The sequence below is a fragment of the Pseudonocardia sp. TMWB2A genome, assembly GCF_017312135.1.
Window position 1 is genome coordinate 4672222 of sequence record NZ_QKQY01000002.1, and the last position, 56619, is coordinate 4728840.

A 56619-nucleotide genomic window follows, 5' to 3' on the forward strand; every position below is an offset into this window, starting at 1 on the left:
GGTGCGGACCAGGTCCAGGTGGTACGGGGCGGTGAACAGCCGGGCCGGGTCGGCGCCGCCGAGCCGCCACGCGCCGGGGTGGCGCCCCGCCGCTCCGAGTTCGACCGCCAGGTGCAGACGTCCGCTCACCGTGCCTCCGTCGCTCGAGATCAGCTCCTGGGAGGGCCAACCCGCCGCGGGCGCGGTCTGTTCCCGGCTACCCGGCGGCGCGCAGGTCCGCCTCGATCGCGGCGGCGCAGGCGCGCAGCTCGGGCAGGATGTCGGCGCGCAGGCCGTCGGCGTCGTTGCGGGAGGCGTGGGTGGAGACGTTCGCGGCCGCGACGACCCGCCCGGCTCGGTCGTGGACGGGCACCGCGACCGAGCGCAGCCCGGCCTCCAGCTCCTGGTCGACGACGCAGTGCCCGTCGGTGCGGACCCGGTCCAGCTCGGTGCGCAGCTGCTCCGGGGTCGAGACGGTGTGCGCGGTCAGCGCCGCCGGCTCCAGCGCGCCGAGGTAGGAGTCGAGGGTGGCGGGCGGGAGCGCGGCGAGCAGGACGCGGCCCATCGACGTCGCCCAGGCCGGGAAGCGGGTCCCGATGGTGATGGTGACGGTCATGATCCGCGAGGTGGGGACGCGGGCGACGTAGACGACGTCGTAGCCGGTGTGCGGGTCGCCGTCGAGGACCGACACCGACGCGGACTCGCGCACCGTGGCGACCAGGCGCTCCAGGTGCGGGGCCGCGATCTCGGGCAGGCCCATCGCGGACAGGTAGGACCAGCCGAGCTCCAGCACCCGCGGGGTGAGGGTGAACAGCCTGCCGTCGGTGCGGACGTAGCCCTCCTCGGCCAGGGTGAGCAGGAACCGGCGGGCCGCGGCGCGGGTGAGCCCGGTGGCACGGGCGACGTCGGCGAGGGTCTGCTGCGGGCGCTGCGCGTCGAAGGACCGGATGACGGCCAGCCCGCGGGCCAGCGAGCGGACCTGCTCGGTGCGCGGGGCGCCCACGTCCTCCGGGGTGCTCACGCCGGCCGTCCGGCGAGGACGGTGTCGACCAGGTCGGCGGCGTGCCCGGTGCCGTGGCCCTGGGCGCCCGCGGCGAGGTCGAGGTTGCGGGCCATCGCCTCGGGGTGCACCTGCAGCCCCTCCAGGCTCACCCGCAGCCGGGCCGCGGCGCCCGCGGTGACCCGCAGCAGCGCGACGAGCGTCTCCCACTCCGCGTGCCAGGCCCCGGCGGCACGCTGAAACTCCTGCTCGGCGCCGGCGAGCAGCGTCGCGACCAGGCCGGGGGCGCGCTTCGCGGCGCCACGGGCGGTGACGGCCGCGGCCGGGTTGCGCTTGTGCGGCATCGACGACGAGTCCCCCGGCGCGGACTCCGACACCTCGCCGAGCTCGGTGGCGGACAGCAGCACGACGTCGCCCGCGGGTTTGGCGCAGGCCCCGGCGGCGACGCCGAGCGCCCCGGCGAGCTCGCCGATGCGGCTGCGTTCGGTGTGCCACGGCACGCCCTGCGGGGCGAGCCCGAGCCGCGCGGCCAGCGCGTCGGCGACGGCCGGGCCGTGCGGGTGGACGGCCGCGAGGGTGCCCGCGGCGCCGCCGTAGGAGACCGGCAGCGCGGTGAGCACCCGGTCGAGGCCGGTGCGGGCCCGGTCCAGCCCGGTGCACCAGGTGCCGGCGACCAGGCCGAAGGTGGTGGGCAGCGCCTGCTGGCCGAGGGTGCGGGCGGCGCACGGGGTGTCGCGGTGGGTGGCGGCGAGCGCGGCCGCGGCGTCGGCGCAGGCGGTGAGGTCGGCGACGACGCGGTGCCCGGCCCGGCGGGTGAGCAGCATCAGCGCGGTGTCCATGACGTCCTGGCTGGTGGCGCCCGGATGCACCGCCCGCTCGGCACCGGGCTGGATCCGCGCCGCGGCCGCCTTGAGCCGCTTGACCAGCGGGATCACCGGGTTGCCGCCCTCGACCGACTCGGCGGCCAGCGCGTGCGGGTCGACGCCCGCGACGGCGGCGACGGCGCGTTCCACCGCGTCGGCGTCGTGCTCGGTGACCGCGCCCTGCTCGGCGGCGACCGCCGACAGCGCCAGCTCGACCTCCAGCAGGGCGGCGATCCACGCGCCGTCGTCGAGCAGGCCGTCGACCCGGTCGGTGCCGGACAGCGGCCCGAGCAGTGTGTTCGCCATGCGTACAAGCGTACGACCTGCGACCGTCGGGGAGAAGGGACGGCCGGGTCACCCGGGAGGCAGAATGACCCGACGTGCTGACCCACATCCTGCTCGACCTCGACGGCACCCTCGTCGACTCCGCCCCCGGCATCCTCGGCTCGATGCGCCGCGCGATCGACGAGGTGGGCCTGGACGTCCCCGAGTCCGCGCTCGGCACGCACCTGCTCGGCCCGCCGCTCTACCGCAGCCTGCCCCCGATCCTCGGCGACGAGGGCACCGCCGCCGTGCTGCCGGTGTACCGGCGCTTCTACGGCGACGAGGACGGCTGCCTGGACTGCACGCCCTACCCCGGCGTCCCGGACCTGCTGCGTGCCCTGTCCGCGGCCGGCGTGACGATGGCCCTGGCCACCAGCAAGGGCGAGACCTCGGCGCGCAAGATCCTCGCCCACCACGGCTGGACCGACCTGTTCACCGAGATCGTCGGCGACACCCGCGCCGCGGACCGGCCGACCAAGGGCGCCGTCGTCGCCGAGGCGCTGCGCCGGCTCGGGTCGCCCTCGGGTGCGGACGAGCCGCTGATGGTCGGCGACCGGCTGCACGACGTCGAGGGCGCCGCCGAGCACGGCCTCCGCTGCGTCGGGGCGGGCTGGGGCTACGCCGAGCCGGGCGAGCTGGAGGCCGCGGGCGCCACGACGGTGTACGCCTCCGCCGACGAGCTGCGGGCGGCACTGCTCGGCCACTGAGCTGCGACGTCCGGGTGAACCGGGCACCGACGGCCGCGCATCTGCGGCCGTCGGCAGGGGTCGTGTCCTCAGCTGAGGAGCGCTCTCGCGGGCCCGTCCGTTCGGGCCGTGCGCGTCGAACGGACGGGCCGATATACACCGGACATGACGGTCGCCGCGCTCTACCGCTATCCGGTCAAGTCGATGCTCGGGGAGTCCCTGACCCGGGCCACCATCACCGAACGAGGACTGCTGGGCGACCGCGCCTACGCGGTGCTCGACACGGAGACCGGGAGCATCGCCAGCGCCAAGGTGCCCAAGCGCTGGCTCGGTCTGCTCAGCTTCTCGGCCCGGTTCGTCGCCGAGCCGGTGACCGGGGAGCCGCTGCCGCCGGTCGAGATCACCTTCCCGGACGGCTCGGTCCTGCGCAGCGACGACGAGGGCCTGGACACCGCGCTGTCCGCCGCGCTCGGCCGGGACGTGTCGCTGATCTCGGTGCCGCCGGAGGGCAGCTACTTCGAGGAGCTGTGGCCCGACATCGAGGGCCTCACCCCGCAGCAGCTCGCGCCGCGCAAGCTCATCGAGGACACGACGACCCGGCACGAGGACTCCGGCGAGGTCATCAGCCGGTTCGACATCTCCGCGTTCGGGGCGCCGGGCACGTTCTTCGACCTGTCGTCGCTGCACGTCCTCACCGAGTCCACCCTCGACCGGCTCCGTGAGCTCGCGCCGGAGGCGACCTTCGACCCGCTGCGCTACCGGCCGAACATCGTGCTCCGCGCCGACTCCTCCCCCGACGGCGGCCCCGGCTTCGTCGAGAACGACTGGCCGGGCAGCACGTCGACGATCGGCGACGAGGCCCGCGTCACCTTCTCCTTCGCCACCATGCGGTGCGTCATGACGACGCTCGCCCAGGGCGACCTGCCTAACGACCCGGACACCCTGCGCACGATCGCGAAGAACAACCGCATCGAGATCCCGCAGGTCGGCGGGGTCTGGGCCTGTGCGGGCGTGTACGCCGAGGTCGCCGCGGGCGGGGAGATCGCCGTCGGGGACCCGCACACCGCCCCCGCCCCGGCCTGACCACCACCCGCCCGGCCCGGCCCTCCGCACGGACGCCGCACCCCCGGCGTCGCCGCGGGCCGGGCCGCGGGCCGCGCTGAGCCGCGGGGCGGTCGCCGAGATGCAGCTCAGCGGGGATGCGGGGCACCCCCGGCCCCGCTGAGCTGCATCTCGGCGCGGACGCCGCTCCGCATGTGTTCGCATAACGAACGCTTGTGCGTCTGTCGTACGCCGCGTACCGTCGTCGGCGACGGAGGTGCGTGATGGACAAGGTGGTGGCATCCGCCGCGGACGCGGTCGCCGACATCGGCGACGGGGCGTCGCTCGCGGTCGGCGGGTTCGGCATGTCCGGGGTTCCGACGGTGCTGATCGCGGCGCTGCTGGAGCAGGGCGCGACGGACCTGGAGACGATCTCGAACAACCTGGGCGTCGACGGCTTCGGCCTCGGCACCCTGCTCGCCGCCGGGCGGATCCGGCGCACGATCGGCTCCTACGTCGGCAACAACAAGGAGTTCGCCCGCCAGTACCTGGCCGGCGAGCTGGAGCTGGAGCTGACCCCGCAGGGCACTCTCGCCGAGCGGCTGCGGGCCGGCGGCGCGGGCATCCCGGCGTTCTACACCCCGGCCGGGGTCGGGACGCTGGTCGCCGAGGGCGGGCTGCCTTGGCGCTACGCCTCCGACGGCTCGGTCGCCGTCGAGTCCCCGGCGAAGGAGACCCGCGAGTTCGACGGCGTGACCTACGTCCTCGAGCGCGCCCTCACCCCGGACTTCGCGCTGGTCCACGCCTGGAAGGGCGACCGGCACGGCAACCTGGTGTTCCGGCGCGCGGCGCGCAACTTCAACCCGGACTGCGCCGCGGCCGGGCGGACCACGATCGCCCAGGTCGAGCACCTGGTCGAGCCCGGGGAGATCGACCCCGACGCGGTGCACACCCCCGGCATCCACGTGCACCGCGTGCTGCACGTCCCCGGCGCCGAGAAGCCGGTCGAGTTCAGGACGGTGCGTTGACATGGCCCTCAACCGTGACGAGATGGCCGCCCGGGTCGCGGTCGAGCTGCCCGACGGCTCCTACGTCAACCTCGGCATCGGCATGCCGACCCTGGTGCCCGGGCACATCCCCGAGGACCGGACGGTCGTCCTGCACTCGGAGAACGGGATCCTCGGCGTCGGCCCCTACCCCACCGACGACGAGGTCGACGCCGACCTCATCAACGCCGGCAAGGAGACCGTCACCGTCGCCGACGGCGCCGCCTTCTTCGGCTCGGCGGAGAGCTTCGGCCAGATCCGGGCCGGGAAGCTCGACGTCGCCGTCCTGGGCGGGATGGAGGTCGCCGCGAACGGCGACCTCGCGAACTGGGCGATCCCCGGCAAGATGATCAAGGGGATGGGCGGGGCGATGGACCTCGTCCACGGCGCGCGCTCGGTGATCGTGATGATGGACCACGTCTCCAAGGACGGGTCTCCCAAGATCGTCGAGCGGTGCTCGCTGCCGATCACCGGCCTGGGCTGCGTCACGAAGATCGTCACCGATCTGGCCGTGATCGACGTGACGCCGGACGGGCTCGAGCTGGTCGAGACCGCGCCCGGCGTCAGCGCCGACGAGGTGCGGGAGAAGACCGGCGCACCGCTGCGCTGACACCGCCCGCCGGGCGCACCCCCCTCGGTCGCGCCCGGCGGCGGCGCCGCCCTCAGGCGGGCTCGCCCGGCGTGACCGGCAGCCGGGACAGGCCCCGGACCAGCGTCGACTCGCGGTACTCGAGCTCGGACGGCTCGACGGCCAGCGCCAGGTCCGGCCGCTGGGCGATGAGCTTGCCGATCGCCACCCGGCCCTCGGTGCGCGCGAGCTGCGCGCCCAGGCAGAAGTGGATGCCGTGACCGAAGAACACCCCGGACGACGAGTCCCGGGTGATGTCGAGCCGCTCCGGGTCCTCCAGCCACTCCGGGTCCCGGTTCGCCGCGGCGAGCCCGAGCATGACGGTCGACCCGGCCGGGATGGTCACCCCGGAGTACTCGACGTCCTCGCTGGCGAACCGCATCGGGGCGTTCGAGACCGGGGACTCGAAGCGCAGGAACTCCTCCACCGCCGAGGTGATCAGCGACGGGTCGGCCTGCAGCCGGGCGCGCTGCTCGGGGTGGGTCAGCAGGGCGAGCACGCCGTTGCCGATCAGGTTGACCGTGGTCTCGTGCCCGGCGATGAGCAGCAGCGTCGCCATCGCGACGAGCTCCTCGGACGACAGGCGGTCGCCGTCGGCGTCGCTGACGGCGAGCAGGCCGGACAGCAGGGCGTCGTCGGGCTCGGTGCGCTTGTGCTCGATCAGCTCGGCGAGGTAGCCGTTCAGGCTGCCCATCGCGGCGAACTTCTCCTCCTGCGGAGAGTCGTCGACCATCACCGACGACCACGCGGAGAACCTGTCGCGGTCCTCGGCCGGGACGCCCAGCAGCTCGCAGATGACCAGCACCGGGACGAGGAACGCGTACTGGCGCATGAGGTCGACGGGGCCCTCGGCGGGCAGCGCGTCGAGCAGCTCCTGGGTGATCTCCTCGACCCGGGGCTGCAGGTCGTTCATCCGCCGCACGGTGAACGAGCGGCCGACGAGCTTGCGCAGCCGGGTGTGGTCCGGCGGGTCCATCAGGATCATCATCGGGATCGGCGCGGCCGGCTGGCCCTCGCGCTGGTCGGCGGGGAGCGTGTACCGCCAGTCCTTGCTCAGCCGCGGGTCGACGAACGCCGCGCGGACATCGGCGTAGCGGCTGATCAGCCACGCCTTCCCGTCCGGCAGTGCGAGCTCCCGCACCGGCTCCTCGGTGCGCAGGGCCGCGTAGGCGGGGTGCGGGTCGGTCCAGAAGTCGCCCGAGAACAGGTCGTGCGTCTCGGTGCCGGTGGTGGTCAGCGCCATGGGGACCATGGTGCCAGCCATGGGTAAGCGACCGCTTACGTCAGTCGTGTGACCGAGCACACAGCGGGGTCGAGCCCGACGTCGGCCGGGGCCGGGTGGCCCAGGACGACCGACGCGGCCAGCGCCGCCAGCGCCGGGGCGGACTCGATGCCCGACCCGCCCTGCCCCGCGACGAAGAAGAAGCCCGGGTGCTCCGGGCGCGCGCCCAGCACCGGGGCACGGTCGGGGGCGAAGGTCCGCAGCCCCGCCCACGCGGTCCGGACCGACCGCAGCCCGAGCGTGGTCACCGAGCCCACCCGGTCCAGGGCGAGGGCGACGTCGAGCTCCTCGGGCCGCGCGTCGCCCGGCTCGGCCGGGGTCTCGTCGGCCGGGGAGACCAGCACGATGTCCGCCTCGGCCTTGAGGTACCAGCGCTCCGCGGCGTCGGCGATCATCGGCAGGACGGCACCGTCGACGGTGAGCACCGACGGGTCACCGACCGGGCAGGCGGCGATCGTGCGCCGGTACGGGGTCAACCCGGCGCCGGGCACACCGGCCAGCGCCGCCACCGCGTCGGCCCAGGCCCCGGCCGCATCGACGACCACTCCCGCCCGCACCCGGTGCCCGGCGGTCGTCGTCGCGCTCCAGCCGGAGCCGTCCCGGTCCAGCGCGGCCACCCGGGCGCCGCGCAGCACGGTGCCGCCGCGGGCGCGCAGCCCGCGCCGATAGCCGTCGTGCAGGGCCGCGGTGTCGACGTCGCAGGCACCGGCGGTCCACGCGGCCGCACGCGGGGCACGGCGCAGCACCGGCGCGCGTCGCCACGCCTGCGCGGGGTCCAGGGCGACCGGGGCGCCGGGCTCGCCGTGCTGCTCGCGCAGCGTCGTGGCGAGACGGTCGGCGGCCTGCTCGTCGTCGGCGAGGTGCAGGACCGGGCGCGGGGACAGCAGCGGCGGCGTCCCGAGCTGCTCGGGCAGCGCGGCGAACCGCGGCCCGGAGGCGTCGATCAGCGCGCGGAACGGGCCGGAGCCGTGACCGGGGATGTAGGTGGCGGCCGAGCGGGCGGTGGAGTGGACCGGCAGGTCCTGCTCGGCCTCGGTCAGCACGACGCGGGCGTGCGCGGCCAGCTCCCACGCGACCGACACCCCGGCGATGCCGCCGCCGACCACCAGCACGTCCGCCGTCTCCATGCCCGCGACGATAGGTCGGCGGCACCGGGGAAAACCGGTGGCCCCGGCCCGGGCGGTCGTCGTAGCGTCGCCGCCATGCTGATCCGGTTCCTCTGAGCGGCCCGCGGAGTCGACCTCCGCGCCCCCGCCGCCGGCCCGTGACGTCCACCGGGCCCGGAACCGTCGCCGCCCTCGTGCGGCCCTTCCGGCGTCCCCGCGCGTCACCGGCCCTCCGCACCCGGTCCGAGTCCGACCCGATGCTCCGAGGAGGTCGTATGCCCACGACCCGCCACACCCCTGTCCCCACCGCCGACACCGGTCCCGCCGGGGCGCCCACGCCCGCCAACCGCGCCGAGCGGCGCGCGGCGAAGCGCGGCCGGTCCGGCGCCCCGGGCGGCCCGGCGGTACCGCGCACGGCGGGGCCGGCCCCGCAGGCCCGCCCGGCCCACGTCCGCACGGACTTCGCCGCCCGCCGCAGCGGCTGAGGGCACGGGCACGATCACGGATCGGGCACCGGGGACGTCGGCAGGCGACCCTCCGCGTGCCCGATCCGTGATCACTCCCGGCGGTGGGGCCCGGTGCGGGGGCGACGTGGAAGGCTGGACGCCGTGACCGTCACCGTCTGGTGGGCCGCCCCGGCCGATCCCGGCGACCGCGCCGACCTCGTCGCGCTGCTGGACGCCCATGAACGCGAGCGGCTCCGCGCACTGCGCAGGCCCGAGGACCGCGCCCGCTACCTCGCCGCGCACGCCCTGGCCCGGCTCGTGCTCGCCGAGCGGCTCGACGCCGACCCCGCCGCGCTCGTCCTGGACCGGACCTGTCGCTGCGGGGAGCCGCACGGCAAGCCGCGCCTGGCCGGGCGCGGCGACGACCCCGGCTTCTCGCTGACCCACTCCGGCGCGCTGGTCGGCGTCGCGGTCGGGACCGGCCCGGTCGGCGTCGACGTCGAGGCGCACCGCCCGCTGTCCGGCCTCGACGGCCTGGTCCGGCACGCCCTCTCCCCCGCCGAGCTCGCCGCGGGCACGCCCGACGGCACCGGGTTCCTGGTCACCTGGACCCGCAAGGAGGCGCTGCTCAAGGCCACCGGCGAGGGCCTGTCGAGCCCGATGGACGCGATCACGCTGTCCCCGCCGCACGCCCCGGCCCGGGTGCTGGGCTGGACCGGCACCGGCGGGAGCTGGTGGGTCGCCGACGTCGCCACCGGTCTCGACGACCACCCGGGCGCCGTCGCCGGGGCGGGACCGGTGGCCCCGGCCGTCGCCGTCGCCGACGGCGACGCGGTCCTGTCGGTGCGCCGGGGCACGATGCACGGGTGATGGTGAGGTGACCGCGGCGGCCGACCGCTGGGTGCTGCATCTGGACATGGACGCGTTCTTCGCCTCCGTCGAGCAGCTGACCCGGCCCACGCTGGCCGACCGGCCGGTCCTGGTCGGCGGCGCAGGGCCGCGCGGCGTCGTCGCGGGGGCGAGCTACCAGGCGCGGGTGTTCGGGGCCCGCTCGGCGATGCCGATGGGCCAGGCGCGGCGGCGCTGCCCGCACGCGACCGTCCTGCCGCCCCGGTTCTCGCTGTACAAGGCGCTGTCCGAGGAGGTCATGGCCGTCCTCGGCGAGTTCTCCCCGGTGCTCGAGCCGGTGTCGGTCGACGAGGCGTTCGTGGAGCCGCCCGACCTCGTGGGGGCCTCCCCGGACCGGGTGCGGGAGTGGGGCACCCGGCTGCGCGGCGCGGTGCGCGAGCGCACCGGGCTGCCCGCCTCGGTGGGTGCCGGATCGGGCAAGCAGGTCGCGAAGATCGCCTCCGAGCTGGCCAAGCCGGACGGGCTGCGGGTGATCGCCCACGCCGAGCAGGCCGCCGTGCTCGACCCGCTGCCGGTGCGGTCGCTGTGGGGCATCGGGCCGGTCTCCGGCGAGGCGCTGCGGAAGATCGGGATCGAGACGATCGGACAGCTCGCCGCGATGGACGCCCGCGAGGTCGCCGGGGTGCTGGGCGGCGCCGTCGGGTCCGAGCTGCACCGCCTGGCGCGCGGCATCGACGACCGTCCGGTCGCCCCGCGCGGCGCGGCCAAGCAGATCAGCGCGGAGACGACCTTCGACGCCGACCTGACCGCGATGAGCGCGGTGCACACCGCGGTGGAGTCGATCTGCGTCGCCGTGCACCGGCGCCTGGTCGCCGACGGCCGGACCGCCCGCACCGTCACGGTGAAGGCGCGGACGGGGGACTTCACCACCCACACCCGGTCCGAGACGACCCCCTTCGGGACCCGGGACCTGGCGACCCTGGTCGCGGTGGCCCGGCGGCTGGCCGAGGGCGCCGTCGGCGAGGGCGGGGTGCGGCTGCTGGGGGTGTCGGTGTCCGGCTTCGGCGACGAGCCGCCACTGGCGCTGTTCGACGCGGTGCCCTCGGAGAGCGGGTGGACGACGGCCCCGGCCCCCGACTCCGCGCCCGCGGCCGCCGGCCCGGCCGCGGCGGCGGGGGTGACCGTGCTCGACGCTCCCCCGGAGAGCGACGCAGCCACCGGGACCGGCGCGACCGTGGAGCCCGGCGACGTGCCCGGCCCGCTCCGCCCGGACCGGCCCGACCGCGAACCCGACCCGGACCGGCCCTGGCGCGCCGGCGACGACGTCGCCCACCCCGAGCACGGCCACGGCTGGGTCCAGGGCGCCGGGCACGGGCGGGTCACCGTGCGGTTCGAGACCGCGCTCACCGGCCCCGGACGCACCCGCACGCTCGACGCCGCCGACCCGGACCTCACCCGGGCCGACCCGCTGGGCAGCTGGCGGGCCTGAGCCCGGGCCCCGTGCGGGCTCAGCCGATCAGCGGGCTGCGGTGCGGCGGTGCGACGCGGCTGCCCTCGGCGACCCGGGCGCGCAGCGCGGGGGCGGTGCGGGCCAGCCCGTCGAGGACGGCGCCGAGCGCGGCGTCGCCCGCGGGGTCGCCCCCGACCAGCAGCACCGCGGCTCCGGCGGGCCCGGCGGCGGCCCAGGCCCCGATCCGGGCGACGGCGTCGCGCGGTGTGACCGGCTCGACCCGCCACGCCTCGGCGTAGAACAGGGCGGTCGACTCGGCCTGCGGGAAGGCGAAGACCGTCTCGGCCTCGGCCAGCAGGTCGTGCGCACCCGGGCGGGGCGCGTCGTCGCCGGACGGGTCGGTACCGAGCACCACCAGGTCGTGGCTCATCGCATGTCCTCCTCGAGGGTCCGCGCCCTCACCAGTGGGAATCCGCGACGACGGGCAGTTTCCTGGCTCCCGGATCGGCACGCCCTCCCCGGCCTTCCCACCCTCGCGGGCGGTGGCGCCGGTGTGGGGAGGGCACTCCCCGGTGACAGTGGCGGGACCGCGCCGGACTCGCACCGGCTTCCTGTTCCGTCGTCGGCCGGGAGCCCATCACGCGACCGGGTTAGCGGTCAACAGTCCCCCGCCCGGCCACTCCCCGCAGATGGTCGAGCAGGTCGTGCTCGGTCAGCGTCCCGAGCAGCGGCCCGTCCGGCCCCTCCCGCACGGGCAGCGCGGCGCCCCGGTGTGCCGCGAGCACCCCGAGGACGTCGTGCACGGAGCCGCCCGGGTCCAGGGCGGGCAGCTCCGGGTCGGGCGTCGTGCCGTCGGCGGGGCGCATGACCTGGGCGACGACGACCCGGCGCAGCGCCTCGTCGGTCGGGGTGTCGGCGGCGAGGTCGATCCCGCGTCGCAGCAGCTTGAGCGTGTAGATGTTGTCCCGCGACACCAGGTTGGACAGGCCGGTGGCCAGGACGACGGCGGCCATCAGCGGCAGGATCAGGGCGTAGTCGCCGGTGAGCTCGAACACGATGAGCACCGCGGTGATCGGGGCGTGGGCGGCCCCCGCGAACACCGCCGCCATGCCGACCAGGCCGAACGCGCCGGGGTGCAGGTCGAGCGCCGGGAACAGGGCCGCGGCGACGTAGCCGAAGGCGGTCCCGGCGGTGCCGCCGACGAACAGCGACGGCGCGAAGACGCCGCCGGACCCGCCTATGCCGATGGTGAGGCTGGAGGCGAGGATCTTCCCGACGACGAGCAGGAGCAGGAACCCGACGACGTACCGGCCGCCGATCGCGGCCTCCAGCACCGGGTAGCCCACGCCGTACATCTGGGGCAGCGCCAGCAGCAGCGCGCCGAGCAGCAGCCCGCCGACGGCCGGGCGCAGCCACTCCGGGCCGCGCCAGACGGCGTCGCAGGCGTCCTCGACGGCGTAGAGGATGCGGGCGAAGGCCCAGCCCAGCAGCCCCGCGAGCAGCCCCAGCAGCGCGTAGAGCGGCAGCTGGGCGGGGCTGCCCAGGTCGAAGTGCGGCAGGGTCAGGATCGCGCGGTCCCCGGCGATCACCTCGGCGACGACGTTCGCGACCACCGAGCTGATCACCAGCACGCCGAAGGCCTCGGCGCTGAACGACCGCAGGATCAGCTCCAGGCCGAACACCACCCCGGAGATCGGGGCGTCGAACGTCGCGGAGATGCCGCCCGCGGCGCCGCAGGCGACCATCAGGACCAGCCGGGTGGCGGGCACCCGCAGCCACTGCCCGATGGCCGAGCCGACCGCGGAGCCGATCTGCACGATCGGGCCCTCCCGGCCGACGGAGCCGCCGGTGCCGATGCAGATCCCCGACGCGAGCGCCTTCACCGCGGCTACGGTGGCCGGGATCCGCCCGCCCCGGCGCGCGACGGCGAGCATCACCTCCGGCACCCCGTGCCCGCGGGCCTCCGGCGCGAACCGCTGGACCAGCGGGCCGTACACCAGGCCGCCGAGCACCGGGGCGACGAGCAGGAACCAGACCCCCAGCCCGGGCAGGTGCGGCGAGGCGACCCGGCCGGCGTCGGAGAAGTCCTCCCGGCCGGTGACCAGCCAGGTCACGCCGAGGATCAGCTCGTGGAACAGCACCGACCCGATGCCGGCGCCGATCCCGATGACCGTCGCCAGGCCGACGAGCCCCGGCCGGGTGCCGACGAGCGCGCGGTGCAGCGCGCGGACCGCGGTCACCGGGCACCGTCCTCGGCGGGCACGGGCGCGACGGCCCAGTCGGTCTCGCCGACCTCGCCCGCGGCCTCGGCGAAGCGGCGCAGCGCGTCGCGGACCGCGGTGCGCTCGGCGGCGGGCAGCGTCGCGAGCAGCCGGTGCATCTCGGCCCGACGCAGCCGGGTGACCTCGTCGACCAGCGCCCGCCCGGCCGGGCTGAGCGCGACGGCGACCTCGCGGCGGTCGTCGCCGGTGCGGGTGCGCGCGACGAGGCCGCGGCTCACCAGCCGGTCGCACATCCGGGTCGCCGTCGACGCCGACACGGTCAGCGCCGTGGCCAGGTCGGCCGGGCGCCGGGTGCCGTGCTGGGCCAGCACGACCAGCGCGCGGTACTGCGGCAGGGTCACCTCGCCCGCCGTCCCGCCGGCCTGCTCCCCCGCGGCGGCCAGGGATCCGGCCACCACGGAGAGCATCGCCCGGCTCGCGGTCATCACCGCGTCGACGACGTCATCGATCTCGTCCGTCACGCCACCGATCGTTGCACATTGCAAACTTGCAGTGTGCAACGAGTCGTCGGGGTCACCCCCCGACGGGCGCCTGAAGCCCCGCGACGGGCCCGATCACGACGATCGCCGGCGGGCTGATCTCCTGCTCGGTCGCCACCTGCTCGGCGGTCTCCAGCGTCGCGCGGACCGACCGCTCGATGCGGGTGGTGCCGTCCTGCACGATCAGCACCGGGGTGTCGGCCGGGCGGCCGTTGGAGATCAGCGCCTCGGCGAACTTCCCGAGCCGCTCCACGGCCATCATCAGCACGATCGTGCCGGTCATCCGGCCCAGCGCGGTCCAGTCGGTGAGGCTGCGCGGGTCACCCGGCGCGACGTGCCCGGACACGACGACGATCTCGTGCGCGACCCCGCGGTGGCTCACCGGCGTCCCGGCGACGGCCGGTGCGGCGAAGGCGCTGGTGATGCCCGGGACGACGGTCACCGGCACCCCCGCCGCGGCGCACGCCTGGACCTCTTCGAACCCCCGGCCGTAGACGAACGGGTCGCCGCCCTTGAGGCGGACCACGAACTTCCCGGCCCGGGCGTGGGAGATGAGCAGCTCGTTGATCCGCTCCTGGGCCATGGCGCGGCCGTAGGGGATCTTCGAGGCGTCGATGACCTCGACCTCGGCGGACAGCTCGTCGAGGATGTCGCGCGGGCCGAGCCGGTCGGCGACGACGACCTCGGCGCGGGACAGCAGCCGCCGTCCGCGCACGGTGATCAGCTCCGGGTCGCCGGGGCCGCCACCGACCAGCGCGACACCGGCCTGCGGGGGCTCGGCCGACTCGTCGACGACGCCGGCGGCCAGTGCCTCGACCAGCGCGGTGCGCACGGCCGCGGACCGCCGGTGCGCGCCCCGGGCCAGCACGCCGACGGTGAGCCCGTCGTAGCCGCCGGTGGCGGGGGTGACCGCGGTGCCCTTGTCGCCGTCGTCGGCGCGGACGCAGAACACGCGGTCCCGCTCGGCCTCGGCGACGACGGCGGCGTTGGTCGCGGCCTCGTCGGTGGCCGCGATCGCGTACCAGGCGCCGGCGAGGTCGCCGTCGGTCCAGCGGCGGGCCGTCCAGGTGATCTCCCCGGCCGAGGCCATGCCCTCGACCGCCGGGGTGACCTCGGGCGAGACGACCTCGACGACCGCTCCCGCGGCGATCAGGCGGGCGACACGCCGCTGGGCGACCTGTCCCCCACCGACGACGACGGCCCGGCGGCCGGCCAGGTCCAGCCCGACCAGGTACTGCTCGTGGTGCGCGTTCAACGACGTTCCTCTCCCGGACTCCGACGCCCGGCGGTGGCAGCGGTTCCCTGCGCGGGGCCCCCGCTCGACGGCGACGCCGGACGATAGCCGGACCCGCATGTTTCGGAGGAGACCCCGGAGGGCAATCCCACACCCGCCGATCGGGCGGCCACGGCGACCGTGACGCCCTGACCAGCGGTCTTACCGACGATCAGGTGGGCACCGTCGCCGGCGGCGAGCAGTGCGGCGGCCTCTGCGACCGATGAGGTCCCGACGGCCGCAGCGACCCGGGCATCCGGCCGCGGCACCGCGACCGCGGCCAGCGCGGCGGCCGCGAACCCGTGCGGCTCCCGCGGTGCGACGGCCGCCCGCAGCCCCGGTTCCGACGCCCGCCGGTCCAGGGTGGCGACGACGGCGTCGCCGAGCTCCAGCCCGTGCGCGGCGGCGACCCGGTCCAGCAGCGCGCGCACCGCGGCCTCGGTGGTACCCGGCCGCAGCCCCACCCCGACCGTGATCACCGGTTGTGGAGCGGAGCGCTCGGCACGCGGACGCTCCGCTCCACAACCGGTGATCATGCGAGCGTGGCCGGGACGCCGAGGCGGGCCGCCGCGACGAACCGGGCGACGGCGCCGGGCACACCGGCCGGATGGGTGTGCAGGAACGACGCGTGCACCCGGGCGTCGACGTAGCCCTCCGGCTCGCCGCCGCGCCACGCCCAGGCGGGGGCGGCCCCGGCCCGCGGGGTGACCGCGCACCGGTGGAACTCGTGCGCCCCGGCCCGCTCGCCCGCCGCGAACAGCGGCGACGCCGACACCGCGACCGCGTCGCGGTAGCCGAGGGTGAGCCGCGGGGTCATCCCCGCCGACGCGTCGAGGACCCCGCACATCGGCGTCCCGTCGAGGTCGCGGCACAGGTACAGCAGCCCGCCGCACTCGGCGTGCACGGGCGCCCCGGACGCGGCCAGCGCGGCGACCTGCGCCCGCAGCGGCGCGTTGTCCCCGAGCGCGCCGACGTGCTCCTCGGGGAAGCCGCCGGGCAGCACCAGCGCGGCCGTGCCCGCCGGGAGCGCGGGGTCGCGCAGCGGGTCGAAGGTCACCACGTCGGCACCGGCCGCGGTGAGCAGCTCGGCGTGCTCGGCGTAGCCGAACCCGAAGGCCGGGCCCCCCGCGAGCGCGACCACCGGACGTCCCGGGACCGGGTCCGCCCCGAGCTCGGCCGCCGGGTCCCAGACGGGGCCGTCGGGCAGCGGGCGGGCGAGGGCGAGGACGGCGTCGAGGTCCACGTGCTCGGCGACGAGCGCGGCCATTGCGTCCACCGCGGCGGTCGCGGCGGCGCCGTGCTCGGCGGCGGTGACCAGGCCCAGGTGCCGCGAGGGCACCGCCAGCTCGGCCCGGCGCGGGACCGCGCCCAGCACCGGGAGCCCGACCTCCTCGGCCGCGGCCCGGCAGACCTGCGCGTGCCGGTCGGACCCGACCCGGTTGAGGATCACGCCCGCGACCTGCACGGAGTCGTCGAACGAGCGGAAACCGTGCAGCAGCGCCGCCAGCGACCGGGACTGCCCCCGGACGTCGACGACCAGCACCACCGGCGCGCCCAGGGTCGCCGCGACCTGCGCGGTGGACCCGGCGCCGTCGGCGATGCGGCCGTCGAACAGCCCCATCACCCCCTCGACGACGGCGACGTCGGCGTCCCGGGCGCCGTGCCGGGCCAGCGGGGCGAGCCGGTCGGCGCCCTGCAGGACGACGTCGAGGTTCCGGCCCGGGCGGCCCGCGGCGAGGGTGTGGTAGCCGGGGTCGATGTAGTCCGGCCCGATCTTGAAGGGTGCGACCCGGGTGCCGCGCCGCGACAGCGCGGCCATCAGCCCGGTCGCGACCGTGGTCTTCCCGCTCCCCGACGACGGCGCCGCGACGACCAGCGCGCGGGCCGTGGTCACCACTCGATCCCCCGCTGGCCCTTCTGTCCGGCGTCCATCGGGTGCTTGACCTTCGTGGTCTCCATGACCAGGTCGGCGGCCTCGACCAGGGCCGGCGGGGCGTCCCGGCCGGTGATGATCACGTGCTGCTGCCCGGGCCGGTTGACCAGCACGTCGACGACCTCGTCGACGTCGATCCAGCCCCACTTCAGCGGGTAGGTGAACTCGTCGAGCACGTAGACGCGGTGCGCCTCGGTCTCGATCCGGCGGCGGATCTCGGCCCAGCCCTCGGCGGCGTCGGCGGCGTGGTCGGTCTCGGTGCCGGCCTTGCGCGACCAGGACCAGCCCGAGCCCATCTTGTGCCACTCGACGGGCCCGCCCTGGCCGGTCCGCTCGTGGACCTCGCCCAGGGCGCGGAACGCCTCCTCCTCGCCGACCTTCCACTTCGCGGACTTGACGAACTGGAACACCCCGATCGACCAGCCCTGGTTCCAGCCGCGCAGCGCCATCCCGAACGCGGCGGTCGACTTCCCCTTCATCACCCCGGTGTGCACCACCAGCAGCGGCCGGTTGCGACGCTGGCGGGTGGTGAGCCCGTCGGTGGGCGTGACGGACACCTGTCCCTGCGGCACGGTGGTCTCCTCTCAGGCGGCGCGGGCGGACCGGGTCTCCCGGACCAGGTCGCCCACGCTGTCGGCGGTCAGCTCGTCGAGGGTCACCAGCTCGCCGCCCGCGGCGGCGGCGAGCGGCGCGGCGAGCCCGAGGCGGACGTGGCCCGCCTCGCAGTCGACGACGACGGTGTGCACCCCGTCCGCGGCCAGCAGCCCGGCGGCGCGGCGGGAGTCGGCGACGGGGTCCCCGCCGTCACGGGCGGCGACGGTGGCCCGCCCGTCGGTGAGCAGCACGACCAGCGGGCGGCGGCGCGGGTCGCGGCGGCGCTCGGCGTCGAGCACGGCGCGGGCCTTGAGCAGGCCACCGGCCAGCGGGGTCCGCCCGCCGGTGCGCAGCCGGGACAGGCGCTGCTGGGCGGTCGGCACCGACGACGTCGGCGGCAGCGCCAGCTCCGCCTCCCGGGCCCGGAAGGTGACCAGCCCGACCTTGTCCCGCCGCTGGTAGGCGTCGCGGAGCAGACCCAGCACGGCCCCCGAGACGGCGGTCATCCGCTTGCGCGCGGCCATCGAGCCGGACGCGTCGACGACGAACAGCACCAGGTTCCCCTCGCGGCCCTCCCGCTCGGCGCGGCGCAGGTCGTCGCGGTGGACCAGCAGGCCCGGCCCGCGGCGACCGCGCCCGGCCTGGTGCGGCGCGGCGGCGAGCACGGTCGCGGGCAGGTGCAGGTCCGCGGCACGGGTGGTCCCGGCCCCGGACGGCCGGACGATGCGACCGGCGTCGGTGCGGGCCCGCGAGCGGCGGCCCGGTGCGCCCGCGCCCAGCCCGGGGACGGTGAACTTGCGGACCGTCGCCCGGTGCAGCCGCGCGGCGTCCCCGACGACGACGGCCCGGCCGTCCCCGCCGTCGCCGCCGGTCGGGGCCTCGGCGGTCTCCGGGGCCCGGTCGTCGCCGGGCGCCGCCGGGTCGGTGGCGTCCTCCCCGCCGTCGGCGCCGTCCGAGCCGGGTGCCTCGGCGCGCTCACCGTCGCCGCGCGGGTCGCCGCCCGCGGGGGGCGTGTCCCCGGTCCCGTCGGCGTCGTCGGGCTCCTCGCCGGCGTCGGGGCCGTCCGGGCCGTCCTGCGGCTCGGCCGGGTCGTCGGGGCCGGGGCCGCCGGGGTCCGGGTCGTCGTCGGGGTCCGGGTCGTCCTCGGGGCCCAGGTGGTCCTCGGCGTCGGCGAGGGCGCGGTCCAGCTCGGCCGGGTCCAGGCCGGGCTCGTCGAACGGGTCGCGACGACGGCGGTGCGGCAGCGCGAGCCGGGCGGCGACGCGCACGTCGTCGGCGGTCACCGCGTCGCGGCCCTCCCAGGCGGCGTGCGCGGCCGCGGCCCGGGTGATGACCAGGTCGGCGCGCATGCCGTCGACGTCGAACCGGGCGCACACGAACGCGATCCGCCGCAGCTCCCGGTCGCTCACCGCGACGGAGGAGACGTGGGCCTGTGCGGCGCGGAGCCGGGCCGCGGTCGCGGTCTCGTCCGGGGCGAAGCGGGCGACGAACCCGGCCGGGTCGTCCTCGAACGCCATCCGCCGCCGGGTCACCTCGACCCGGGTGTCGACGTCGCGGCTGGCCCGCACCTCCACGGTCAGCCCGAACCGGTCGAGCAGCTGCGGGCGCAGCTCGCCCTCCTCCGGGTTCATCGTGCCGACCAGCAGGAAGCGGGCCGCGTGCGAGACGGAGACGCCGTCGCGCTCGACGTGCGCGCGGCCCATCGCGGCGGCGTCGAGCAGCAGGTCGACGAGGTGGTCGTGCAGGAGGTTGACCTCGTCGACGTAGAGCACCCCGCGGTGGGCGTCGGCGAGCAGGCCGGGCTGGTAGGCACGGCGGCCCTCGGACAGCGCCTTCTCCAGGTCGAGCGAGCCGACCAGGCGGTCCTCGGTCGCGCCGACGGGCAGCTCGACCAGCCGGGCCGGGCGACGCCCGCCCGCCGCGCCCGCCGGGTGCGGGCCGTCCGGGCAGGACGGGTCCGGCACAGCGGGGTCGCAGGCGAACCGGCAGGCGTCGACGACCTCGTGCGAGGGCAGCAGCGCGGCCAGCGCGCGCACCGCCGTGGACTTCGCGGTGCCCTTCTCCCCGCGCACCAGGACACCGCCGACACCCGGGTGCACGGCGTTGAGCAGCAGCGCCAGCCGCAGGTCGTCGTGGCCGACGACGGCGGAGAACGGGAAACGGGGAGGTCCGGCGGCGGGGGCGGTGCTCGTGCTCACGCGGGTGAGGCTGCCAGACCGGAGGTCAGCACCGGGAGGTCCGGCGGCGCACCGTGTCCGATCACATGTTCAAGTGACGACGTGTCGAGGTGGTGTTCGACCAGGTCGGCCAGCAGATCCACCTGCCGGGTGCGCTCGGCCGCGAACGACGTGTCCTGTGCCACCACGAACCCGGTCCGTCCTGCCTCTTCGGCGAGGCGGGTGAGCAGCAGCCGCCGGAAGCCGTCGTTCTCGGCGAGGCCGTGCCAGTGCGTGCCCAGGACGTGGCCGCGGTCGCTGCCCTCGTCCCCGATCAGGCCGGGGTCGCCGGAGCGCACGACGCGGCCGTGGTGGATCTCGTAGCCGGTGACGGTCTCGCCCCACGCCGTCGCGGTGGGGGTGGCGAGGTGCTTGACCGGGTCGAACGCGATCTCCAGGTCCAGCAGACCCAGCCCGGCGACGGTCGTGCCGGGAGCGGCCTCGGCGCCGTCCGGGTCGCAGACGGTGTGCCCGAGCATCTGGTAGCCGCCGCAGATCCCCAGCACCGGGCGCCCGGCCGCGGCGTGCGCGCGCACCGCGTCGGCCATCCCGGACGCCCGCAGCCAGGCCAGGTCCGACACGGTCGCCTTGGTCCCGGGCAGCACGACGACGTCGGTGTCGGCGATCCGCGACGGCTCGGTCACGTACCGCACGGCGACGCCCGGTTCGCAGGCCAGCGCCTCGGCATCGGTGGCGTTGGAGATCCGCGGGAACCGGACGACGGCGACCCGCAGCCACTGCCCGCCGCGTGGCGGGGCCGGATGCCCGAGCACCCCGTCGGCGACGGCCGAGAGCGAGTCCTCGGCGTCGAGCCAGAGGCCCTCGGCGAAGGGCAGCACGCCCAGCGTCGGCCGCCCGGTGAGCTCGCGCAGCCGGTCGAGGCCGGGTTCGAGCAGGCGGGGGTCCCCGCGGAACTTGTTGATCACGAAGCCGGCGATCAGCGCCTGGTCGGCCGGGTCGAGCACGGCGAGGGTGCCGAACAGGTGCGCGAGCACCCCGCCGCGGTCGATGTCGCCGACGACCAGCACCGGCAGGTCGTTGCGCCGGGCGAGGCCCATGTTGGCGAGGTCGGTGGCCCGCAGGTTGATCTCCGCGGGCGAGCCCGCTCCTTCGCAGACCACGACGTCGTGGCGGGCGCGCAGCCGGGCCAGGGAGTCGGCGACGACGTCGGACAGCGCCGCGGTGCGGTGCCGGTAGGACAACGCCGACACCTGGCCGTCGGCGCGGCCGCGCACCACGACCTGCGAGGTCCGGTCCCCGCCGGGCTTGAGCAGCACCGGGTTCAGGTCGACCGAGGGGGCGATGCCGCTGGCGAAGGCCTGCATCGCCTGCGCGCGGCCGATCTCGCCGCCGTCCGGGGTGACGACCGAGTTGTTGCTCATGTTCTGCGCCTTGAACGGCGCCACCGAGACGCCGCGCCGGTGCAGCCACCGGCAGATACCGGCGACGACGGCGCTCTTGCCCGCGTCCGACGTCGTCCCCGCGACGAGGACCGCTCCCTGAACCACCACGGCGGGAAGTATCGCCCCGGCGGGACCGTCCGCGGGCGCGGCTACCCTGGGCGGCGTGCGTTTCCTGCTGCGTCCCGGGTGGATCGCGTTCGTCGTTGCGGTGCTGGCCTTCGCCGTCGCCTGCTACACGCTGCTCGCGCCGTGGCAGTTCGACCGTGAGTCCGAGCGCTCGGCGCAGAGCCGGGCCATCGCCACCGCCGACGCGACCCCCGCCGTCGGGTTCGACACGCTCGTCCCGCCGGGTACGGCGATCGGCGCCGACAACCAGTGGCGTCGGGTCACCCTGGCCGGCACCTTCGACCGTGCCGCGGAGACCCTGGTCCGCCTGCGGGTCGTCGACGGCGCGCCCGCCTTCGAGGTGCTGACGCCGCTGCGACTCACCGACGGCCGGACCGTCGTGGTGAACCGGGGGTCGGTCCCGGCCGCGGACCGGGGCGCCGTGCCCGACTACGCCGCCGCGCCCGCCGGCCCGGTGACGATCGAGGGCAGGCTGCGCCTGGACGAGACCGACCCGCAGGGCCGCCCGCCGCTGATCGAGAACGGCACCCACCAGGTCTACGTGTCCGACTCCCGCTCGGTCGCCGCCGCCACCGGCCTGACCCCGGTCGAGGGCGTCGTCGTGCTGGAGGCCGGCCAGCCCGGCGTGCTGGACCCGATCCCGGTCGAGCCGGTCGGGGGCGGAGCGCCGTTCAGCAACTTCTCCTACGCCCTGCAGTGGCTGACCTTCGGCGCCGTCGCTCTGGTCGCCCTGGTCCTGTTCATCCGGCTGGAACTGTTGCAGCGCAACGGGAAGCGCGAGAAGGCGGGCAGCCTGCGGGACCAGCTCTCCGGCCGCGACGGCTTCGGCGACGAGCCCGTCCCCGCCGACCGTGCCGACGACAGCGCCCCCGGCACCACCCGCGACGCCGCCGCCGGGTCCAGTCCGGGCTCGGGCTGACCCCACGCCGCGCCGCACCCGTCGCGGGCCGCCGCCCTGCGCGGTCCCGAGGTGCCACGTGAGTGCGCGGCGCCGGGCGCTCGGCTCATCGCGCCGGAGTACCGCGCGCCGGAGCCGCTCACCGCGGGTGCAGGTCCTCTCCGCCCCTTCGCCCCGGCCGAGTTCGCTCACCCGGTAAGCGGATTCACCCGTCCGGCATGGTGGCACGTCGGCAGTGCGCCGAGCCGCCACCCTCCGGGACAGCTCTCTCCGAACTCGCTTACCTGGTAAGCGAATTCCACGATCCACCCTCACCGACCGGGTAGGCGTGGAGATCGGCCGGACTCACCGGGACCCGGGCGGCGGGCCGCCGGAGCCACCCGAACAGACCCGCTGTCGCCGGAGACAGTTCATGCGGTGAACGGATTCCGGGCGCCACGGCACCGCGGGGCGCCGGACCACCCGCGGGCCGCGCAGGCGCGCAGGGTGCTCGCCGAGGCGGGCCGGGGTGGGCAGGACAGCGCTGCCGGCGAACCCGGGGCCGGCGGGCCGCGGCGACCGGCTCAGCCGCGCCGCCGCCCCAGCACCGCCGCCGTCGCGACGGCGAGCAGCCCGGCCGCCCCGGCCACCAGCCGGGACAGCCGCGCGACGCGGTGCAGGTCGGCCACCCGGGGCGGGTGCCCGTCGCCGAGCGACGGGCGGTCCTCGGTGCCGTAGGCGTAGACCGTCGGCCCGCCCAGGCGCAGCCCGAGCGCGCCGGCGGCGCTCGCCTCGACCGGGCCGGCGTTCGGGCTGGGGTGCCCGGCGGCGTCGCGGCGCCAGGCCCGCAGCGCGGTCGCCGGCGAGCCGCCCACCAGCGGCGCGACGGCCACCGTGACCACCGCGGTGACCCGGGCCGGAGCCAGGTTGACCACGTCGTCGAGACGGGCCGAGGCCCACCCGAAGCGGGCGTGCCGGGCGGACCGGTAGCCGACCATCGCGTCGAGGGTGTTCACCGCGCGGTAGCCCAGCAGCCCCGGGATCCCGGCGACCGCGCCCCACACCAGCGGCCCGACGACGGCGTCGGAGGTGTTCTCGGCCAGCGACTCGGTCCCGGCACGGGCCATGCCGTCGGCGTCGAGCAGCTCCGGGTCGCGCGCGCACAGGTGCGGGATCCGGGCGCGGGCGGCGGCCAGGTCACCGGCGTCGAGCGACGCGGCCAGCGCGGCGCCCTCCCCCACCAGCGAGGTCCCGCCGAGCACCGCCCAGGTGGCGACGGCGGTCAGCCCGGCCCGCACGACGGGCTCGGCCCGGGCGCCCGCACGCGTCGCACCCGCACGGGTCGCGACCGCCTCGGCGAGCGACCCCGCCGCGACCGCCGACCCGACCAGGATCGCGGTGTAGGCCACCCCGGGTGCGACGGCGTCGCGGTGCATCCGGCCCTCCAGCCGGGCGGCGAGCGTGCCGAAGCCGGCGACCGGGTGACCCCGGCGCGGGTCGCCGAGCAGTGCGTCGGCGACGATCCCGGCGGCCAGCCCGGCCGCGCGGCCACGTGTTCCCATGCGCCGAACCTAGAGCGGCGCGCGCGCAGGCTGCGGGCAGGCCGGGCAGGATCATGGGCATGCGCACGGACCTCAAGCCGGACGAGATGGGCAGCGGCCCGTTCTACAAGCTCCTGACCAGCGTCGTCGTCCCCCGGCCGATCGCCTGGGTCTCCACCCGCTCGGCCGACGGCGTCGACAACCTCGCCCCGCACTCGTTCTTCACGGTGTCCTGCGTGGACCCGCCCATGATCCAGTTCACGTCGGTCGGGAAGAAGGACTCGCTGCGCAACGTGTCGCAGACCCGCGAGTTCGTCGTCTGCCTGGCGAACGAGCCGATGTTCGAGAAGATCAACGCGACCGGCACCGACTTCCCCGCCGAGATCAGCGAGTTCTCCTCGGTCGGGCTGACGGCCGAGGCGTCGTCGGTCGTCGCCCCGCCGCGGGTCGCGGAGTCACCGGTCGCGCTGGAGTGCCGGCTGCACGCCGCGATCGAGCTCGGCGACAGCACGGTGGTGATCGGCCGGGTCGTGCACGCCGCGATCGAGGAGAGCGTGTTCGTCACCGACGAGCGCGGCAACTCCCTGCCCGACATCCACCGGCTCGCCCCGCTGGCCCGACTGGGCCGCAACGAGTGGTCGCGGATGGGCGAGATCCTCGAGATCACCCGCATCCCCTACCAGCAGTGGCCGGGTCACTTCGGCGACGGGTGACCCGGCCCCCGCCGGGTCAGAGGGTGTACTCGGTGGGCGGCGTCGCGGCCGGGTCGGCGTGGATCTCGCCCTCCCGGCCGCGCAGCTCGACCCGGCGGATCTTGCCGGAGATCGTCTTCGGCAGCTCGAAGAACTCGAGCCTGCGGATCCGCTTGTAGGGCGCGAGGTTGTCGTAGGCGAACTGCAGGATCGCCTTCGCCGTCTCCTCGGTCGGCTCGTGCCCCTTGGCGAGCACCACGTAGGCCTTCGGCACGGCGAGGCGGACCGGGTCCGGGGACGGCACGACCGCGGCCTCGGCGACCGCCGGGTGTTCGATCAGCACGCTCTCCAGCTCGAACGGGCTGATCCGGTAGTCGCTGGCCTTGAACACGTCGTCGGCCCGGCCGACGTAGGTGATGTAGCCCGACTCGTCGCGGGAGCCGACGTCGCCGGTGTGGTAGTACCCGCCGGCCATGGCCTCGGCGTTGCGCTCCGGGTCGTCGGCGTAGCCCACCATCAGCCCGGTCGGGCGGTGGTCGAGGTCCAGGCAGATCTCGCCCTCGTCGGCGACCTTCCCGGTGGCCGGGTCGACCAGCGCGACGACGAACCCGGGGATCGGCCTGCCCATCGAGCCCGGCTTGACCGGCTGTCCGGGCGGGTTGCCGATCTGCACCGAGGACTCGGTCTGGCCGAACCCGTCGCGGATGCGCAGGCCCCACGCCTTCTCGACCTGCTCGATGACCTCGGGGTTGAGCGGCTCCCCCGCCCCGACGACCTTGGACGGCGGCGTCGCCAGCCCGGACAGGTCGGCCTGGATCAGCATGCGCCACACCGTCGGCGGGGCGCAGAAGCTGGTCACGCCGCAGGAGTCCAGGACCGACAGGACGGACTCGGCGTCGAACCGGGCGTAGTTCATGACGAGCACCGTCGCCTCGGCGATCCACGGCGCGAACACGTTCGACCAGGCGTGCTTGGCCCAGCCGGGCGAGGAGATGTTGAGGTGCACGTCGCCGGGCTCGAGGCCGATCCAGTACATCGTCGACAGGTGCCCGACCGGGTAGGACGTGTGGGTGTGCTCCACCAGCTTCGGCTTCGCCGTGGTGCCGGAGGTGAAGTACAGCAGCAGCGTGTCCGACGCCTTCGTGGCGCCGTCCGGGGTGAACTCGGCGGCGGCCGAGTAGGCCTCGCCGGTGTAGTCGCGCCAGCCCGCCACGGCGCCGCGGACGGCGATGCGGGTGTAGTCGCCGTCGACGTCGTCGAACTTGCCGGCGTCGTCCGCCCCGACGACGACGTGCGCCGCCCGCCCGCGGTCCACCCGGTCCTGCAGGTCGGCCGGGGTGAGCAGGGTGGTCGCGGGGATGACGACGGCGCCCAGCTTCATCGCCGCCAGCAGCGTCTCCCACAGCTCCAGCTGGTTGCCGAGCATCAGGATGATCCGGTCGCCCCGGGCGACGCCCTGCGCACGCAGCCAGTTCGCGACCCGGTTGGACCGCTCGGACAGCTCCGCCCACGTCCAGTGCGCCTGCGAGCCGTCCTGTTCGACGATCCACAGCGCCTTCCGCGCGCCCCGCTCGGGGTCGGCGGCGACGACGTCGAAGTGGTCGAGCGCGAAGTTGAACTCCTCGAGCTCCGGCCAGCGGAAGTCGCGGTAGGCCGTGTCGTAGTCCTCGCGGTGGGTCAGCAGGAAGTCGCGGGCGGCGAGGAACTTCTCCGTCGCCGGGCTGCCGGTCGCCATGGGGTGCACCTCGGTGGGCTCGTGCGGGGGGCCCGTGCCCCGGGCCCGTCGTGCGGGGCCGCCCGTGCGGCCGTACCGCGACCCTAGTCACTCCACCGGCGACCCGGCAGTGCGCGACGACCGCCGCCGGCCGGGTACCGACCGTGCGGCGCCGATCACGCGATGGTGGCGGCGAGGTCGCCCCGCCCGGGCGGGCCGGTGATCGTAAGGTGCCCGCGTGACCGTGCCGAACCTGCCGAAGGTGCCGACCCCCGACGTGTCGGTGTCCCGCCTGCGGGTGGGCCGGTACGGGCCGCGGCTGCTGCTGCGCGGCGTGCTCGTGGGGCTGGCGCTGCTGATCCTCGTGCTGCTGCTGGCCGGCTGCGGCAACGGCGAGCTGCCCGCGGCGTGGCGCACCCCGTCGCCGGTCCCGACGACGTCGCCGACCGCCACCCCGACACCGACCCCGACGCCCACGCCGACGACGACCCCCACCCCGAGCCGCACCGCCGACCCGTCCCGCACGACGCCCGGGCCCGCACCCGGGCGCGGCGGCACCGACGGCGGCGGCACCGGGCCGGGCCGCACCGGCGCCCCGGGGGCGGCCGCGGCGGCGTCGCCGATGTGGCCCGCGGGCGACGCGGCGACCGCGCGGCGGATGCAGCAGCAGTCCGACGCCGGCGGCGACCCGTGGCTGCTCGACCCGGAGGAGGTCACGATCTCCTACGTCGGCAGCGAGCTCGGCTACCGGAACCCGACCGTCACCCGCCTCGCCAACGGTGTGTACGCCGCCACCGACGGCAGGTCGGCGCAGCGCTCGACGATCCGGCTCACCCAGCCGGTCCGCTCCGGCACCGGCGGGATCTGGGTGGTCGACCGCGTCGACCGCGGCTGACCCGGACGGTCGGCACGCACCGGCACCCAGCGTCACCGGGTCCCATACCGGACGGCGTCTCTCGCCGGAACCCGGCCTCGCGTTACACCCTTTGCGCGCCTTGGGTACCGTGAGGTGAATGACAGTTGGCGCGAACGGGTGAAACCCGGCGCCGGGTGCAGCGTCCGGGCCCGTTCCGACGATGTTCCGTGTGAGGCCGTCGCGGTACCGCGGCGGTCGGGGGGTCCAGGAGAGGCGGAGCACGATGGCCAGCGAGTCGGTCCAGCAGGACGTCTTCACCGTGTTGCACGGGCAGGCGTCGCCGATCGTGAGCCGCTGGGCGTACCGCGCCTCGGACCCGTTCGCGATCTCGTTCTCGGTGCGCCGGTCCTCCGACCGCTGGATCGAGTGGCTCGTCGCCCGCGACCTCGTGATCGAGGGCCTGACCACGCCCACCGGCATCGGTGACATCCGGATGGCGCCGCGGCGCATCGACGGCTACGACGTCGTCGAGCTGGAGATCCGCTCCGACGGCGGGTCCGCCGTCCTGGAGGTCGACCGCGACCTGCTGGCCCAGTTCGTCGACTCCACGCTGGAGATCGTCGACCTCGGCGAGGAGCACGACCACCTCGACATCGACGGTGCCATCGCGCGGCTGACCGGCAGCGCGGCGGGTCCCAGCACCCCCTGAGCACCGGCTCCCACCGACGACGAGGGCCCCGGACCGCACGACGCGGTACCGGGGCCCTCGTGTCCGCCGGGTGTCCCGGCGCTCAGCCGTTCTGCTCGGCCCACTCGGGGTCGGTCGAGGCGTCCCACTCGGCGTCGGCCGCCGCCTCGTCGGCGTGGTCGGCGTCGCGGGCGAGCTGGTCGCTGACCTCCGGGTCCCCGACCGGGGACTCGTCGACCACCGGCACGATGCCCTCGTCGACGTCGTGCACGGCGGCCTCCTCGGCGCTGGCCGCGCCGCCGTCGATGCCCACGTCGGTCCCGGCGCCGTCGACGGCCGGGTCGCCCGCGGCGGAGTCGGTGGCGGCGGTCAGCCGCCCGGAGCGGCTCGGGTCGCCCTCGGGCAGCTCGTCGGGCAGCTCCCGGGCCAGCCGCGCCTCGTGCGACTCGCCCGCCTCCTGGCCCGCCGCGGTCACCGCGTTGTCCTCGACGCCGTAGGGGCGGTCCGGCGGGACGTAGCCGGAGTCCAGCGGGTCGGTGTCCGACGGACCGGTCAGCGCCTCGTCGGTGTCCAGCTGCATCGCCGACGCCATGTCCGGCGCCTCCGGCTGGAACTCGTTCTCGTCACCTGAAGCGGATGCCATCGGTTGCGGGTCTCCTCGGTGTGGCCGTGTGTCGGGCGGTGTTCAGTATCGACCGTGCGTACCCCGCGTCGCGCCGCGCCATGCGCCGGCGCCCGGACGCTACGGTCGCCGACACCGGACCCGCCGTGGCCGGTTCCCGCGCCGCACCCGTCGTACGAAGGAGCACTCCCCCGTGACCGCCGCCCCGTCCGCCCGTTCCGGTGACAGCACCCGCAGCGCCCTGCTCGCCGCGGCCGCGGACCTGTTCACCGAGCACGGCTACGACCGCACCTCGGTCCGCGCGATCGCCGACCGGGCCGGGGTGAACCAGGCGCTGCTCTTCCGCTACTTCGGCAGCAAGGACGCCCTGTTCGCCCGGGTCGCCGCCGAGCGCGCCCTCGCCGTGCTGCACGACGGCCCGCCCGAGGAGCTCCTGCCCCGCCTGCTGCGGTCGATCCTCGACGGCGGCGACGGGCCCGAGCGCGACCTGTTCGGGCCCGTCGTGCGCTCGGCCGGGACGTCGGAGGCGGCCGCAGCCGTGCGGGTGGAGCTGGCCGGGGCGTTCACCGAGGCGTTCGCGGCGCAGGCCGCCGGCGCCGCCGACCGGGCCGACGCCGAGCTGCGCGCGGAGCTGGTCCTGACCTGGCTGCTCGGGCTGAGCCTGGTCCAGCCGCTGCTGCCCGGGGGCGCGGTCGGTCGGGCCGACCCGGACACGGTGCTGGACCACGTCACGCGTGCCGCCCGCACCCTGCTGGAGGCGCCCGGGCTCAGCCGGTGAGCCGGTCCACCTCGGCGCGGAACCGCTCGCGCTGGGCCGGGGTCTCCCGGGTCCGTGACAGGTAGTGCGCCGGGCGCGGCGTGCGGTCGTGCCAGAACCGGCCGGTCCCGACCGCCGACGACGGCGCGGCCGCGAGCCACACCGCGGTGTCCGCGCCCTGGGCCGGGGTGCGCAGCACGGGACCGACGACCTTGTCGAACAGCGGCAGCGACCCGGTGACGCCCGGGGTGCGGGACCAGCCGGGGTGCAGTGCGTGCACGGTGACGTGCCGGGGCGCCAGCTCGTCGGCGAGCAGCCCGGTCAGGACGACCTGCATCCGCTTGGTGCGGGCGTAGGCCGCGGTGCCGCCGTAGTCACCGGTGCGGAACTGCAGGTCGTCGTCGCGCAGGGGCTGGGCGTACATGCCGCCCGAGGACATGATGATCACCCGGGAGTCGGCTCCGGACCGCTCGGCGCCGGCCGCGAGGGTGTCGGTGAGCAGCCGGGTCAGCAGCAGCGGTCCGAGGACGTGCACGGCCAGGGTCAGCTCGTTGCCCTCGGAGGTCTCGCTGCGCTCGGGCGGGAGCAGCCCGGCGTTGTGCACCAGCACGTCCAACGCGTCGACCTCGGTGGCGAACCGGGTCGCGAACGCGCGCACGTCGGCGAGCTCGCCCAGGTCGCAGACCTGCACCGGGAGCCGGTCGCGGGACAGGCCGGGGACCGCGGCCAGGATCCGGTCCTGCGCGGCGACGCCCTTGTCCCGGGAGCGGACGAGCAGGTGCACCGTCGCACCGAGCCGGACGAGCCCGGTCGCGATCGCCTCCCCCAGCCCGCCGCCCGCACCGGTGACGAGCGCGGTGCGCCCGGTCAGGGCGCCGCGCGGCGGGTCGGCGCGGTCACCGCTCCACCCCGGGCGCCGCAGCAGGTACCCGATCCGTGAGTAGCCGGGGACCAGGGTGCGGTCGAGGACGGTATCCAGAGCACTGCCGAGCACGGACCGATCCGACCACAGCGCCGGGCCGCCCGCGCGTCGATCAGCCCTGCAGACCCGGACCGGAGACGTAGGGGGTGCCGGGGACGTTCGCCGTCGGGAGCTTCGGGACGGCGTCGGTGACCGGGTCGGCGGTGGAGATCCGCTCCATCGCGCCGCAGCTGGACAGCGAGTACGACAGCGGGTTCACCGGCGGGGCGGTGGCCTTGTCGAAGCCGTGCTCGACCTTGCGGATCGACATGGTGCCGCCGGTCAGCTTGTACATGTTCCCCGACGGGTTGGGCGCCTCCAGGGTGCCGTTGCCGTTCTCGTCGACCTCCCACTCGCCGACGGTCTGGCCGCCGGGCAGCGGGTTGGTGCCGTCGAGGATGCAGGGGTTGTTGTTGGTGGCGCTGGAGGTCGCGCCGTAGAAGAACGACACGTAGCGGGCGTCCGGGTCCATGCCGGTCGCGGTGCCGGAGACGGTGTCCTCATCCACGGTGGCGGTCCCGGCCACGCCGTCGGTGTTCTTCGACGCCAGGTCGACCTGCGTGGGCCCGGTGCTCGGGCCGCCGACGACCCCGGCCACGTCCGGCAGGCCGCCGAGACCCGAGTAGTCGGGCAAGCCCGCCGTGCGCGCGACGCCGGACAGGTCCGGCAGCGGGCCGTCCCTGCCGGTCAGCGGGGTGGTGTCGGGCAGGCCCGCGATCTCGTTGAGGCCCTCCAGCGGTCCGCCCGCGGTGAGGCCGGGGACGTCCGGCAGCTCGTCGGTGCTGCCGTCGGTGACGCCGGGGACCGACGGCAGCTCCGGCACGACGTCGCCGAGGCCGGTGAGGGTGTCGGTCGGGCCGGCCAGCGGGCTGTTGCCGGTGTCGGTGCCGACGACGGTGCCCGCGGTGCCCACCGCGGTGTCGATCAGCGAGCCGGCCTGCCCGGCGCCGGGCACCGAGGCACTGGCGTCGGACAGGGTCTGCGCCGGGTCGGGCAGCGACGTCAGGGGCTTCGTGGAGGTGTTCAGGTCGACGCCCTTGCCGAGGCCGCCCGTGAGGTCGCCGAGACCGGGGACCGCGTCGAGCGGACCGGTCGACGGGGCGGCTGAGTCCTTCGTGCCGGACGGGGCGGCGGAGTCCTTCGTGCCGGACGAGCCGGCGGAGTCCGTCGAACCGGACGAGCCGGCGGAGGTCCGGTCCGACCCCTCGGAGTCCTGGTCCGACGTCCCGGAGCCCTTCTCCGACTTCCCGGAGGCCTCACCCGACTTCCCCGAGCCCGTGTCCGACTTCCGGGAGCCCTTGTCCGACGTGTCGCGGCCCGGGCCGTCGTCGGCCGAGGAACCCGAGGAGCCCGATCCCGAGGAGCCCGATCCCAGCACCGAGCCGACGACGTCCGCGCCGGTCACCAGGTCACCCAGGCCCCCGGAGGAGGAGCCCGGGGAGTCCGAGCACGACCCGCCGACCGGGGTGGTGCCGTCCGGGCAGTCCGCCGAGGCACCCGACGAGTCGTCGTCGGAGCCCGTCCCGGCGAACGCCGTCCCGGCCGTCCCCCCGGAGGTCAGCAGCAGCGCGGCGAGCGCGGCGGGGGCGGCGACCCGGCGCGCGGTGCCCGTGGAGGGAGCGGCGTGCCTGCGCCGCCCGCGGAGGGACCGGCCGGCGGCCACCGCCGCGGCGACGCCGGTCGAACGGTGGCCGGTCCGGGTGTGCTTGCCCATCTCGAGCGGTCCTTCCGCCTCGCCGCGGGCGAGGGTGCTGGGGAGCGGTGGAGGACGGCGCGGGCACCGGCGTGGCCGGGGTGCGGGGGCACCCCTGGGGAGCGGCCGGATCGTGCCGGGTCACCCGGCTCGTCCGGTTCGGGACGTTACGAAACGGTGACCCGCCGAGGTTGCTTTCCTGAGAGGGCATCGGCGACCCGGGCGATCACGGGTCGGCCCCGGACGCCGAGTGACGGGTCGGCTGGACCGAACGGCTCAACGATCTACGACGAACACGCTCCGTGCTCTCAGGATCGCGGGAGGCCCCGTCCGTTCAACGAGCGGGCGGCGCCGGAGTGACGGGTCGTCGCAGATCCGCCACCGTTCGTACGTCCCGGCGCGTGGCCGCCACCCGGACGGGGAACTAGCCGAGGCGCTCGCGGACGGCGTCGAGGTTGCGTTCCATCCCGGTCCGCCACTCCCGCAGCCGGCCCTCGACGATCCGCTCCTCCTTGTCCGGCCACCGCTCGATCGCCTGCGTGAGACCCGACGGCCCGGGGCCCATCCGGGCCCACTGGCGCAGCGCGGTGCCGTCGCCGTCGGGGGTGAGCTCGAACCGCCACACGGCGGCCTCCCCGCCCTCGGCGTCGGCCTCGACGGTCCACTCGAACAGCCGACCCGGCTCCCAGCCGGTCACGGTGGACACCGTGCTCCAGCCGCCGCGGGCCTCGTGGTGGTGGTGCCCGCGCAGCTTCGCCCCGGGGCCCGGGACGTCGCCGTCGAGCCACTCGGCGCGCTGCATCTCGGTCGACACCCGGGCCAGGAACTCCGGGTCGGTCACCAGCTCCCACACCGCCTCGGGCGGTGCGGCGACCCGGGCGGTGGCCTCGGTGGTGGGTCCGTCGGCGTAGCGCATGCGACCTCCTCGTCGTCGGGCCGCGGCGGGTCAGCGCTCGTCGGCACCCCGGCGCAGCAGGTAGGTGTCCATGATCCACCCCTTGTTCTCCCGGGCCTCGGCCCGGACCTTCAGGATCTCCTCGGTCACCTCGACGAGCGGCCCGGCGACGAGCAGCTCGTCGGGCGTGCCCAGGTAGGCGCCCCAGTAGATGTGCAGCTCACGGCGCTGCTCGTCGGGCAGCGTGGCGAAGGCGGTGCGGCCGTCGAGCATCACGACGACGTCGTCGACGTCGGTGGGCATCCCCTCGGCGATCCGGCGCCCGGTGGTGATCAGGACGGGGCGCCCGACCCGGTTGAGGATCAGCCGGTGGGCGGCGGCGAGGGCGGCGACGCTGGAGATCCCGGCGACCGACTCGACCGACCACTGCTCCCCCGCGCCGTCGAGGACCCGGTCGAGCAGGCGCAGCGTCCCGTCGTAGAGCGAGGGGTCGCCCCAGACCAGGAAGGCGCCGGTCTGCCCGTCGGCCAGCTCGGCGTCGAGCATCTCGCGGTAGAGCCGGGCACGGCGGTCCTGCCAGTCGACGACGACGTCGCGGTAGCGCTCGTCGTCGCGCTCGACCTCGGTGCCGCGGTCCCGGCCCACCTCGGGCGCGGTGACCAGCCGGTACCCGCCGTCCGGGCGGTGCCGCCGCAGGAGCTCGGTGCGCATGGCCAGCAGGTCGTCCTGCGACCCCCCGCCGTCGAGCCCCTTGTCGATGACGAAGACGACGTCGGCCCGTTGCAGGGCGCGGACCGCCTGGAGGGTGAGGTGGTCGGGGTCACCGGCCCCGATCCCGATCACGAGAACCGTGCGCACCGGAGTGACCGTAATGGACCCCGGGTGCTCCCCGGCACTCCCCCGATCGGCAGGTGCCCCCCGCCCGATGTCGCCCGATGCGCGCAGCGTCCGACCCCGTCACGCGACGTCGTCACTCGGTAGTGTCATGGTGACCGGCGAGCCCCGACCGGGTCACCGGCCGACCGCCGACGACCGACCCCGCAGCGCCACCCCGGGAGGCCACGTCACCGTGCCCACCAGCGAGAGCAGCAGCAGGACCCTGACGATCGGACACCTCGTCGAGTCGCTCGACGACCGCGGCGTCGCCGCCGCGCTCGGTGACCTCGCCGCCGCGGCCCCGGACGCCGGGTTCCGGGTGGTGGTCGTCGCGCTGGCCCCGTCCGGGCACTCCGACGTCGCCGAACGCATGGCCCGCGCCGGGGCGCCACCGGTCGAGCTGAACGTCGCGCCGTGGGATCCGCGTGCCGTGGTGAAGGTGCTCGCCGCGTTCCGGGAGCACGGTGTGGACCTGGTGCACACCCACGGCGCCCGGCCCGACGTCGTGGGCTCGGCCGCCGCGGCCCGGCTGCGGGTGCCCGCGGTGTCCACGCTGCACCACATCCACGAGCACCCCGCCGACCGCGGCGACCAGCTCCGGCGGACCGCGAAGACGTTGGCGCGCAAACGGTTCATGACCCGCACGATCGCGACGTCGGCCCTGCAGCGCGACTGGTACCGCCGCGCCGCCGGGTCCACCGAGGGCCTGTCGGTGATCCCGGACGGCGCCGCCGACCCGGGCGAGGGCACACCCGAGGAGCGCGAGCGCCTGCGGCGCGGGCTCGGCGTGGACGACCACGAGGTCGTCGCCGTCTCGGTCGCGCCGATGCGCCGCGGCCAGGGGCAGGACATGCTGCTCGACGCCGTCGCCGGGATCGGTCCGGACGAGCCGCTCACCGTGGTGCTCGGCGGCGACGGGCCGCTGCGGCCGTGGCTGGAGTCGCGCGTCGCCGCCGACGAGGCCCTGTCCGGCCGGGTGGCGTTCCGCCGCAGCACCGACCCGGTCGCGCTGCTCCGCGCCGCCGACGTGCAGCTGCACACGACCCGGCACGACACGATGCCCCGCATGCTGCTGCTCGGCCACGGCACCGGGACCCCGGCGGTCGCGACGCGGGTCGGCGGGATCCCGGAGATCGTGACCCGCGAGACCGGCCTGCTCGCCCCGGCCGACTCCACCCGGATCGCCGACGAGCTGGTGCGGCTCACCCGCGACGCCGAGCTGCGCGCCCGGCTCGGGGCCGGGGCCCGGCGGCGGTTCCTCGACCGGTTCGCGGCGGCGCCCTGGGCGGCCCGGCTCGGCGACGTCTACCGCAGCGCGGCCGGGGTGGCGGGCGCACCCGCTCCCGCCGAGCTGGACACGCCGGAGCCGGTGGGCCGGGGCTGAGCCGGGCCGGCTGCGGCGGTCCCCGCCGGCCCGGCTCAGTGCGGGACGGGCGCGGGCCGGTCGGCGACCGGGTTCTCCAGGGTCCCGACGCCGTCGATCGCGACGGTGACCCGGTCCCCCGCGGTCATCGGCCCGACCCCGCCGGGGCTGCCGGTGAGCACGACGTCGCCGGGCTGCAGCGTGATCCAGCGGGTCACGTGGGCGAGGATCCGCGCCACGTCGAAGATCATCGCCCCGGTGTCTGACTCCTGGACGGTGCGGCCGTTCAGCCTGGTCCGCAGCCCCCACGGCCCCGCGCCCGGCTCGGTCTCGATCCACGGCCCGAGCGGGCAGAAGGTGTCCGCGCTCTTCGCCCGCGCCCACTGCCCGTCGGCGCGGTAGTCGTGCGCGGTGACGTCGTTGGCGCAGGTCAGGCCGAGCACGTGCGACCAGGCGGTGCGTTCGTCCAGGTCACGGGCCCGGCGACCGATCACCACCGCGAGCTCGCCCTCGTACTCCAGCCGCTCCACCCCGGCCGGGCGCAGCACCGGCTCCCCCGGCCCGACGACGGCGTTGGGCGCCTTGAGGAACAGCGCGGGCCGCTCCGGGCGGGGGCGCCCCTTCTCGGCGAGCTGGCAGGGGTAGTTGCTCCCGACGCACACGATGGTGCGGGGGTCGCAGGGGGCGAGCAGGACGACCTCGGCGAGCCGCCCGGCGACCGCCCCCGGCCCGGACGGGCCCAGCTCGCGGACGACGTCGCCGTCGCCGCCGGTCTCGACCCGCCCCGTGCGGGGGCCGTGGCCGGAGTCGTAGCGGACCAGTCTCATCCGCTCACACCGTCCCGGCCGGGCCGAGTGCCTCGCGCACCAGCTCCAGCGGGTGCCAGGCGGTGCGCCCGGCGCCGTGGAAGATCTGCTGGCGGCAGGAGACGCCGGTCGCGGCGACCAGGGTGTCGGCGGGCTCGGCGTCGATCGCCGGGAGCAGTCGGTCCCGCCCGACCTCCATCGAGGTCGCGTAGTGCTCGGCCTCGAAGCCGAACGAGCCCGCCATCCCGCAGCAGCCGGAGTCGATCTCGGAGACCTCCAGCCCGGGGATGCGGCGCAGCAGCGCGAGCGTCGCCGCGGTCCCGACCTCGGCCTTCTGGTGGCAGTGCCCGTGGTAGACCACGCGCCGTCCGCTCAGCGCCGACCGCTCGGGCAGGACCAGGCGGCCGTCGTCGAGGGCCTCGACGAGCAGCTCCTCGACCTGGCGGACCCGCTCGCCCACCGACCGGGCCTCGGCGCTGTCCGGGAGCAGGGCGAGGGTCTCGTCGCGCAGGGTGAACACGCACGACGGCTCGCAGCCGACGATCGGCGCGTCGGCCGGGGTGTCCCGGGCGAGCGAGGTGACCAGGCCGGTCGCCTTGCGGCGGGCGTCGTCGAGCAGTCCCTTGGACAGGCTGGACCGGCCGCAGCAGCCGCCGCCGGCCAGCTCGACCCGCCACCCGGCCCGTTCCAGCAGGCCGATCGCGGCCCGCCCGATGTGCGGCTCGGTGAAGGTGGTGAACGAGTCGGCCAGCCACACGACGGTTCCGGCCGGTGCCCCGGCCCGCGCGGGGTCACGGCGCCGGTACCACCGCACCAGGTTGTCCCGGTCGAAGCGCGGCAGCGGGCGGCGCGCGGTGATCCCGACGGTCCGTTCGGCGAGCCGGCGCAGCGCCCCGACCCGGCCGGGCAGGTTGGACAGCGGCGCGGTCGCCGACCCGAGCCGGTTCAGCGTGCGGATCGCGCCGAACAGCCGCGAGCGCAGCGGCGTGCCGTGCACCGCGTGCTGCTGGTGGAGCGCCTCGGCCTTGAGCGAGGCCATGTCCACGCCCATCGGGCACTCGCTCTTGCAGGCCTTGCACATGAGGCACAGGTCGAGGATCTCGTGCAGCCGCCCGTCGGCGAGCCCGGCGGCCGGGTCCGGTTCGGACAGCGCCTTGACCAGCGCGTTCGCCCGGCCGCGCGTGGAGTGCTCCTCCTCGAGGGTGACCTGGTAGGACGGGCACATCACCCCGGCCGTGGTCTTGCGGCACAGGCCGATGTTCATGCAACGGTCGGCGGCGTCGCGCATCCCGGTCGCGCCGGGGCCGCCGATCACCTCGAACGACAGCGCCGTGGTCAGCCGCGGGGCGGGCGGCAGCGCGTCGCGGTCGCGCAGGTTCTCGGTCATCGACGGGGCGTCGACGATCTTGCCGGGGTTCATGACGTTCCCAGGGTCGAACAGGGCCTTCACCCGGCGCATCGCCTCGTACAGCTCGTCGCCGAAGATCTCGCGGTTGAACTCCGAGCGCGCCAGGCCGTCGCCGTGCTCGGAGGAGTTCACGCCGCCGTACTCGGCGACCAGGTCCTTGATCCGCTCCGCGACCCGGCGCATCGTGGCGACCTGGGCCGGGTCGGTGAGGTCGACGAACGGGCGGATGTGCAGGCAGCCGACCGAGCAGTGGCCGTAGAACCCCGCCTCGAGGCGGTTCTCGTCGAGGATCTCCTTGAACCGCGCGGTGTACTCGGCCAGGTGCTCGGGGGCCACCGCGGTGTCCTCGACGAAGGCCAGCGGGCGCCGGGTGCCCTCCCCCGCCGCCATGAGCAGCCCGAGGCTGGACTTGCGGACCTTGAGCAGCGCGGCCTGCTCGGCGGGGGTGACCAGCTCCAGGGTGTGGTACCCGTGGCCGTGGCGCTCCCAGAGCGCGGCCAGCGCGCGCAGCTTCGCCACCAGCCCGGCCTCGTCGTCGCCGGAGAACGAGACGAACAGCAGCGCGGCCGGGTCACCGACGAGGTGGTTGCCCAGGTCGGCGTACTCGATCTTGCGGCGGGACAGGTCGAGGATGGTCTTGTCCATCATCTCGACCTGGTGCGGATCGCAGCTCAGCGCGTCGGCGGTGGCGGAGATGGCGCCGTGCACGGTGTCGAAGTGGCCGACGGCGTAGACCGTCCGCGCGGGCTTGGGCACCAGGTCGACGACGGCGCGGGTCGCCAGCACCAGCGTGCCCTCGGCGCCGACGACGAACTTCGCCAGGTCGAACGTCCCGGACTCCGCGAAGCCCGAGAGCCGGTCCAGCCGGTAGCCGCAGGCCCGGCGCCAGAAGAACGGCATGCCCGCGGCGATCGCGTCCTCGTTCTCGGTGACCAGCGCGGGGAGCTCGCGGTAGAGGGCGCCCTCCAGGGTGTCCGCGGCGGCGCGACGGCGGCGCTCGTCGGCGTCGACGGGTTCCAGCCGGGCGGTGGAGCCGTCGGACAGCACAACGTCGAGCGCGCGGACGTGGTCGATCGTCATCCCGAAGGTCAGCGACCCGCTGCCCGCGGAGTTGTTGCCGATCATCCCGCCGATCGTGGCCCGGTTGCTCGTGGAGGTGTCCGGGCCGAACATCAGCCCGTGCGCGGCCGCGGCCCGGTTGAGCTGGTCCTGCACCACCCCCGCCTCGACGACGGCGGTGCGCGCCACCGGGTCGAGCTCGACGATCCGGTTGAGGTGCCGGGACAGGTCGAGCACGAGCCCCGGTCCGACGGTCTGGCCGGCCAGGCTGGTGCCGGCACCGCGCGGGACGACCGGCACGCCGAACTCGGCCGCGGTGCGCACGGCCGCGGCCACGTCGTCGTGGGCACGGGGGAAGACCACTCCGAGCGGGGTGATCGCGTACATGCTCGCGTCGCGGGAGAACAGGTGGCGGCTGTAGTCGTCGAAGGCGACCTCGCCGGTCACCCGCGACCGGAGCGTCTCCTCCAGACCCGGGACGGCGGTGGTGGCGGTGGCGGGACGGGTCAGCTCGGCGGTCATGGGGTGGCGTCCTCTCGCGACGGTGCGGGGGCGGTCGGGGCGGGTCAGTCGGTCTGCAGCCGCTCCAGCGCCGCGTCGAGGCCGGAGCCCGCGACCGGCACCCCGGCGAGACCGAGGCCCATCTGGACACCGGCGAGGGTCCCGGCCAGCGTGAGGTCGTTGAACGCACCGAGGTGGCCGATCCGGAAGATCCGCCCGGCGAGGCGGCCGAGACCGGCGCCCAGCGACATGTCGAAGCGGTCGAGGATCACCGCGCGGACCTTGTCGGCGTCGACGTCGTCGGGGACGAGCACGGCGGTGAGCGCGCTGGAGTACTCGCGCTCGTCGAGGGCCAGCACCTCCAGGCCCCACGCCCGCACCGCGGCCCGGGTGGCCTCGGCGTGGCGGGTGTGGCGGGCGAAGACGTTCTCCAGCCCCTCGTCGTGGAGCAGGCGCAGTGCCTCCTTCAGCCCGTACATGAGGTTGGTGTTCGGGGTGTAGGGGAAGAAGCCGCGCTCGTTGGCCGCGAGCATCGGGCCCCAGTCCCAGAAGGTGCGCGGCATCGTCGCGGTGCGGGAGCGCTCCAGGGCCTTGGCGCTGATCGCGTTGAAGCTCATCCCCGGCGGCAGCATCAGCCCCTTCTGCGAGCCGGCGACGGTCACGTCGACGCCCCACTCGTCGTGCCGGTAGTCGATGGAGCCGAGCGAGGAGATGGTGTCGACCAGCAGCAGGGCCGGGTGGTCGGCGGCGTCCATCGCGGCGCGGATCTCGACGATCCGGCTGGTGACACCGGTCGAGGTCTCGTTGTGCACCACGCAGACCGCGGCGATCCGGCGGCCGGTGTCGGCGGCGAGCCGCTCGGCGACGACGGCGGGGTCCGCCCCGTGCCGCCAGTCGCCGGGCACGAGGTCCACCCGGAGCCCGAGCCGGCCCGCCATCTCCTGCCACAGCGTGGCGAAGTGCCCGGTCTCGAAGCACAGCACCGTCTCCCCCGGGTTCAGGGTGTTGACCAGGGCCGCCTCCCACGCGCCGGTGCCGGTGGCCGGGTACATCACGACCGGGCCGGTGGTGCCGAAGACCGGGCGGACGTCGCGCAGCAGCTCCGTCCCCAGCGCCTGGAAGTCCGGGCCGCGGTGGTCGATCGTCGCGGCCGACATGGCGCGCAGCACCGAGTCCGGCACGTTCGTCGGGCCGGGGATCTGCAGGAAGTGCCGACCGGCTGCGTACGTCATGAGTTCCTCCACGCTCGGTGACCGATGGTTCCGGATGGCGGAATCCGGGTCTCGCGCTGATGACGGTATACCGTCTACAGTCTGCCGTCGAGAGGGTGCTGCAGGGCCTTCCCACACCCCGGCGGGCGGCATCGACGCCGCTTGACGGGCGTGTGTGATCCTGCTGATACTCGGGATATCGAATTCGTTTTCCGCATTGCGGAAAATGCGGCCCGGCGACGTCGCGCGGACCGCGTCATCAGTTCCTGTCTGCGTCAGTGCCGACCCCAGAGGAAAACGATGTCCATCGAACTCATCACCATCGTGGCACTCGCCCTGGTGTTTCTGATAGCGACGATCCTGCCGGTCCACATGGGCGCGCTGGCCTTTGTCGCCGCGTTCGTCGTCGGCACGGCGTTCGTCGGGGAGGACACCGACGACATCGTCGGCGGGTTCCCCGGCGACCTGTTCGTGATCCTCGTCGGCGTGACCCTGCTGTTCGCCATCGCCAAGGGCAACGGGACCGTGGATCGCCTGGTCCAGCTGGCGGTACGGGCCGTCGGCGGCCGGATCGCGCTGATCCCGTGGGTCATGTTCGGCGTCACCGCGGTCCTGACCGCGGTCGGCGCCGTCGTCCCCGCCGCGGTCGCCATCATCGCGCCGATCGGCATGGGATTCGCCCAACGCTACAAGATCAACCCGATGCTGATGGGCCTTCTCATCATCAACGGGGCGAGCGCGGGCGGCTTCTCGCCGATCAGCATCTTCGGCAGCATCGTGAACGGTGTCGTCGCCCGCAACAACCTGCCGAGCAATCCGGGACTGCTGTTCGTCTCGTCGTTCGTGTTCAATCTCGCGCTCAGCATCGTCGTGTTCCTGATGTTCGGCGGACGGGAACTGCTCCGCCGTTCCCGGGATGCCGCGGGATCCTCCGGCGCCGGCGACGACCGGGTCGCCGTGGCCGCCGAGCCGGGCACCTCGCTCGCCCTGGGCGGCGGCGCCGTCCCGCACGGCCGGTCACGGACGGTGACCGGTGGGGCCGGGTCGGGTGGGTCCGGGGCCGCCGAGCCGCACGGCCCGGACGACGACGAGCCGCACCGCCCGCTCGAACGCGACCACGTGTTCACGATCCTGGGCCTGGTCGCCCTGGCCGTCGGCGCACTCGCGTTCGGCCTCGACGTCGGCTTCACCGCGCTCACCGTGGCCGCGGTCCTCTCGGTCATCTCGCCGTCCTCGGCCAAGGCGGCCGTCGGGCAGGTCGCGTGGCCGACGGTGCTGCTGATCTGCGGGATCGTGACCTTCGTGTCGCTGATGGAGCGGGTCGGCACCATCGACTGGCTCGGCAACCTCGTGACGACGATCGGGTCCCCGCTGCTGGCCGCGATCATCATCTGCCTGATCGGCGCGATCGTGTCCGCGTTCGCCTCGACCACCGGCATCCTCGGCGCCCTGATCCCGCTGGCCGTGCCGTTCCTGCTCGCCGGCGAGGTGGGCGCGGTCGGCCTGATCATCGCGCTGTCGCTGTCGTCGTCGGTGGTGGACTCCTCGCCGTTCTCCACCAGCGGGGCGCTGGTCGTCGCGAACGCGCCGGCCGACCAGACCGACCGGGTGTTCCGCGGGCTCATGATCTGGGGCTTCAGCATGTGCGCGGTGGCGCCGCTGCTGAGCTGGCTGATCTTCGTCGTCCCCGGCTGGGGCTGATCCGGTGCCGGGAACGGGAGCAGGCCCGGGCGGCGGCGTCCAGTCCGTCGTCCGGGCCTTCCGGATCCTCGACGTGCTGGCCGAGGCGGACGGGGAGCTGTCGATCAGCGAGCTCGCCGCGGCCGTCGACCTGCCGCAGCCCACGATCCACCGGATCGTCGCGACCCTGCGCGAGCTCGGCCACGCCCACCAGGTGGCCAACCGCCGCTACACCCTCGGGCCCCGGCTGATCGGGCTCGGGGACCGGGCGTCGCGGGTGCTGGGGGTGCGCGCCGGGGACGACCTGCGCGCGGTGGCGGAGCGGTTCGGCGAGACCGCCAACATGGCCGTGCTCGACGGGGAGCGCGCCGTCTACACCGCGCAGGTGCCCGGGCCGCACTCGATGCGCACGTTCACCGAGGTCGGGCGGCGGGTGCCGCTGCACAGCACCGGCGTCGGGAAGGCGCTGCTCGCCCAGCTGCCCGCGCCCGCGGCACGGCGGCTGCTGGGCTCCACCGGGCTGCCCGCGGCGACCGACCACACCGTCGTCGACCCCGACCGGCTGCTCGACGAGCTCGACCGCATCCGCCGGGCCGGGTTCGCCGTGGACGCCGAGGAGCAGGAGGTCGGTGTGTTCTGCGTGGCCGTCCCGCTCGCCGGGGTGTCCAGCCCGGCGGCGCTGTCGGTGTCCGGCCCGATCCACCGCTTCGGACACGACCGCGTCCCCGAGGCGGCCGCGCTGCTGCGGGCCGCCGCCGAGGGCATCGGTGGGACGCTCGCGTGAGCGCCGCCCGGAGCTCAGGCCCCGCGGCGGCGGGCGAGCCACTCCTCGGACTCCGGCGTGCCGCCGTCGAGCCGGTCGACGAGGTCGAGCAGGAACGACGTGTGGCCGTGCTCGGTCAGGGCCCGCTGTGCGACCTCCGGGTCCCCCGCCTCGACCACGGCGAGCAGCTCACGGTGCCGCTCGACGTTCTCCAGCAGGGACTCGCGACGGGCGGTGCGGTTCATCGCCATGCACAGCTGCATCTGGAACGACAGCGCCCGGTAGGCCTCGGTCAGCCGCGAGTGCCCGGCCAGCGCGACCAGCGACAGGTGGAACTCGAACTTGTGGTGCAGGAACCGGCTCTCGTCGCCGGCCCGGCCGACCTCCTCGAACGCCGCCAGGGCCGCCCGGCAGCGCTCCAGCCGCTCGGGCACGCGCACCGGCACGCCGAGGCGGACGGCGAGCGCCTCCAGGTCCTCGCGCAGGGTCACGATCTCGTAGACGTCGTGCCGGGTCAGCGTGCGCACGGTCGCGCCGCGCCGCGGGTGCGCGACGACCAGGCCCTCGTGGGTCAGCGTCTGCAGCGCCTCACGCAGCGGCGGGCGGGAGACCCCGAGCCGCTCGGTCAGGCGCGCCTCGACCAGCCGCTCCCCCAGCGCGAGCTCCCCGGAGAAGATCATCGCGCGCAGGGCGTCGGTCGCCAGCTCCGCCATGGACGGCGGCGCGACGATCCGGCCACCGGTACCCGTCTGCACCGCGGTCACCGCACCCACCTCTCCCGTGTTTCCGTATACCGTATATCAAGGCCGACGCCGACGACCCCGGAGGGCTGCCGATGCAGACCGACCCACCGCTGACCGGAGTGCTCGTGCTGGAGGTGGGGGCCTTCATGGCCGCGCCGTTCGCGACGATGCAGCTCGCCGACCTCGGAGCCCGGGTGGTCAAGGTCGAGCCGCCCGGCACCGGCGACCCGACCCGGTCCGCGGGGCCGTTCCTCGACGGCGAGAGCTCCCCGTTCCTGCGGCTCAACCGCAACAAGGAGTCCGTCGTCCTCGACCTCAAGGACGAGCGGGGCCGCGCCGCGTTCCTGGCCCTGGTCGACCGCGCCGACGTGGTGGTGGAGAACCTGCGGCCGGGCGCGATGGACCGGCTCGGGCTCGGCTACGAGGCCCTGGCGCAGCGCCGCCCGGAGCTGGTGTACGCCTCGGCGTCGGGCTGGGGTGTCGACGGTGCGGCCGCGACACGGCCGGGGCTCGACATCATGGCGCAGGCCGCGAGCGGGCTGATGAGCGTGACCGGGGAGCCCGACGGCGACCCGGTCAAGGTGGGCGTGCCGGTCTGCGACCTGGTGACCGCGCTCTACGTGGCGCTCGCGGTGACCGCGGCGCTGCGCGAGCGGGACCGCTCCGGGACCGGCCAGCACATCGACGTCTCGCTGCTGGAGTCGGGCGTCTCGCTCGCGGTGTGGGAGGCGGGCATGTACCTCGGCGACGGGGAGGTGCCCGCGCGGCAGGGCTCGGCCCATCAGCGCTACGCCCCCTACCAGGCCGTCCGCACCCGCGACGGGCACGTGACGGTCGGCGCGAACACCACCCGGCTCTGGACGTCGCTGTGCGCGGCGCTCGGGCTGGAACGCCTCGAGCACGACCCCCGCTTCGCCGACCCCGGCTCCCGGCTGGCGAACCGGGTGGCGCTGATCGACTGCATCGAGACGGTCACGACCACCCGGTCGTCGTCCGACGTGCTCGCCGCGCTCGACGCGGCCGGGGTCCCCTGCGCGTCCATCGCCGGCTACGACGAGGTCTTCACCGACCCGCTGCTCACCGGCCGGGACTTCTTCTGGGACGCCCCGCACCCGACCCTGCCCGCGGTCCGCCAGCTGGGGTCGCCGATGCGCTTCTCCCGCACCCCCGCGCGGCGGGGCACCGCCGGGCCCCCGCTCGGCGCGGCGACCGACGACGTCCTCGCCGAGCTGTCCGACCCCGCCCGCGGGGGCCACGCGTGAGCCCGGAGGTGACCGCGGAGCTCGCGGCCGGGGTGCTCACCGTGACTTTCCGCCGTCCCGAGCGGCGCAACGCGCTGACCTGGGAGATGTACGAGGGGCTGGTGGCGGCGTGCGAGCGGGCCGACGCCGACCCGGAGGTCCGGGCGCTCGTCGTGCGCGGCGAGGGCGGCCGGGCCTTCGCCGCGGGCACCGACATCGGCCAGTTCCGCGCGTTCACCTCGGGCGCCGACGGGGTGGCCTACGAGCGCCGGGTCACCGCCGTGCTCGACCGGGTCCGCGCCGTCGGCGTGCCCACCGTGGCCGCGGTGGCCGGGTACTGCGTCGGCGGCGGGCTGGGCATCGCCTGCGCGGCCGACCTGCGCATCGCGACGCCCGGGGCCCGGTTCGGCGTGCCGATCGCCCGCACGCTGGGCAACTGCCTGTCCGCGCGGACCCTGGACCTGATGGTCGAGGCCCTGGGCCGCCCGCTGACCGCGGACCTGCTGCTCACCGCGCGGATGCTGGAGACCGAGGAGGCCGCGCGGGTGCCGGGGTTCCTGCACGCCGTCGTCGACGACCTCGACGCGGGACTGGACGCGCTCACCGGGCGGCTCACCACCGGCGCACCGCTGACGATCTGGGCGACCAAGCGGCTGCTGGACGACCGGTCCGCCGACGACACCGCGGTGGTCGACCGCGTCTACGGCTCGACCGACTTCCGCACGACGGTCGCCGGTTTCGGGCAGGGCGGCACCCCGAGCTGGACCGGCACCTGATCCCGGGCGCCGGTCCGACCCCGGGGCGGACCGGCGCCCCGGGGTCGGCGACGGGCCGTCGGCCCCGGGTGGCGGGACCGACGGGCCCGGACCGCGGTCAGCGGCGCCGCAGCGGCCGGGCCGGGCCGGTCAGCGGCGGGGTCGTCCCGCCCTCGGCCTGGACCTGGCGACGAGCCTGCAGGTAGAGCGCCGGACCCGACACCAGCCCGCGCAGCTTGCGGGCGCCCGCACCCCCCGGCAGCGCGACGACGTCCTGCGGCGCCGGGTGCTCCTCGACCGTGACCGACCCGAACCGCTCCGGCGACGGCCCGGGCCCGCCGACGACGGCGGGTGTCTGCTGCTCGTGGCGGGCCCGCGCGACGGCCTTCGGCGCCGAGGACTCGCGGCGCACGATGTCGCGCAGCCGCCCCAGCGCGGCCGGGAACCGGCGCACCGCCAGCCGGCGCGCCCGCGGGTCCAGCGCCACCTTGCCCAGGAAGGCGCCCAGGCCGAGCGCGTAGCCGCCCATCTGGTCGCGCAGCTCGCCCGACGAGGGCCGGTGGTGGTGCCACACCCACGCCGAGGGCAGGTAGGCCAGGGTGCCGCCGTCGAGCACGATCCGGACCAGCAGCTCGATGTCCTCGCCGCCGCGGGTGGGCCGGCCCGGGCCGAGCGCCTCGTCGAACCCGCCGAGCGCGCGGACCGGCTCGGCGCGCACCGCCAGGTTGGCGCCGATCCCGAACAGGCCCGGGGAGAACGGGAACACCGGGGAGTCCGCGGGTGGGTCGTCGAGCCGGAACCGGCGCGGCAGGAAGCCCTTGTTCCAGGCCAGCGCGACGTCGGCGGCCCGCTCCTCGGGGGTCTCCAGCCGCGCGGCGAGCACCGGCCCGCTCAGCGCGGTGAGCCCGGGGTCCTCGGCGAAGGACCCGGCGATCCGCGACGCCCACCGCGGGTCGGGCTCGGTGTCGTCGTCGGTGAACGCGACGACCGCGGTGCGGGCCTCGGCGAGGCCGCGGTTGCGCCCGACCGACACCCCGCGCCGCGGCTCGCGGACGTAGCGGACCCGTGGGTCGTCGCAGTCGCGGACGACCTCGCGGGTGCGCTCGTCGGGCGGGTCGTTGTCGACGACGAGCACGGTCACGTCGGGGTGGTCGCCGGCCAGCACCGCGGCCAGGCAGCGGCGCACGCTCTCCGGCCGCCCCCGCGTCGCGACGACGACGGTCAGGGGCTCGGCCGACACCGCGGGCTCCCCCGGCGGCTCGCGCCCGGCGACGGCCGCGGCGGCCCGGGCCAGGTCCGCGGCGCGCGCCCGGCCCTCGTGCAGCGGGACGTCGGCCTGGCCGACGGGGACACCGCCGTCGGTGACCAGCAGCCGGGCCGAGCCGAACCGCGGCGGGACGACGAGGTCGCCGGCACCGCGGCCCGTGCCGTGCACGGCACGGTGGTGGGCCAGCTCGCCCACCCAGACGGGGCCGCCTGCTCGGTCCGGCACTGCTGCGACCTCCCGGGTCGTGGGTCCTCTGTCGGTGGGTCCGTGTCGGTGGCCCGGCCCCGGGACCCGTCCGTTCGCGGACGTGCCCCCGTGTGCCTACGTCGCGGACCGCCGCCCGGTTCACCGTGTGCGGCCGACGTCACGTTGCGCCGCACCGGGTCCCGCCCCGGGCACCGGACCCCGGCGTCGAGCCGGCCGGTGCGCCGCGCCGGTCGCGGCCGGCACGCACCCCGATCGTGGCAGAGCACCCGGTACCCGCGCTCACCAGGCACGGGACACCTCCTGCGCACTGCTCCGTCCGCCACGGCCCGGACGGCCTCCCGGCGCAGTCACCGGAGGAGGTGCCGCCCGGGCGTCGCCGGCGGGCGTGCCGGGTTCGTGACGGGCTGGTCCGTCCGGGGCTTTCCCGGTCACGGTGCGCACCGCGACACCGGCTCGCGCGCACCGTTCGGCGCAGCACACCGACCGTACGACCCGAACGGCGCACCGCACCCACCGTTGGGCGTGGCCCCGGTGCGCGGGTCGCTCCGGACCGGCCGTTCGCCGCACACCCGGCGAGCCCGGTCGGTGTCCGTGTCACGGAGCGGTTACGGTCGCTCTCGGCTGGTCGACGAGACGTCGGCTGGTGCGCCTGGTCGGTCCCACGCTCCCCGCTGACCGACACTCCCCCTGGCGCCCACCCAGCACGCAGCGGGCGGAGCCGTGTCCGGTCACGAGGACCGGGGCGGATCCGAGGTGGCGAGGACCCCCGAATGACCACTGCACTCACCCCGGACCTCCATACACCCGAGAGCGACGTCCCCCGGCGTCGCCGGGACCGCGACGCCGCCGCGGGCATCTCCGCAGCCGACCTGCTCGCGCGCTACTCCGAGACCGGTTTCGACGCCCCCGCGCCCGGCAGCCGCCGCGCCCGCCGTTCCGAGGCCCCCGGCCCGGACCTGGAGCGCATCGACACCCCCGCGACCGGCCTCCCCGCCGCGTCCGGCGGCGACACCGTCATCACCCGCGACGCGTCGGACACCCCCGCCGGCGTCACCTCGCGGACCGCGATCGGCCTGCTCCGCGGCACCTCGGACACCGGGCCGCTCGGGCGTCACCCGCGCGCCGTCGTCGCGACCATGTCGGCGACACTCGTCGGCGCCACCGCGGTCATGGGCGTCGTGTCGACGCTCAGCTCCCCGGAGCAGTCCCCCGAGACCTCCGCGGACATGGACCTCACCGGCGCGGCCAACGAGGCCACGATGAAGCTGTCGGTCCCGGCCGCGGGCTCCGAGCACGGCGGCACCGGCACCAGCGACGCCGCGTCCACCCTGACCAGCGGATTCGAGCACGTCACCGCGTCGGTCCCGCAGGCGTTCGAGAAGGCCGATGCGGCCCGCATCGCCGCCGTCGCCCAGAAGGAGGCCGCGGCGAAGGCGGCCGAGGCCCGCGCGAAGGCCGCCGAGGCGGCCGCCCGCAACGGCGGCGGCGGTGACGACGACGGAGACGGCGGCGGGCTCGGCGACATCGTCGGTGGCCTGACCGGCTCCTCCGACGGCGCCCAGGCGCTCGCCCAGGCCAAGCAGCAGCTCGGCAAGCCCTACAAGTGGGGCGCCACCGGCCCGAGCGCGTTCGACTGCTCCGGCCTGATGGTGTGGGCGTTCGAGCAGATCGGCGTCGACCTGCCCCGCACCTCCAGCGCGCAGTCGCAGATGGACGGCACCCCGGTCTCCAAGAGCCAGCTCAAGCCCGGCGACCTGGTGTTCTTCTACTCCCCGGTGAGCCACGTCGGCATCTACGCCGGCAACGGCAAGGTGCTCCACGCCTCCACCAGCGGCGAGCCGGTCAAGTACTCCGACATCGACGCGATGCCGTTCCACAACGCGGTCCGGGTCTGACCGACCGCGTCACCGACGTCCGAGGCCGGTGCCCCTGGGGAGGGGTACCGGCCTCGACGCACGTCAGGGGCGGACCCGGCCGTGTCCGGTGGCGGCCTCGAACGCCGCCGCCACCTCCAGCAGCCGGGTCTCGGCCCGCGGGGCGGCGACGAGCTGCAGCCCGACCGGCGCCCCGGCCGCGGTGAACCCGGCGGGCACCGACAGCGCGGGACAGCCGGTGGCGCTGATCAGCGTCGCCGACCGCATCCACCCCAGGTAGTCGGGCTGCGCGACCCCGGCGACGGTGTCCGGGTACTCCTGCTCCACCGGGAACGGCTCGACCTGCACGGCCGGGCAGGCCAGCACGTCGTAGCGGGTGAAGAAGTCCGCGACCACCTCGTGCAGCCGGGACTGCGCCAGGTGCGCGCGGGTCAGGTCGGCGACGGTGAGCCGGCGCCCGGCGTCGACGTTGCCGTGGATGGTGGCCTTGACCTGCCCGGGGTGTGCGTCGACGACCGGCCCGAGCCCGATCAGGAACTGCCAGGCCCGCAGCGTGGTGAACACGTCGTCGGCCTCGTCGAGGTCCGGGCAGTCCGCGGTCACCTCGGCGCCGATCGCGCCGGTGAACACCCCGGGGACGTCGGCGAGCACCGCGGCCGGGCCGGGGTCGACCGGGATCCGCCCGCCCAGGTCGGGGGCCCACGCGACGCGCAGGCCGCGCAGGTCCACGTCCGGGCGGGGCGCGACGAACGGGCCGTCGAGGGACAGCGGCGCCCGCGGGTCCGGCCCGGCCAGCACCGACAGCAGCAGCGCGACGTCGGCGACGGTGCGCCCCATCGGCCCCTGCACCGCCAGCACCTGGCGCGACAGCGGAGCCGGGTACGACGGCACCCGCCCCGGGGTCGGCCGCAGCCCCACGACGTTGCACAGCGACGCCGGGTTACGCAGCGAGCCGCCCATGTCGCTGCCCTCGGCCAGCGGCGCCATCCCGCAGGCCAGTGCGGCCGCCGCCCCGCCCGACGAGCCGCCCGCGGAGTGCCCGGGCCGGTAGGGGTTGTGCGTCGCGCCGAACACCGGGTTGACCGTGTGCGACCCGGCCGCCCACTCCGGGGTGTTGGTCTTGCCGAGCCGGATCGCCCCGGCCGCCGCCATCCGGGCCACGACCAGGTCGTCGGTGCGGGGGACGTGCCGGGCCATCAGCGGCGACCCGTGGGTGGTGCGCATCCCGGCCGTGAGGTGGGTGTCCTTGTGCAGGGCGGGCAGCCCGTGCAGCGGTCCGTCCGGCCCGGAGCGGACCAGCCGGTCGTCGGCGGCCGCCGCGGCGGCGAGTGCACCGTCGGCGTCGAGGGTGACGACGGCGTTGACGTGCCCGTTCACCGCGTCGATCCGCTCCAGGCAGGCCCGGGTCAGCTCCCGCGAGGACACCTCGCGCGCGGCGACGAGCGCGGCCAGCTCGACGGCGGGGCGGTCGACCAGGGGGACGTCGGGTTCCGGTTCCACCCGCACACACCTACAGCGAACGCAGCCGCTCCGCGACCGCCTCGGGCAGCACGTCGGAGATGAACGCGCCCGCGCCGGACTCCGACCCCGCCAGGTACTTGATCTTCCCGGGTGCCCGGCGGATCGAGTGCAGGCGCAGGTGCAGCCGGGCGTCGGAGCGACCGTCGGACTCCAGCACCGGGGCCTGGTTCCAGCCCGCGACGTAGGGCAGCTCGTCGTCGTAGAGGGCGTCGAGGCGGCGCAGCACGTCCAGGTAGAGGGTCGCGAACTCGGCGCGCTGGGCCTCGTCGAGGGCGGGCAGGTCCGGGGTCGGACGGTGCGGGTACAGGTGCACCTCGACCGGCCAGCGCGCCGCCTGCGGCACGAACGCCGTCCAGTGCTCCCCCGCGACGACGACCCGCTCCCCCGCCCGCTCGGCGGCCAGCTGCGTGTCGAACAGGTTCTCCCCGGTCGCCTCCCGGTGCGCGGCGACGTGGGCGAGCATCCGCTGCGGGAACGGCGGGACGTAGGGGTAGGCGTAGATCTGGCCGTGCGGGTGGGACAGCGTCACGCCGATCTCGGCGCCCCGGTTCTCGAACGGGAAGACGTAGCGGACCCCCGGCCGGGCGCCCAGCTCGGCGGTCCGGTCGGCCCACGCCTCCAGCACCAGGCGGGCGCGGTCGGGCGTCAGCCGGGAGAACGGGGTGTCGTGGTCGTCGGTGAAGCAGACGACCTCGCACCGGCCCGACGCCGCCTGCGGCACCGGGCCCGGCTCGGGCAGCGGCGCGCCGGGCGCCGACCCGAACGACGGGAAGCGGTTCTCGAACGCGACGACGCCGTACTCCGGGCTCGGCACCTCGGTGTGGCGGCCGTCGCGGCTGGGGCACAGCGGGCACTGGTCGGCCGGCGGCTTGTAGGTGCGGTCCTGCCGGTGCGCGGCGATCGTCACCCACTCCCCGGCCAGCGCGTCGTAGCGCAGCTGGGAGGCGGGCACGACCCGCGGGAGGTCGCGGGCGTCGACGAGATCGGCCGGGTCCCGTGGGGCGTGGTCGGGGCCGTCGAACCAGTTGATCTCCCGGCCGTCGGCCATCCGGGTGGTCAGCTTCTGCACCTTCTGCACGTACGTCACCTTCCGGGGCGGGCAATGATCACGTGGTCGACCTCGCCCTCGAGGACCGCACGGTCGGCGTCGGCCAGACCGGAGTCGGTCACGAGCACGTCGGCCTCGGACAGCTCGGCGATCGTCGAGATCCCGACGGTGCCCCACTTGGTGTGGTCGGCGACGACCACGAGCCTGCTGCCGGACTCGATGAGGGCGCGGTTGGTGTCGCGCTCGGTGAGGTTCGGGGTGGAGTAGCCCGCCGCGGCGCTCATGCCGTGCACCCCGAGGAACACCGTCTCCAGGTTCAGCGAGCGCAGCGCGGTGATCGCGACCGGGCCGACCAGGGCCTCCGAGGGCGTCCGCACGCCCCCGGTGAGGATCACCGTGGTCCCGCGGGCGTCGGCGCCACCGGTGTGGAACGCGTCGGCGACGGCGACGGAGTTGGTCACCACGGTCAGCCGCGGCACCGCGGCGAGCAGCTGGGCGAGCCGCCAGGTCGTCGTGCCCGCGGACAGCCCGATCGCGGCGCCGGGGGTCACCAGCTCGGCGGCCGCGGCGGCGATGGCGTCCTTCTCCTCCAGCTCGCACACCGACTTCGCGGCGAACCCGGGCTCGGAGGTGGTGTGCTCGCCGACGGCCGTCGCGCCGCCGTGCACCTTGTCCACCAGGCGTCGCCGGGCCAGCACGTCGAGGTCGCGGCGCACGGTCATCTCGGACACGCCGAGGTGGTCGGCGAGCTCGGACACCCGCACCGCGCCGCGGGTGCGGACCTGCTCCACGATCACCTCGCGCCGCTGTTCGGCGAGCAGGCTCATCGCGTCCGGGCCGGACACCGTCGGGACTTCACCCGCACAGAATGCAACACAACCGAACGTGCGGCAAGGGTCGACCGTGCGTGTCGGGACCCGGTCGCCGGGGGCGCGGAGGTCACCGAGCGGTCTCGAATTCGAGCGAAAGTGTTCACTTCTGATCGAGTGCGGTCTAGCTTGTGCGTTGGTCCGCGCAACGTGCCGTCGTGCACCACCGGCCGGCGGACCGGCAGCGCACGCACTCGACGGCGAGGAGCTACCCGAGATGGATCATCACGAGACGGCCCGGCGGGCCCCGGGGACGTCCCGGGAGGACGCGGCATGACCGCCCAGGAGGTCCTGCGCCTCAACCCGAACCTGGTCGACTACCTGCTGGTCGCGTTCTACTTCGTGCTGGTGCTCGGCATCGGCTTCGCGGCGCGGCGCTCGGTGTCCTCCAGCCTCGACTTCCTGCTGTCCGGCCGGTCGATGCCGGCCTGGATCACCGGTCTGGCGTTCATCTCGGCCAACCTGGGCGCGATCGAGCTGATCGGCATGGTGGCCAACGGGGCCCAGTTCGGCATCCCGACGGTGCACTACTACTGGCTGGGCGCGATCCCGGCGATGGTGTTCCTCGGCATCGTGATGATGCCGTTCTACTACGGCTCCAAGGCCCGCAGCGTCCCGGAGTTCCTGCTCAAGCGGTTCAACAAGACCACCCAGCGGGTGCAGGCGGTGATCTTCGCGGTCGCCTCGATCCTGATCGCCGGGGTCAACCTGTTCTCGCTCGGCCTGGTCCTGGAGGCGCTGCTCGGCTGGTCGCTGTACCTGGCGATCCCGGTCGCGGCCGTCGTCGTCCTGGGCTACATCTCCCTCGGCGGGCTGTCGGCCGCGATCTACACCGAGGTCCTGCAGTTCTTCGTGATCCTCGCGCTGCTGATCCCGCTGACCGTCGCCGGGCTCAACCGGGTCGGCGGCTGGGACGGCCTGACCCGCGCGGTCACCGAGGGCCCGAGCGGCGGTGCGGACCTGAACGCCTGGCCCGGCACCCCGCTCACCGAGATCGCGAACCCGTTCCTGTCGGTGCTGGGCATCGTGTTCGGCCTCGGGTTCGTGCTGTCCTTCGGCTACTGGACGACGAACTTCGCCGAGGTCCAGCGCGCCCTGTCGGCCAAGTCGATGTCCGCCGCGCGGCGCACCCCGATCATCGGTGCGTTCCCGAAGGCGCTGGTCGTGCTGGTCATCGTGACCCCGGGCATGATCGCCGGGATCCTGGTCCCGCAGATCGCCGCGGTGAAGTCCGGCGGCGGCGACGCCGTCGAGGGCATCACCTACAACAACGCGCTGTCGCTGCTGATGAAGGAAGTCCTGCCCAACGGGATCCTCGGCGTCGCGATCGCGGGTCTGCTGGCCGCGTTCATGGCCGGTATGGCGGCGAACATCAGCTCGTTCAACACGGTGTTCACCTACGACATCTGGCAGGACTGGGTGCGCCCGGGCCGCGCCGACCGCTACTACCTCGGCGTCGGCCGGCTGGTCACGATCGTCGGCTGCGTGCTCGCGATCGGCACCGCGTTCATCGCGTCCGGGTCGGCGAACCTGATGGACTACATCCAGTCGCTGTTCAGCTTCTTCAACGCGCCGCTGTTCGCGATCTTCATCCTCGGCCTGTTCTGGAAGCGGATGACCGGGCCGTCGGCCTGGATCGGCCTGCTCTCCGGCACCACCGCGGCGGTGCTGGTCGACATCCTGGTCCGCACCGACGTCTGGACGATGTCCAGCCAGGCGGGCAGCTTCGTCGGCGCCATCGCGGCGTTCGTCGTCGGTGTCGGCGTGTCCGCGGGGGTCTCGATGGTGACCACCCCGAAGCCGGACGCCGAGCTGGTCGGGCTGACCTGGAGCCTGACCCCGAAGGAGGCGCGCACCCACTCCACCGACGGTGACGACGCCGGCTGGTACCGCAGTCCGAACGTCCTCGGCGCGCTGGTGCTGGCCCTGACCGTCGTCCTCTACGTCGTGTTCGGCTGAGCGGAGACCTGCGATGAGCTCGAAGAGTGAGAACCACCCCGACCACCACGGGACCGACGCACCGGTGTCCTCGACCGCGGCGAACCTGTTCGACCTGCGCTCGGTGATCGCCCTGCTGTTCGGGGTCTACGGCATCGTCCTGCTGGTCATGGGGATCGTGTCGGGCAACGACCCGGAGAACCTCGCCAAGACCGGCGGGACGAACCTCAACCTCGACACCGGCATCGGCATGCTGGTCATCGGGGCGTTGTTCGTGCTGTGGGTGTACCTGCGACCGCTGAAGCTGGCCGCGCCGGAGCAGCAGGACTGACCGCACTCCCCCGGCCGGGGGCGCCCTCAGCGCTCCCGGTCGGCGGGGGTCGGGTAGACCGGGTTGAACGCCGCGAGGGTGTAGTCGTCGATCCGGCGCGCCACGCGGGTCAGACCGGAACGCAGGACGCGGAGGGTGTCGCTCATGGGTGGGGGTCCCTTCGATGTCGGCGGTGGAACCGCCTGGTGTGGACGAGGGAGCCCGCCGGGTGAGGCGGGCGGCCTCGTCACCGGACACGTCCAGGATGCACTGAATCGATCCCGACACGCCGCCGATCGCGAGCGCGGTCACGGTGTGAGGCCGGTCGCGGCGTGCGGGTGATCGCCCGCGACGGGAGCGCGGAGACCGAGATCGCCCGGTCGCGCTTCCTCTGCACCGTCGCCCGGGTCGCCGACGTCGGGGCCGCCCAGGCCGTGATCGACCGCGTCCGCCGGGCCGGTCCGGACGCCACCCACCACTGCACCGCGCTGCGCATCGGCGACCCCGGCACCGGGGACCTCACCGCCCGCAGCAGCGACGACGGCGAGCCCTCGGGCACCGCCGGCGTCCCGATGCTGGAGGTGCTCACCCGGCGCGGGCTGACCGACGTCGTCGCCGTCGTCTCGCGCTGGTTCGGCGGGACGAAGCTCGGCGCGGGCGGGCTGGTCCGCGCCTACTCCGGCGCCCTGACCGCGGCCCTGGACGCGGTCGGCGAGCTGCGCCGGATCCGGCACCGGGAGCTGCTGCTCGCCGTCGGCCACGACCGCGCCGGGCGTCTGGAGCACGACCTGCGCCACTCCCCGTACCGGCTGGGCGAGATCACGCACGGCACGGACGTCACGCTGACCGTCGCCGTCCCGGAGGCCGAGACCGGTGAGTTCGCCGACTGGCTCGCCGCCCACACCGGCGGCGACGTCGAGGCGCTCGACGCCGGCCCGCGCGACCTCTACCTACCCTGAGCGCGTGCACATCCGCGCCGCCACCGACGACGACCTCCCCGCCGTCCTCGCCGTGCTCCGCCCGATCTTCGCCGAGGGCCGCACCTACACCGTCCCGCCCGACGCCGACGACGCCTGGGTCACCCGCATGTGGATGCTCCCGCCGCCCGCGCGGGTCGTCGTGGCAATGCGGGACGGACGGGTCGTCGGCACCGCGAAGACCGGGCCCAACCAGCCCGGGCCGGGCTCGCACGTCGCGACCGCGAGCTTCGCCGTCGACGCGGGCGAGGCCGGGCGCGGCACCGGCCGCGCGCTCGGCGAGCACGTGCTGGCCCTCGCCCGCGCGGACGGGTACACCGCGATGCAGTTCAACGCCGTCGTGGCGACCAACACCCGCGCGGTCGCGCTGTGGCACTCGCTGGGCTTCGCCACGGTCGGCACGGTGCCCGACGCCTTCACCCTGCCCGACGGCGCGACCACCGGCCTGCACGTGATGCACCGCTATCTGTGAGCCGCACGGCCTGAACCGTTGCAGCTCTGTACCAGCGGAGTTAGTCGTGCCTACACTGCGTCTTCGTCGGACCTCATCACCTCGCGGGGGCGCACATGACGAGCACGGACACGGCCGCGGCGGCGGCACCGGTCAGCGTGGAGCAGCTGCGCCGGCGCGGCTGGCGCGGCAGGCTCGCCGTCCTCGGGCCCGCGTTCGTCGCCGCCGTCGCCTACGTCGACCCGGGCAACTTCGCGACGAACTTCTCCGCCGGTGCCGGCTACGGCTACCTGCTGGTCTGGGTGATCGTCGTCGCCAACCTGATGGCGATGCTCATCCAGTCGCTCTCGGCCAAGCTCGGGCTCGCGACCGGCAAGAACCTGCCCGAGCTGTGCCGCGAGCACCTCACTCCGTGGCGGAACCGGTTCATGTGGGCCCAGGCCGAGCTCGTCGCGATCGCGACCGACCTGGCCGAGGTGATCGGCGGCGCGGTCGCCCTGCACCTGCTGTTCGGGATCCCGCTGTTCACCGGCGGGGTGATCACCGGCGTGATCGCCTTCGTGCTGCTGGGCCTGCAGTCGCGCGGGCACCGGCCGTTCGAGCGGGCGATCGTGTTCCTGCTCGCGATCATCATGGTCGGGCTGGTGTCCACCGTGGTGCGCACCGACGTCGACGGTCCCGCGCTGGCCGCGGGCCTGGTCCCCGGCTTCGACGGCGTCGGCTCGCTGGTGCTCGCCACCGGCATCCTCGGCGCCACCGTGATGCCGCACGTGATCTACCTGCACTCCGCCCTGACCCAGGGCCGCCTGGTCGCCCGCGGGCCCGAGGACACCCGGTTCCTGCTGCGGGTCGGGCGCACCGACATCGCGCTCGGGATGGGCGTGGCCGGGCTGGTCAACCTGTCGATGCTGGTCGTGGCGGCCGCCCTGTTCGCCGGGACCGACGTGCCCGGCACCGACACCCTGGAGGGGATCTTCGCCGGGCTGGGCACCGAGCTCGACGCCGTCGCCGCGTACGGGTTCGCGATCGCGCTGCTCGCCTCGGGGTTCGCGTCCTCGGGCGTGGGGACCTACGCCGGGCAGGTCATCATGGCCGGGTTCCTGCGCCGCCGGATCCCGCTGCTGCTGCGCAGGCTGCTGACCCTCGCGCCCGCCCTGCTCGTGCTGGGCATGGGGATCGACCCGACGCAGGCGCTGGTGCTCTCCCAGGTCGTGCTGTCGTTCGGCATCCCGTTCGCCCTGGTCCCGCTGGTGTGGCTGACCGCCCGCCGCGAGGTGATGGGCGACCTGGTCAACCACCGCGTCACCACGGCCGCAGCGGTCGTCGTCGCCGCGGTCGTGGTGGGACTGAACGCCTTCCTGATCTGGGAGGCCTTCGTCGCCTGAGTCAGCGGCCGCGCCACACCGGGTCGCGCTTCTCGGCGAACGCGGTCGCGCCCTCGCGGGCGTC

The 56619-nt window shown here is 75.4% G+C and carries 53 protein-coding genes and 1 riboswitch (2 of these 54 cut by a window edge); of the genes, 23 read left to right on the forward strand and 30 right to left on the reverse strand.

Translation table 11 applies throughout. The annotated features are described in order from the left end of the window. From DMP17_RS36425 to DMP17_RS36435, 3 genes are all read right to left on the reverse strand, one after another. Positions 1-129, reverse strand: partial view of an LLM class flavin-dependent oxidoreductase gene (locus tag DMP17_RS36425; RefSeq protein ID WP_226357834.1) — the start only. It extends 1008 nt beyond the left edge of the window; the window shows 129 of its 1137 coding nt (coding positions 1-129); its start codon is at positions 127-129; its stop codon lies off the left edge, out of view. A 67-nt stretch (positions 130-196) separates the two neighbouring features. After that, positions 197-1000: an IclR family transcriptional regulator domain-containing protein gene (locus tag DMP17_RS36430; protein WP_226357835.1), complete on the reverse strand. Its 804-nt coding sequence runs from the start codon at positions 998-1000 to the stop codon at positions 197-199. Next, complete coding sequence (locus DMP17_RS36435) at positions 997-2148, reverse strand: lyase family protein (RefSeq protein WP_226366258.1); 1152 nt, start codon at positions 2146-2148, stop codon at positions 997-999. Before DMP17_RS36435 ends, DMP17_RS36430 begins: the two co-directional genes overlap by 4 nt. A gap of 74 nt (positions 2149-2222) precedes the next feature. On the opposite strand from DMP17_RS36435, the gene DMP17_RS36440 reads away from it, so the two are divergent. The 4 genes from DMP17_RS36440 to DMP17_RS36455 all read left to right on the forward strand — a co-directional run bounded on the left by DMP17_RS36440 (position 2223) and on the right by DMP17_RS36455 (position 5549). Further along, a complete protein-coding gene (locus DMP17_RS36440; protein WP_226366259.1) occupies positions 2223-2873 on the forward strand; it encodes an HAD hydrolase-like protein in 651 nt (216 codons plus the stop codon). Between the two features lie 144 nt (positions 2874-3017). Next, positions 3018-3935, forward strand: coding sequence for an MOSC domain-containing protein (locus DMP17_RS36445; RefSeq protein ID WP_226366260.1), 918 nt, complete (start codon positions 3018-3020; stop codon positions 3933-3935). 242 nt (positions 3936-4177) lie between these two features. Beyond that, positions 4178-4921, forward strand: coding sequence for a CoA transferase subunit A (locus tag DMP17_RS36450; protein ID WP_226357839.1), 744 nt, complete (start codon positions 4178-4180; stop codon positions 4919-4921). Position 4922: 1 nt separating this feature from the next. Continuing rightward, positions 4923-5549 carry a 3-oxoacid CoA-transferase subunit B gene (locus DMP17_RS36455; RefSeq protein ID WP_337831911.1) on the forward strand — a complete coding sequence of 209 codons (627 nt, stop codon included), beginning with the start codon at positions 4923-4925 and terminating at the stop codon, positions 5547-5549. Between the two features lie 52 nt (positions 5550-5601). On the opposite strand, the gene DMP17_RS36460 is transcribed toward DMP17_RS36455, so the two are convergent. Beyond that, positions 5602-6810, reverse strand: a complete 1209-nt coding sequence (locus tag DMP17_RS36460; protein ID WP_226357841.1) for a cytochrome P450 family protein — start codon at positions 6808-6810, stop codon at positions 5602-5604. Positions 6811-6845: 35 nt separating this feature from the next. Beyond that, the gene (locus DMP17_RS36465) at positions 6846-7976 is read right to left on the reverse strand and encodes an NAD(P)/FAD-dependent oxidoreductase (RefSeq protein WP_337831912.1); all 1131 of its coding nucleotides are present in this window, start codon (positions 7974-7976) and stop codon (positions 6846-6848) included. A 254-nt stretch (positions 7977-8230) separates the two neighbouring features. Here DMP17_RS36465 and DMP17_RS36470 point away from each other — a divergent pair, with 254 nt between their 5' ends. The 3 genes from DMP17_RS36470 to DMP17_RS36480 all read left to right on the forward strand — a co-directional run bounded on the left by DMP17_RS36470 (position 8231) and on the right by DMP17_RS36480 (position 10739). After that, complete coding sequence (locus DMP17_RS36470) at positions 8231-8440, forward strand: hypothetical protein (RefSeq protein WP_226357843.1); 210 nt, start codon at positions 8231-8233, stop codon at positions 8438-8440. A 123-nt stretch (positions 8441-8563) separates the two neighbouring features. Continuing rightward, positions 8564-9271 carry a 4'-phosphopantetheinyl transferase family protein gene (locus DMP17_RS36475; protein WP_226366263.1) on the forward strand — a complete coding sequence of 236 codons (708 nt, stop codon included), beginning with the start codon at positions 8564-8566 and terminating at the stop codon, positions 9269-9271. 7 nt (positions 9272-9278) lie between these two features. Continuing rightward, complete coding sequence (locus DMP17_RS36480; RefSeq protein ID WP_337831913.1) at positions 9279-10739, forward strand: DNA polymerase IV; 1461 nt, start codon at positions 9279-9281, stop codon at positions 10737-10739. Between the two features lie 19 nt (positions 10740-10758). Here the strand turns inward: DMP17_RS36480 and DMP17_RS36485 are convergent, their stop codons facing one another. The 9 genes from DMP17_RS36485 to DMP17_RS36525 all read right to left on the reverse strand — a co-directional run bounded on the left by DMP17_RS36485 (position 10759) and on the right by DMP17_RS36525 (position 20985). Then, a complete protein-coding gene (locus DMP17_RS36485) occupies positions 10759-11130 on the reverse strand; it encodes a hypothetical protein (RefSeq protein ID WP_226357846.1) in 372 nt (123 codons plus the stop codon). Between the two features lie 35 nt (positions 11131-11165). Further along, positions 11166-11353, reverse strand: a riboswitch (cobalamin riboswitch). Then, positions 11351-12940 carry a chloride channel protein gene (locus DMP17_RS36490; protein WP_337831914.1) on the reverse strand — a complete coding sequence of 530 codons (1590 nt, stop codon included), beginning with the start codon at positions 12938-12940 and terminating at the stop codon, positions 11351-11353. Its footprint overlaps the riboswitch before it by 3 nt. Next, a complete protein-coding gene (locus DMP17_RS36495; protein WP_178372855.1) occupies positions 12937-13443 on the reverse strand; it encodes a MarR family winged helix-turn-helix transcriptional regulator in 507 nt (168 codons plus the stop codon). Before DMP17_RS36495 ends, DMP17_RS36490 begins: the two co-directional genes overlap by 4 nt. 52 nt (positions 13444-13495) lie before the next feature. Further along, the gene (gene cobA / locus DMP17_RS36500) at positions 13496-14716 is read right to left on the reverse strand and encodes a uroporphyrinogen-III C-methyltransferase (RefSeq protein WP_226357848.1); all 1221 of its coding nucleotides are present in this window, start codon (positions 14714-14716) and stop codon (positions 13496-13498) included. Beyond that, a complete protein-coding gene (locus DMP17_RS36505) occupies positions 14713-15213 on the reverse strand; it encodes a cobalamin biosynthesis protein (RefSeq protein WP_226357849.1) in 501 nt (166 codons plus the stop codon). The genes cobA and DMP17_RS36505 overlap by 4 nt, the downstream gene beginning before the upstream one ends. A gap of 53 nt (positions 15214-15266) precedes the next feature. Continuing rightward, complete coding sequence (locus DMP17_RS36510) at positions 15267-16631, reverse strand: cobyrinate a,c-diamide synthase (RefSeq protein ID WP_337831915.1); 1365 nt, start codon at positions 16629-16631, stop codon at positions 15267-15269. Then, positions 16625-17239: a cob(I)yrinic acid a,c-diamide adenosyltransferase gene (cobO, locus tag DMP17_RS36515; RefSeq protein WP_226357851.1), complete on the reverse strand. Its 615-nt coding sequence runs from the start codon at positions 17237-17239 to the stop codon at positions 16625-16627. The genes DMP17_RS36510 and cobO overlap by 7 nt, the downstream gene beginning before the upstream one ends. 12 nt (positions 17240-17251) lie before the next feature. Continuing rightward, positions 17252-19459 (reverse strand): putative cobaltochelatase, encoded by a 2208-nt coding sequence (locus tag DMP17_RS36520; protein WP_337831916.1) that lies wholly within the window; start codon positions 19457-19459, stop codon positions 17252-17254. Continuing rightward, entirely contained in the window at positions 19456-20985 is a 1530-nt protein-coding gene (locus DMP17_RS36525) for a cobyric acid synthase (RefSeq protein WP_337832786.1), read from the reverse strand. The genes DMP17_RS36520 and DMP17_RS36525 overlap by 4 nt, the downstream gene beginning before the upstream one ends. A 58-nt stretch (positions 20986-21043) precedes the next feature. Here DMP17_RS36525 and DMP17_RS36530 point away from each other — a divergent pair, with 58 nt between their 5' ends. Continuing rightward, positions 21044-21925, forward strand: a complete 882-nt coding sequence (locus DMP17_RS36530) for an SURF1 family cytochrome oxidase biogenesis protein (protein ID WP_337831917.1) — start codon at positions 21044-21046, stop codon at positions 21923-21925. 542 nt (positions 21926-22467) lie between these two features. On the opposite strand, the gene DMP17_RS36535 is transcribed toward DMP17_RS36530, so the two are convergent. After that, positions 22468-23445: a cobalamin biosynthesis protein gene (locus DMP17_RS36535; protein ID WP_337831918.1), complete on the reverse strand. Its 978-nt coding sequence runs from the start codon at positions 23443-23445 to the stop codon at positions 22468-22470. A 59-nt stretch (positions 23446-23504) separates the two neighbouring features. Between DMP17_RS36535 and DMP17_RS36540 the strand changes: the two genes are divergently transcribed. Beyond that, the gene (locus DMP17_RS36540) at positions 23505-24137 is read left to right on the forward strand and encodes a flavin reductase family protein (RefSeq protein WP_226357855.1); all 633 of its coding nucleotides are present in this window, start codon (positions 23505-23507) and stop codon (positions 24135-24137) included. A gap of 16 nt (positions 24138-24153) precedes the next feature. On the opposite strand, the gene DMP17_RS36545 is transcribed toward DMP17_RS36540, so the two are convergent. After that, a complete protein-coding gene (locus DMP17_RS36545) occupies positions 24154-25851 on the reverse strand; it encodes an AMP-binding protein (RefSeq protein ID WP_226357856.1) in 1698 nt (565 codons plus the stop codon). A gap of 217 nt (positions 25852-26068) precedes the next feature. Here DMP17_RS36545 and DMP17_RS36550 point away from each other — a divergent pair, with 217 nt between their 5' ends. Both DMP17_RS36550 and DMP17_RS36555 read left to right on the forward strand, forming a co-directional pair. Continuing rightward, on the forward strand, positions 26069-26725 hold the full coding sequence (locus DMP17_RS36550; RefSeq protein WP_226357857.1) for a hypothetical protein: 657 nt from the start codon (positions 26069-26071) through the stop codon (positions 26723-26725). A 244-nt stretch (positions 26726-26969) separates the two neighbouring features. Then, on the forward strand, positions 26970-27395 hold the full coding sequence (locus DMP17_RS36555; RefSeq protein WP_337831919.1) for an SsgA family sporulation/cell division regulator: 426 nt from the start codon (positions 26970-26972) through the stop codon (positions 27393-27395). Positions 27396-27477: 82 nt separating this feature from the next. Here the strand turns inward: DMP17_RS36555 and DMP17_RS36560 are convergent, their stop codons facing one another. Next, a complete protein-coding gene (locus tag DMP17_RS36560; protein WP_337831920.1) occupies positions 27478-28017 on the reverse strand; it encodes a DUF5709 domain-containing protein in 540 nt (179 codons plus the stop codon). Between the two features lie 172 nt (positions 28018-28189). On the opposite strand from DMP17_RS36560, the gene DMP17_RS36565 reads away from it, so the two are divergent. Next, on the forward strand, positions 28190-28774 hold the full coding sequence (locus DMP17_RS36565) for a TetR/AcrR family transcriptional regulator (RefSeq protein ID WP_226366276.1): 585 nt from the start codon (positions 28190-28192) through the stop codon (positions 28772-28774). Here DMP17_RS36565 and DMP17_RS36570 read toward each other — a convergent pair. From DMP17_RS36570 to cobF, 4 genes are all read right to left on the reverse strand, one after another. Continuing rightward, complete coding sequence (locus DMP17_RS36570; protein WP_337831921.1) at positions 28764-29747, reverse strand: SDR family NAD(P)-dependent oxidoreductase; 984 nt, start codon at positions 29745-29747, stop codon at positions 28764-28766. The two genes, DMP17_RS36565 and DMP17_RS36570, sit on opposite strands and share 11 nt — an antisense overlap. Before the next feature lie 40 nt (positions 29748-29787). Continuing rightward, complete coding sequence (locus DMP17_RS36575) at positions 29788-31428, reverse strand: hypothetical protein (protein WP_337831922.1); 1641 nt, start codon at positions 31426-31428, stop codon at positions 29788-29790. A 403-nt stretch (positions 31429-31831) separates the two neighbouring features. Continuing rightward, entirely contained in the window at positions 31832-32323 is a 492-nt protein-coding gene (locus tag DMP17_RS36580) for an SRPBCC family protein (protein WP_226357863.1), read from the reverse strand. A 30-nt stretch (positions 32324-32353) separates the two neighbouring features. Then, positions 32354-33160: a precorrin-6A synthase (deacetylating) gene (cobF, locus tag DMP17_RS36585; RefSeq protein WP_226366280.1), complete on the reverse strand. Its 807-nt coding sequence runs from the start codon at positions 33158-33160 to the stop codon at positions 32354-32356. Between the two features lie 211 nt (positions 33161-33371). Between cobF and DMP17_RS36590 the strand changes: the two genes are divergently transcribed. Then, positions 33372-34562 (forward strand): glycosyltransferase family 4 protein, encoded by a 1191-nt coding sequence (locus DMP17_RS36590; protein ID WP_226366281.1) that lies wholly within the window; start codon positions 33372-33374, stop codon positions 34560-34562. Positions 34563-34597: 35 nt separating this feature from the next. Here DMP17_RS36590 and DMP17_RS36595 read toward each other — a convergent pair whose 3' ends face one another. From DMP17_RS36595 to DMP17_RS36605, 3 genes are read right to left on the reverse strand one after another with little or no spacing between them, the layout of a single operon-like run. After that, positions 34598-35368: a fumarylacetoacetate hydrolase family protein gene (locus tag DMP17_RS36595; RefSeq protein WP_337831923.1), complete on the reverse strand. Its 771-nt coding sequence runs from the start codon at positions 35366-35368 to the stop codon at positions 34598-34600. A gap of 4 nt (positions 35369-35372) precedes the next feature. After that, on the reverse strand, positions 35373-38336 hold the full coding sequence (locus DMP17_RS36600; RefSeq protein ID WP_337831924.1) for an FAD-binding and (Fe-S)-binding domain-containing protein: 2964 nt from the start codon (positions 38334-38336) through the stop codon (positions 35373-35375). A gap of 44 nt (positions 38337-38380) precedes the next feature. Further along, positions 38381-39547: a pyridoxal-phosphate-dependent aminotransferase family protein gene (locus tag DMP17_RS36605; protein WP_226357868.1), complete on the reverse strand. Its 1167-nt coding sequence runs from the start codon at positions 39545-39547 to the stop codon at positions 38381-38383. A gap of 279 nt (positions 39548-39826) precedes the next feature. On the opposite strand from DMP17_RS36605, the gene DMP17_RS36610 reads away from it, so the two are divergent. Further along, positions 39827-41227 carry an SLC13 family permease gene (locus DMP17_RS36610; protein ID WP_226357869.1) on the forward strand — a complete coding sequence of 467 codons (1401 nt, stop codon included), beginning with the start codon at positions 39827-39829 and terminating at the stop codon, positions 41225-41227. Between the two features lie 4 nt (positions 41228-41231). Further along, complete coding sequence (locus DMP17_RS36615; protein WP_226357870.1) at positions 41232-41990, forward strand: IclR family transcriptional regulator; 759 nt, start codon at positions 41232-41234, stop codon at positions 41988-41990. A 14-nt stretch (positions 41991-42004) separates the two neighbouring features. Here the strand turns inward: DMP17_RS36615 and DMP17_RS36620 are convergent, their stop codons facing one another. Further along, a complete protein-coding gene (locus DMP17_RS36620; RefSeq protein WP_374203909.1) occupies positions 42005-42733 on the reverse strand; it encodes a GntR family transcriptional regulator in 729 nt (242 codons plus the stop codon). Positions 42734-42804: 71 nt separating this feature from the next. On the opposite strand from DMP17_RS36620, the gene DMP17_RS36625 reads away from it, so the two are divergent. Together DMP17_RS36625 and DMP17_RS36630 are read left to right on the forward strand one after the other, a co-directional pair. Further along, positions 42805-43974 (forward strand): CaiB/BaiF CoA transferase family protein, encoded by a 1170-nt coding sequence (locus DMP17_RS36625; RefSeq protein ID WP_060711459.1) that lies wholly within the window; start codon positions 42805-42807, stop codon positions 43972-43974. Further along, on the forward strand, positions 43971-44729 hold the full coding sequence (locus DMP17_RS36630) for an enoyl-CoA hydratase (RefSeq protein ID WP_226357872.1): 759 nt from the start codon (positions 43971-43973) through the stop codon (positions 44727-44729). Before DMP17_RS36625 ends, DMP17_RS36630 begins: the two co-directional genes overlap by 4 nt. Positions 44730-44826: 97 nt before the next feature. Here the strand turns inward: DMP17_RS36630 and DMP17_RS36635 are convergent, their stop codons facing one another. Further along, the gene (locus DMP17_RS36635; protein ID WP_337831925.1) at positions 44827-46200 is read right to left on the reverse strand and encodes a glycosyltransferase family 2 protein; all 1374 of its coding nucleotides are present in this window, start codon (positions 46198-46200) and stop codon (positions 44827-44829) included. A gap of 752 nt (positions 46201-46952) precedes the next feature. Between DMP17_RS36635 and DMP17_RS36640 the strand changes: the two genes are divergently transcribed. After that, a complete protein-coding gene (locus DMP17_RS36640) occupies positions 46953-48077 on the forward strand; it encodes a C40 family peptidase (RefSeq protein WP_337831926.1) in 1125 nt (374 codons plus the stop codon). Positions 48078-48140: 63 nt separating this feature from the next. Here DMP17_RS36640 and DMP17_RS36645 read toward each other — a convergent pair whose 3' ends face one another. The 3 genes from DMP17_RS36645 to DMP17_RS36655 are packed head-to-tail and all read right to left on the reverse strand — an operon-like array spanning position 48141 to position 51452. Continuing rightward, the gene (locus DMP17_RS36645) at positions 48141-49556 is read right to left on the reverse strand and encodes an amidase family protein (RefSeq protein ID WP_337831927.1); all 1416 of its coding nucleotides are present in this window, start codon (positions 49554-49556) and stop codon (positions 48141-48143) included. Between the two features lie 10 nt (positions 49557-49566). Then, positions 49567-50646 carry a galactose-1-phosphate uridylyltransferase gene (galT, locus tag DMP17_RS36650; protein ID WP_337832787.1) on the reverse strand — a complete coding sequence of 360 codons (1080 nt, stop codon included), beginning with the start codon at positions 50644-50646 and terminating at the stop codon, positions 49567-49569. A 14-nt stretch (positions 50647-50660) separates the two neighbouring features. Continuing rightward, positions 50661-51452 (reverse strand): DeoR/GlpR family DNA-binding transcription regulator, encoded by a 792-nt coding sequence (locus DMP17_RS36655; protein WP_226366603.1) that lies wholly within the window; start codon positions 51450-51452, stop codon positions 50661-50663. Between the two features lie 315 nt (positions 51453-51767). On the opposite strand from DMP17_RS36655, the gene DMP17_RS36660 reads away from it, so the two are divergent. The 5 genes from DMP17_RS36660 to DMP17_RS36680 all read left to right on the forward strand — a co-directional run bounded on the left by DMP17_RS36660 (position 51768) and on the right by DMP17_RS36680 (position 56555). Beyond that, the gene (locus DMP17_RS36660) at positions 51768-53453 is read left to right on the forward strand and encodes a sodium:solute symporter family protein (RefSeq protein ID WP_226357876.1); all 1686 of its coding nucleotides are present in this window, start codon (positions 51768-51770) and stop codon (positions 53451-53453) included. A 13-nt stretch (positions 53454-53466) separates the two neighbouring features. Further along, a complete protein-coding gene (locus tag DMP17_RS36665) occupies positions 53467-53763 on the forward strand; it encodes a hypothetical protein (RefSeq protein WP_226357877.1) in 297 nt (98 codons plus the stop codon). A gap of 311 nt (positions 53764-54074) precedes the next feature. Next, positions 54075-54701 (forward strand): IMPACT family protein, encoded by a 627-nt coding sequence (locus DMP17_RS36670; protein ID WP_226357878.1) that lies wholly within the window; start codon positions 54075-54077, stop codon positions 54699-54701. Between the two features lie 4 nt (positions 54702-54705). Further along, a complete protein-coding gene (locus tag DMP17_RS36675; protein ID WP_226357879.1) occupies positions 54706-55191 on the forward strand; it encodes a GNAT family N-acetyltransferase in 486 nt (161 codons plus the stop codon). A gap of 95 nt (positions 55192-55286) precedes the next feature. Beyond that, positions 55287-56555: an Nramp family divalent metal transporter gene (locus DMP17_RS36680; protein WP_337831928.1), complete on the forward strand. Its 1269-nt coding sequence runs from the start codon at positions 55287-55289 to the stop codon at positions 56553-56555. Between the two features lies 1 nt (position 56556). Here DMP17_RS36680 and DMP17_RS36685 read toward each other — a convergent pair whose 3' ends face one another. Continuing rightward, a protein-coding gene (locus DMP17_RS36685) for a crotonase/enoyl-CoA hydratase family protein (RefSeq protein WP_226357881.1) crosses the window boundary here: on the reverse strand, positions 56557-56619 show its 3' end. It continues 741 nt past the right edge of the window; only the last 63 of its 804 coding nucleotides appear in the window; its start codon lies beyond the right edge, outside the window; the stop codon is at positions 56557-56559.

What these genes read in the sequence shown, in the direction of transcription:
- DMP17_RS36435 (WP_226366258.1), bottom strand. Translation starts at nt 2,148, where the DNA reads ATGGCGAACACACTGCTCGGGCCGCTGTCCGGCACCGACCGGGTCGAC.
- DMP17_RS36445 (WP_226366260.1), top strand. Translation starts at nt 3,018, where the DNA reads ATGACGGTCGCCGCGCTCTACCGCTATCCGGTCAAGTCGATGCTCGGG.
- DMP17_RS36450 (WP_226357839.1), top strand. Translation starts at nt 4,178, where the DNA reads ATGGACAAGGTGGTGGCATCCGCCGCGGACGCGGTCGCCGACATCGGC.
- DMP17_RS36455 (WP_337831911.1), top strand. Translation starts at nt 4,923, where the DNA reads ATGGCCCTCAACCGTGACGAGATGGCCGCCCGGGTCGCGGTCGAGCTG.
- DMP17_RS36460 (WP_226357841.1), bottom strand. Translation starts at nt 6,810, where the DNA reads ATGGCGCTGACCACCACCGGCACCGAGACGCACGACCTGTTCTCGGGC.
- DMP17_RS36465 (WP_337831912.1), bottom strand. Translation starts at nt 7,976, where the DNA reads ATGGAGACGGCGGACGTGCTGGTGGTCGGCGGCGGCATCGCCGGGGTG.
- DMP17_RS36470 (WP_226357843.1), top strand. Translation starts at nt 8,231, where the DNA reads ATGCCCACGACCCGCCACACCCCTGTCCCCACCGCCGACACCGGTCCC.
- DMP17_RS36485 (WP_226357846.1), bottom strand. Translation starts at nt 11,130, where the DNA reads ATGAGCCACGACCTGGTGGTGCTCGGTACCGACCCGTCCGGCGACGAC.
- DMP17_RS36535 (WP_337831918.1), bottom strand. Translation starts at nt 23,445, where the DNA reads ATGGGAACACGTGGCCGCGCGGCCGGGCTGGCCGCCGGGATCGTCGCC.
- DMP17_RS36540 (WP_226357855.1), top strand. Translation starts at nt 23,505, where the DNA reads ATGCGCACGGACCTCAAGCCGGACGAGATGGGCAGCGGCCCGTTCTAC.
- DMP17_RS36545 (WP_226357856.1), bottom strand. Translation starts at nt 25,851, where the DNA reads ATGGCGACCGGCAGCCCGGCGACGGAGAAGTTCCTCGCCGCCCGCGAC.
- DMP17_RS36555 (WP_337831919.1), top strand. Translation starts at nt 26,970, where the DNA reads ATGGCCAGCGAGTCGGTCCAGCAGGACGTCTTCACCGTGTTGCACGGG.
- DMP17_RS36560 (WP_337831920.1), bottom strand. Translation starts at nt 28,017, where the DNA reads ATGGCATCCGCTTCAGGTGACGAGAACGAGTTCCAGCCGGAGGCGCCG.
- DMP17_RS36575 (WP_337831922.1), bottom strand. Translation starts at nt 31,428, where the DNA reads ATGGGCAAGCACACCCGGACCGGCCACCGTTCGACCGGCGTCGCCGCG.
- DMP17_RS36580 (WP_226357863.1), bottom strand. Translation starts at nt 32,323, where the DNA reads ATGCGCTACGCCGACGGACCCACCACCGAGGCCACCGCCCGGGTCGCC.
- DMP17_RS36595 (WP_337831923.1), bottom strand. Translation starts at nt 35,368, where the DNA reads ATGAGACTGGTCCGCTACGACTCCGGCCACGGCCCCCGCACGGGGCGG.
- DMP17_RS36600 (WP_337831924.1), bottom strand. Translation starts at nt 38,336, where the DNA reads ATGACCGCCGAGCTGACCCGTCCCGCCACCGCCACCACCGCCGTCCCG.
- DMP17_RS36605 (WP_226357868.1), bottom strand. Translation starts at nt 39,547, where the DNA reads ATGACGTACGCAGCCGGTCGGCACTTCCTGCAGATCCCCGGCCCGACG.
- DMP17_RS36610 (WP_226357869.1), top strand. Translation starts at nt 39,827, where the DNA reads ATGTCCATCGAACTCATCACCATCGTGGCACTCGCCCTGGTGTTTCTG.
- DMP17_RS36625 (WP_060711459.1), top strand. Translation starts at nt 42,805, where the DNA reads ATGCAGACCGACCCACCGCTGACCGGAGTGCTCGTGCTGGAGGTGGGG.
- DMP17_RS36640 (WP_337831926.1), top strand. Translation starts at nt 46,953, where the DNA reads ATGACCACTGCACTCACCCCGGACCTCCATACACCCGAGAGCGACGTC.
- DMP17_RS36655 (WP_226366603.1), bottom strand. Translation starts at nt 51,452, where the DNA reads ATGAGCCTGCTCGCCGAACAGCGGCGCGAGGTGATCGTGGAGCAGGTC.
- DMP17_RS36660 (WP_226357876.1), top strand. Translation starts at nt 51,768, where the DNA reads ATGACCGCCCAGGAGGTCCTGCGCCTCAACCCGAACCTGGTCGACTAC.
- DMP17_RS36665 (WP_226357877.1), top strand. Translation starts at nt 53,467, where the DNA reads ATGAGCTCGAAGAGTGAGAACCACCCCGACCACCACGGGACCGACGCA.
- DMP17_RS36680 (WP_337831928.1), top strand. Translation starts at nt 55,287, where the DNA reads ATGACGAGCACGGACACGGCCGCGGCGGCGGCACCGGTCAGCGTGGAG.